General features: G+C 35.7%; 58 protein-coding genes, 1 pseudogene and 2 riboswitches (1 of these 61 running past the window's edge). Of the genes and pseudogenes, 17 read left to right on the top strand and 42 right to left on the bottom strand.

All coding sequences use genetic code 11. The features are described from left to right. Positions 1 to 1,393: the 5' portion of a bifunctional diguanylate cyclase/phosphodiesterase gene (locus G4Z05_RS13120; RefSeq protein WP_163252284.1), read on the bottom strand. It extends 734 nt beyond the left edge of the window; the window shows 1,393 of its 2,127 coding nt (coding positions 1-1,393); its start codon is at positions 1,391 to 1,393; its stop codon lies beyond the left edge, outside the window. A gap of 193 nt (positions 1,394 to 1,586) precedes the next feature. On the opposite strand from G4Z05_RS13120, the gene G4Z05_RS13115 reads away from it, so the two are divergent. Next, positions 1,587 to 2,033, top strand: coding sequence for a YkyB family protein (locus G4Z05_RS13115; RefSeq protein ID WP_163252291.1), 447 nt, complete (start codon positions 1,587 to 1,589; stop codon positions 2,031 to 2,033). Between the two features lie 214 nt (positions 2,034 to 2,247). After that, positions 2,248 to 3,405, top strand: coding sequence for an aminotransferase A (locus G4Z05_RS13110; protein ID WP_163252283.1), 1,158 nt, complete (start codon positions 2,248 to 2,250; stop codon positions 3,403 to 3,405). A 20-nt stretch (positions 3,406 to 3,425) separates the two neighbouring features. Here G4Z05_RS13110 and G4Z05_RS13105 read toward each other — a convergent pair whose 3' ends face one another. The 6 genes from G4Z05_RS13105 to glpK all read right to left on the bottom strand — a co-directional run bounded on the left by G4Z05_RS13105 (position 3,426) and on the right by glpK (position 10,559). Further along, the gene (locus G4Z05_RS13105) at positions 3,426 to 3,611 is read right to left on the bottom strand and encodes a hypothetical protein (RefSeq protein WP_163252282.1); all 186 of its coding nucleotides are present in this window, start codon (positions 3,609 to 3,611) and stop codon (positions 3,426 to 3,428) included. Positions 3,612 to 3,693: 82 nt separating this feature from the next. Continuing rightward, a complete protein-coding gene (locus G4Z05_RS13100; protein WP_163252281.1) occupies positions 3,694 to 4,572 on the bottom strand; it encodes an NAD(P)-dependent oxidoreductase in 879 nt (292 codons plus the stop codon). A 316-nt stretch (positions 4,573 to 4,888) separates the two neighbouring features. Further along, entirely contained in the window at positions 4,889 to 6,601 is a 1,713-nt protein-coding gene (gene ptsP / locus G4Z05_RS13095) for a phosphoenolpyruvate--protein phosphotransferase (RefSeq protein ID WP_163252280.1), read from the bottom strand. Then, complete coding sequence (locus G4Z05_RS13090) at positions 6,601 to 6,867, bottom strand: phosphocarrier protein HPr (protein WP_038540613.1); 267 nt, start codon at positions 6,865 to 6,867, stop codon at positions 6,601 to 6,603. The genes ptsP and G4Z05_RS13090 overlap by 1 nt, the downstream gene beginning before the upstream one ends. 375 nt (positions 6,868 to 7,242) lie before the next feature. Further along, positions 7,243 to 8,913 carry a glycerol-3-phosphate dehydrogenase/oxidase gene (locus G4Z05_RS13085; RefSeq protein WP_163252279.1) on the bottom strand — a complete coding sequence of 557 codons (1,671 nt, stop codon included), beginning with the start codon at positions 8,911 to 8,913 and terminating at the stop codon, positions 7,243 to 7,245. Between the two features lie 155 nt (positions 8,914 to 9,068). Continuing rightward, positions 9,069 to 10,559 carry a glycerol kinase GlpK gene (glpK, locus tag G4Z05_RS13080; protein ID WP_163252278.1) on the bottom strand — a complete coding sequence of 497 codons (1,491 nt, stop codon included), beginning with the start codon at positions 10,557 to 10,559 and terminating at the stop codon, positions 9,069 to 9,071. A 250-nt stretch (positions 10,560 to 10,809) separates the two neighbouring features. Between glpK and G4Z05_RS13075 the strand changes: the two genes are divergently transcribed. Next, positions 10,810 to 11,001 carry a YkvS family protein gene (locus tag G4Z05_RS13075; protein ID WP_038540604.1) on the top strand — a complete coding sequence of 64 codons (192 nt, stop codon included), beginning with the start codon at positions 10,810 to 10,812 and terminating at the stop codon, positions 10,999 to 11,001. A gap of 58 nt (positions 11,002 to 11,059) precedes the next feature. Here the strand turns inward: G4Z05_RS13075 and G4Z05_RS16550 are convergent, their stop codons facing one another. Next, complete coding sequence (locus G4Z05_RS16550; RefSeq protein WP_231315211.1) at positions 11,060 to 11,176, bottom strand: DUF6254 family protein; 117 nt, start codon at positions 11,174 to 11,176, stop codon at positions 11,060 to 11,062. Between the two features lie 129 nt (positions 11,177 to 11,305). Between G4Z05_RS16550 and G4Z05_RS13070 the strand changes: the two genes are divergently transcribed. Continuing rightward, the gene (locus G4Z05_RS13070; protein ID WP_163252277.1) at positions 11,306 to 11,920 is read left to right on the top strand and encodes a CPBP family intramembrane glutamic endopeptidase; all 615 of its coding nucleotides are present in this window, start codon (positions 11,306 to 11,308) and stop codon (positions 11,918 to 11,920) included. Positions 11,921 to 12,024: 104 nt separating this feature from the next. On the opposite strand, the gene G4Z05_RS13065 is transcribed toward G4Z05_RS13070, so the two are convergent. Then, positions 12,025 to 12,372, bottom strand: a complete 348-nt coding sequence (locus tag G4Z05_RS13065; protein ID WP_163252276.1) for a hypothetical protein — start codon at positions 12,370 to 12,372, stop codon at positions 12,025 to 12,027. Positions 12,373 to 12,568: 196 nt separating this feature from the next. On the opposite strand from G4Z05_RS13065, the gene G4Z05_RS13060 reads away from it, so the two are divergent. Then, the gene (locus G4Z05_RS13060) at positions 12,569 to 13,093 is read left to right on the top strand and encodes a hemerythrin domain-containing protein (protein ID WP_240465388.1); all 525 of its coding nucleotides are present in this window, start codon (positions 12,569 to 12,571) and stop codon (positions 13,091 to 13,093) included. Between the two features lie 35 nt (positions 13,094 to 13,128). Here the strand turns inward: G4Z05_RS13060 and G4Z05_RS13055 are convergent, their stop codons facing one another. Further along, on the bottom strand, positions 13,129 to 14,631 hold the full coding sequence (locus tag G4Z05_RS13055) for a PAS domain-containing sensor histidine kinase (RefSeq protein ID WP_163252275.1): 1,503 nt from the start codon (positions 14,629 to 14,631) through the stop codon (positions 13,129 to 13,131). Between the two features lie 162 nt (positions 14,632 to 14,793). Here G4Z05_RS13055 and G4Z05_RS13050 point away from each other — a divergent pair, with 162 nt between their 5' ends. Both G4Z05_RS13050 and G4Z05_RS13045 read left to right on the top strand, forming a co-directional pair. Further along, positions 14,794 to 15,234 (top strand): MarR family winged helix-turn-helix transcriptional regulator, encoded by a 441-nt coding sequence (locus tag G4Z05_RS13050; protein WP_163252274.1) that lies wholly within the window; start codon positions 14,794 to 14,796, stop codon positions 15,232 to 15,234. Positions 15,235 to 15,334: 100 nt separating this feature from the next. After that, positions 15,335 to 17,029, top strand: coding sequence for a M3 family oligoendopeptidase (locus G4Z05_RS13045; protein WP_163252273.1), 1,695 nt, complete (start codon positions 15,335 to 15,337; stop codon positions 17,027 to 17,029). A gap of 41 nt (positions 17,030 to 17,070) precedes the next feature. On the opposite strand, the gene G4Z05_RS13040 is transcribed toward G4Z05_RS13045, so the two are convergent. Next, positions 17,071 to 19,206 carry an ATP-dependent Clp protease ATP-binding subunit gene (locus G4Z05_RS13040; RefSeq protein WP_163252272.1) on the bottom strand — a complete coding sequence of 712 codons (2,136 nt, stop codon included), beginning with the start codon at positions 19,204 to 19,206 and terminating at the stop codon, positions 17,071 to 17,073. Between the two features lie 187 nt (positions 19,207 to 19,393). On the opposite strand from G4Z05_RS13040, the gene G4Z05_RS13035 reads away from it, so the two are divergent. Continuing rightward, the gene (locus G4Z05_RS13035) at positions 19,394 to 20,443 is read left to right on the top strand and encodes a YkvI family membrane protein (protein ID WP_163252271.1); all 1,050 of its coding nucleotides are present in this window, start codon (positions 19,394 to 19,396) and stop codon (positions 20,441 to 20,443) included. 47 nt (positions 20,444 to 20,490) lie between these two features. Here the strand turns inward: G4Z05_RS13035 and G4Z05_RS13030 are convergent, their stop codons facing one another. The 8 genes from G4Z05_RS13030 to G4Z05_RS12995 all read right to left on the bottom strand — a co-directional run bounded on the left by G4Z05_RS13030 (position 20,491) and on the right by G4Z05_RS12995 (position 28,216). Then, positions 20,491 to 20,775 (bottom strand): ferredoxin family protein, encoded by a 285-nt coding sequence (locus tag G4Z05_RS13030; protein ID WP_163252270.1) that lies wholly within the window; start codon positions 20,773 to 20,775, stop codon positions 20,491 to 20,493. After that, the gene (locus G4Z05_RS13025; RefSeq protein WP_163252269.1) at positions 20,775 to 22,070 is read right to left on the bottom strand and encodes an FAD-dependent oxidoreductase; all 1,296 of its coding nucleotides are present in this window, start codon (positions 22,068 to 22,070) and stop codon (positions 20,775 to 20,777) included. The genes G4Z05_RS13030 and G4Z05_RS13025 overlap by 1 nt, the downstream gene beginning before the upstream one ends. Before the next feature lie 691 nt (positions 22,071 to 22,761). Then, positions 22,762 to 23,022 carry an aspartyl-phosphate phosphatase Spo0E family protein gene (locus tag G4Z05_RS13020; protein ID WP_081905150.1) on the bottom strand — a complete coding sequence of 87 codons (261 nt, stop codon included), beginning with the start codon at positions 23,020 to 23,022 and terminating at the stop codon, positions 22,762 to 22,764. 642 nt (positions 23,023 to 23,664) lie between these two features. Then, the gene (locus G4Z05_RS13015; protein ID WP_163252268.1) at positions 23,665 to 24,198 is read right to left on the bottom strand and encodes a 1,2-dihydroxy-3-keto-5-methylthiopentene dioxygenase; all 534 of its coding nucleotides are present in this window, start codon (positions 24,196 to 24,198) and stop codon (positions 23,665 to 23,667) included. Positions 24,199 to 24,262: 64 nt separating this feature from the next. Next, positions 24,263 to 24,892, bottom strand: coding sequence for a methylthioribulose 1-phosphate dehydratase (locus tag G4Z05_RS13010; protein ID WP_205597553.1), 630 nt, complete (start codon positions 24,890 to 24,892; stop codon positions 24,263 to 24,265). Then, positions 24,886 to 25,560: a 2-hydroxy-3-keto-5-methylthiopentenyl-1-phosphate phosphatase gene (locus G4Z05_RS13005; protein ID WP_163252267.1), complete on the bottom strand. Its 675-nt coding sequence runs from the start codon at positions 25,558 to 25,560 to the stop codon at positions 24,886 to 24,888. Before G4Z05_RS13005 ends, G4Z05_RS13010 begins: the two co-directional genes overlap by 7 nt. Further along, positions 25,557 to 26,771, bottom strand: a complete 1,215-nt coding sequence (gene mtnW / locus G4Z05_RS13000; RefSeq protein WP_163252266.1) for a 2,3-diketo-5-methylthiopentyl-1-phosphate enolase — start codon at positions 26,769 to 26,771, stop codon at positions 25,557 to 25,559. The genes G4Z05_RS13005 and mtnW overlap by 4 nt, the downstream gene beginning before the upstream one ends. A gap of 76 nt (positions 26,772 to 26,847) precedes the next feature. Further along, positions 26,848 to 26,956: riboswitch (SAM riboswitch) on the bottom strand. Between the two features lie 81 nt (positions 26,957 to 27,037). Next, complete coding sequence (locus G4Z05_RS12995) at positions 27,038 to 28,216, bottom strand: pyridoxal phosphate-dependent aminotransferase (RefSeq protein WP_163252265.1); 1,179 nt, start codon at positions 28,214 to 28,216, stop codon at positions 27,038 to 27,040. A gap of 173 nt (positions 28,217 to 28,389) precedes the next feature. Then, positions 28,390 to 28,545: riboswitch (SAM riboswitch) on the top strand. 112 nt (positions 28,546 to 28,657) lie between these two features. On the opposite strand from G4Z05_RS12995, the gene mtnK reads away from it, so the two are divergent. Further along, positions 28,658 to 29,842: an S-methyl-5-thioribose kinase gene (gene mtnK, locus G4Z05_RS12990; protein WP_163252264.1), complete on the top strand. Its 1,185-nt coding sequence runs from the start codon at positions 28,658 to 28,660 to the stop codon at positions 29,840 to 29,842. 46 nt (positions 29,843 to 29,888) lie between these two features. Here mtnK and G4Z05_RS12985 read toward each other — a convergent pair whose 3' ends face one another. Both G4Z05_RS12985 and G4Z05_RS12980 read right to left on the bottom strand, forming a co-directional pair. Further along, positions 29,889 to 32,183 (bottom strand): thiamine pyrophosphate-dependent enzyme, encoded by a 2,295-nt coding sequence (locus G4Z05_RS12985; protein ID WP_163252263.1) that lies wholly within the window; start codon positions 32,181 to 32,183, stop codon positions 29,889 to 29,891. Further along, positions 32,183 to 33,196, bottom strand: coding sequence for a 2-oxoacid:acceptor oxidoreductase family protein (locus G4Z05_RS12980; protein WP_163252262.1), 1,014 nt, complete (start codon positions 33,194 to 33,196; stop codon positions 32,183 to 32,185). The genes G4Z05_RS12985 and G4Z05_RS12980 overlap by 1 nt, the downstream gene beginning before the upstream one ends. 347 nt (positions 33,197 to 33,543) lie before the next feature. On the opposite strand from G4Z05_RS12980, the gene G4Z05_RS12975 reads away from it, so the two are divergent. After that, positions 33,544 to 35,292 (top strand): B12-binding domain-containing radical SAM protein, encoded by a 1,749-nt coding sequence (locus G4Z05_RS12975; protein WP_163252261.1) that lies wholly within the window; start codon positions 33,544 to 33,546, stop codon positions 35,290 to 35,292. Positions 35,293 to 35,308: 16 nt separating this feature from the next. Here the strand turns inward: G4Z05_RS12975 and G4Z05_RS16635 are convergent, their stop codons facing one another. Both G4Z05_RS16635 and G4Z05_RS12970 read right to left on the bottom strand, forming a co-directional pair. Next, on the bottom strand, positions 35,309 to 35,443 hold the full coding sequence (locus G4Z05_RS16635; protein WP_276207647.1) for a hypothetical protein: 135 nt from the start codon (positions 35,441 to 35,443) through the stop codon (positions 35,309 to 35,311). A 1-nt stretch (position 35,444) separates the two neighbouring features. Next, positions 35,445 to 35,606: a hypothetical protein gene (locus G4Z05_RS12970; protein WP_163252260.1), complete on the bottom strand. Its 162-nt coding sequence runs from the start codon at positions 35,604 to 35,606 to the stop codon at positions 35,445 to 35,447. 135 nt (positions 35,607 to 35,741) lie between these two features. Here G4Z05_RS12970 and G4Z05_RS12965 point away from each other — a divergent pair, with 135 nt between their 5' ends. Beyond that, entirely contained in the window at positions 35,742 to 36,095 is a 354-nt protein-coding gene (locus G4Z05_RS12965; RefSeq protein WP_163252259.1) for a DUF3905 domain-containing protein, read from the top strand. 129 nt (positions 36,096 to 36,224) lie between these two features. Continuing rightward, positions 36,225 to 36,428: an alpha/beta-type small acid-soluble spore protein gene (locus G4Z05_RS12960; protein WP_038540551.1), complete on the top strand. Its 204-nt coding sequence runs from the start codon at positions 36,225 to 36,227 to the stop codon at positions 36,426 to 36,428. 39 nt (positions 36,429 to 36,467) lie between these two features. Here the strand turns inward: G4Z05_RS12960 and G4Z05_RS12955 are convergent, their stop codons facing one another. From G4Z05_RS12955 to G4Z05_RS12945, 3 genes are all read right to left on the bottom strand, one after another. Next, entirely contained in the window at positions 36,468 to 37,781 is a 1,314-nt protein-coding gene (locus G4Z05_RS12955) for an anti-sigma factor domain-containing protein (protein WP_163252258.1), read from the bottom strand. Continuing rightward, positions 37,778 to 38,524: an RNA polymerase sigma factor SigI gene (sigI, locus tag G4Z05_RS12950; protein WP_163252257.1), complete on the bottom strand. Its 747-nt coding sequence runs from the start codon at positions 38,522 to 38,524 to the stop codon at positions 37,778 to 37,780. The genes G4Z05_RS12955 and sigI overlap by 4 nt, the downstream gene beginning before the upstream one ends. A gap of 498 nt (positions 38,525 to 39,022) precedes the next feature. Beyond that, a complete protein-coding gene (locus G4Z05_RS12945; protein WP_163252256.1) occupies positions 39,023 to 40,603 on the bottom strand; it encodes a peptide chain release factor 3 in 1,581 nt (526 codons plus the stop codon). A 166-nt stretch (positions 40,604 to 40,769) separates the two neighbouring features. Here G4Z05_RS12945 and G4Z05_RS12940 point away from each other — a divergent pair, with 166 nt between their 5' ends. Together G4Z05_RS12940 and G4Z05_RS12935 are read left to right on the top strand one after the other, a co-directional pair. Further along, positions 40,770 to 41,030 carry a hypothetical protein gene (locus G4Z05_RS12940; RefSeq protein ID WP_163252255.1) on the top strand — a complete coding sequence of 87 codons (261 nt, stop codon included), beginning with the start codon at positions 40,770 to 40,772 and terminating at the stop codon, positions 41,028 to 41,030. 380 nt (positions 41,031 to 41,410) lie between these two features. Further along, positions 41,411 to 43,144, top strand: a complete 1,734-nt coding sequence (locus G4Z05_RS12935; RefSeq protein ID WP_240465387.1) for an AAA family ATPase — start codon at positions 41,411 to 41,413, stop codon at positions 43,142 to 43,144. A gap of 49 nt (positions 43,145 to 43,193) precedes the next feature. Here the strand turns inward: G4Z05_RS12935 and G4Z05_RS12930 are convergent, their stop codons facing one another. The 5 genes from G4Z05_RS12930 to G4Z05_RS12910 all read right to left on the bottom strand — a co-directional run bounded on the left by G4Z05_RS12930 (position 43,194) and on the right by G4Z05_RS12910 (position 46,630). Continuing rightward, positions 43,194 to 43,325, bottom strand: coding sequence for a YjcZ family sporulation protein (locus G4Z05_RS12930; RefSeq protein WP_163252253.1), 132 nt, complete (start codon positions 43,323 to 43,325; stop codon positions 43,194 to 43,196). Positions 43,326 to 43,349: 24 nt separating this feature from the next. Next, positions 43,350 to 43,451 (bottom strand): YjcZ family sporulation protein, encoded by a 102-nt coding sequence (locus G4Z05_RS12925; protein ID WP_081905148.1) that lies wholly within the window; start codon positions 43,449 to 43,451, stop codon positions 43,350 to 43,352. 367 nt (positions 43,452 to 43,818) lie between these two features. Then, positions 43,819 to 44,649 (bottom strand): undecaprenyl-diphosphate phosphatase, encoded by an 831-nt coding sequence (locus tag G4Z05_RS12920; protein ID WP_163252252.1) that lies wholly within the window; start codon positions 44,647 to 44,649, stop codon positions 43,819 to 43,821. A gap of 279 nt (positions 44,650 to 44,928) precedes the next feature. Further along, positions 44,929 to 45,378 (bottom strand): SRPBCC family protein, encoded by a 450-nt coding sequence (locus tag G4Z05_RS12915; RefSeq protein WP_163252251.1) that lies wholly within the window; start codon positions 45,376 to 45,378, stop codon positions 44,929 to 44,931. Between the two features lie 67 nt (positions 45,379 to 45,445). Continuing rightward, positions 45,446 to 46,630 (bottom strand): LL-diaminopimelate aminotransferase, encoded by a 1,185-nt coding sequence (locus G4Z05_RS12910; RefSeq protein WP_163252250.1) that lies wholly within the window; start codon positions 46,628 to 46,630, stop codon positions 45,446 to 45,448. 183 nt (positions 46,631 to 46,813) lie between these two features. Between G4Z05_RS12910 and G4Z05_RS12905 the strand changes: the two genes are divergently transcribed. Continuing rightward, positions 46,814 to 47,458, top strand: coding sequence for a YczE/YyaS/YitT family protein (locus G4Z05_RS12905; RefSeq protein ID WP_205597552.1), 645 nt, complete (start codon positions 46,814 to 46,816; stop codon positions 47,456 to 47,458). 69 nt (positions 47,459 to 47,527) lie between these two features. Here G4Z05_RS12905 and pabC read toward each other — a convergent pair whose 3' ends face one another. The 11 genes from pabC to G4Z05_RS12850 all read right to left on the bottom strand — a co-directional run bounded on the left by pabC (position 47,528) and on the right by G4Z05_RS12850 (position 56,711). Further along, on the bottom strand, positions 47,528 to 48,388 hold the full coding sequence (pabC, locus tag G4Z05_RS12900; protein ID WP_163252249.1) for an aminodeoxychorismate lyase: 861 nt from the start codon (positions 48,386 to 48,388) through the stop codon (positions 47,528 to 47,530). A gap of 6 nt (positions 48,389 to 48,394) precedes the next feature. Continuing rightward, positions 48,395 to 48,985 (bottom strand): aminodeoxychorismate/anthranilate synthase component II, encoded by a 591-nt coding sequence (gene pabA / locus G4Z05_RS12895; protein ID WP_163252248.1) that lies wholly within the window; start codon positions 48,983 to 48,985, stop codon positions 48,395 to 48,397. A gap of 5 nt (positions 48,986 to 48,990) precedes the next feature. After that, positions 48,991 to 50,382, bottom strand: coding sequence for an anthranilate synthase component I family protein (locus G4Z05_RS12890; protein ID WP_163252247.1), 1,392 nt, complete (start codon positions 50,380 to 50,382; stop codon positions 48,991 to 48,993). 167 nt (positions 50,383 to 50,549) lie between these two features. Continuing rightward, entirely contained in the window at positions 50,550 to 50,744 is a 195-nt protein-coding gene (locus G4Z05_RS12885) for an IDEAL domain-containing protein (protein ID WP_163252246.1), read from the bottom strand. Between the two features lie 173 nt (positions 50,745 to 50,917). After that, positions 50,918 to 52,111, bottom strand: a complete 1,194-nt coding sequence (locus tag G4Z05_RS12880) for an ABC transporter permease (RefSeq protein ID WP_163252245.1) — start codon at positions 52,109 to 52,111, stop codon at positions 50,918 to 50,920. Positions 52,112 to 52,113: 2 nt separating this feature from the next. Next, positions 52,114 to 52,797, bottom strand: a complete 684-nt coding sequence (locus G4Z05_RS12875; RefSeq protein ID WP_163252244.1) for an ABC transporter ATP-binding protein — start codon at positions 52,795 to 52,797, stop codon at positions 52,114 to 52,116. Then, the gene (locus tag G4Z05_RS12870; RefSeq protein WP_240465386.1) at positions 52,794 to 53,951 is read right to left on the bottom strand and encodes an efflux RND transporter periplasmic adaptor subunit; all 1,158 of its coding nucleotides are present in this window, start codon (positions 53,949 to 53,951) and stop codon (positions 52,794 to 52,796) included. The genes G4Z05_RS12875 and G4Z05_RS12870 overlap by 4 nt, the downstream gene beginning before the upstream one ends. Positions 53,952 to 54,030: 79 nt before the next feature. After that, complete coding sequence (gene yknW, locus G4Z05_RS12865; RefSeq protein WP_163252243.1) at positions 54,031 to 54,693, bottom strand: YknW family membrane protein; 663 nt, start codon at positions 54,691 to 54,693, stop codon at positions 54,031 to 54,033. A gap of 480 nt (positions 54,694 to 55,173) precedes the next feature. Then, positions 55,174 to 55,458, bottom strand: coding sequence for a DUF4183 domain-containing protein (locus G4Z05_RS12860; RefSeq protein ID WP_205597550.1), 285 nt, complete (start codon positions 55,456 to 55,458; stop codon positions 55,174 to 55,176). 17 nt (positions 55,459 to 55,475) lie between these two features. Next, entirely contained in the window at positions 55,476 to 56,288 is an 813-nt protein-coding gene (gene modA / locus G4Z05_RS12855) for a molybdate ABC transporter substrate-binding protein (protein WP_163252285.1), read from the bottom strand. Between the two features lie 264 nt (positions 56,289 to 56,552). Beyond that, complete coding sequence (locus G4Z05_RS12850) at positions 56,553 to 56,711, bottom strand: hypothetical protein (RefSeq protein WP_163252242.1); 159 nt, start codon at positions 56,709 to 56,711, stop codon at positions 56,553 to 56,555. Between the two features lie 172 nt (positions 56,712 to 56,883). On the opposite strand from G4Z05_RS12850, the gene G4Z05_RS12845 reads away from it, so the two are divergent. Together G4Z05_RS12845 and G4Z05_RS12840 are read left to right on the top strand one after the other, a co-directional pair. Continuing rightward, a complete protein-coding gene (locus tag G4Z05_RS12845) occupies positions 56,884 to 57,108 on the top strand; it encodes a hypothetical protein (protein WP_163252241.1) in 225 nt (74 codons plus the stop codon). 65 nt (positions 57,109 to 57,173) lie between these two features. After that, positions 57,174 to 57,507 (top strand): annotated as a pseudogene (locus G4Z05_RS12840) (IS1595 family transposase); the annotation flags it as partial. Positions 57,508 to 57,671: the final 164 nt, after the last annotated feature.

The raw sequence follows: 57,671 nt of genomic DNA, 5'->3' as shown, positions 1-57,671 counted from the left end.
CAAGTTCATTTTTTTCTATTGCCTTACGTAAATGTGTCTCTAGAGTCACGACATTAGTAATAACGGAATTCATATCCGTACAGTAAAACTGATAATGAGCTCTTCCTTTTTCCTTAACTCGGAAAAGAGCTTCATCAGCATTTTTAATTAATGTTTCCGGATCTTTACCATCATTGGGAAACATGCTAATTCCGATACTTGGTGAAATAAAGTATTCATGAGAATTTAAATAAAATGAATGTGAAAATATAGAAAAAATTTTAGAGGCAAAACGGCTTGCTTCACTTCGATTTGTATGTAAGAGGAGTATGGTAAATTCATCCCCACCTACTCGATAAACAAAGCAGTTATCATTCTGAATTTGTAGTAAGCGGCTTGATACTTTTTTTAAGATTTCATCACCAGCTAAATGTCCTAATGAATCATTTAGGTATTTAAAACGATCTAAGTCAATAGAAAATAAGGCAAATTCACATGAATCATTTGTTTTTACATAAATTTGTTCATTTAAATGCTCAAGAAGCGCTCTCCTATTTAATAGACCAGTTAATTGATCATGAAAAGCCATAAATTTAATCATTTCCATATTTTTTGCCTGCTCAGATAAATCCTTAAAAATAACATACAAACCTTTAATTTCCCCATTGACGATAATCGGTACCGTTTTTATATGTACGATGAGAAGATGCCCTTTTCGATGAATCAATTTACAATCCATATTTTCCAAGGCATAGCCAGAACAAGTTTTATCTAATAACTGCCGAAACTTGTCCAAATCACGGTCATCGATCATATCATAAATCGAACGAATGGTCATTTCCTTTTCAGTGTATCCGGTTAATCGTTCTGCTGCAGGGTTGGCCTCCATAATTTTTCCTGATGTACTTAAAGTAAAAATCGCATCCAAATTATGATCTACAATCGATCGATATCTCTGCTCACTTTCCATAATTCTCTTTTTCTCCATTGTCCGTTCAGTTATATCTCTAGTAATGGCGATAATATACCTGATGGAATGTTCATTATCAAAAATAGGAGTTAAAATGGTTTCACCATATACTTCATTTCCATCCTTATTAACAAGACGATCATTAAAAATAACAACTTCTTTTGTATTCAATAACTGTTCATACATTTTCTGAAGAAAAAAGGCCGCTTCAGTGGAAAGTGCTTCTTCAAAAGTCTTACCAATGGATTCGATTGAAAGGTTCGCTTTTTTCATACCCGTTTCATTCATAAACAAATAACGAAATTTTGGCCCCTCTTCAACCTTCATAACAAAAACCATATCTTGAATATGTTGAAAAATAATTTCAAAAATAATTTTTTGAATTTTAGGACCAGCCTTACCTGATTCTAATTCTTTTGTTAAGAAATGATTATATTGTTTCATTTGCACATCCTCAAGTAAAAGAATTCTCATTTTTGTCACTTTTTCTTCTTTTATTACTATTTTACAATGAAATTAACGGTGAAAGAAGTAACTTATTTCTATTTTCATTATGAATCGGTATAATATAAATGTCTGAATAAATAGAAAGGAGAACCCAATTTTGAATTCCGACCAAAAAATTCCCCAAAAAAAAATGAATCTTACCATTGAAAACCTCGCTCAAGCAGTCTTTATTGTTAATCGACATGCGAAGACCGCACCGAATCCCAAATATTTATATAAATTGAAACAAGAATCATTAAAAAAACTCATTAACGAAGGAAGAGCCAAAAAAATTGGACTTCATTTTTCAAACAACCCAAAAAATAGTCAACAGCAATCAGATGTACTAGTAGAATGTGGGGGGTATTTATTTCATATTCCTCCAACGAAAACAGATTTTATTAATCTTCCACACCTAGGTAAATTGGACGGGCATATCAGGAATCCTAAAGCAAAACTCTCACTAAATGCTGCCAAAGCTATGTTACAATCCTATACTGGGATTACAAACCAAGAGTCCTCTCCTTCGAATCATCGCTATAAATCCCGAGCCTATCAAAAACCTATCTTTAAAAAATTAGGCGAAAGGTACTCGTAAATCAAAAAGGCTGATCAATTCAGCCTTTTGTTATGCTTCTTATAACCGAACAGTAAAATTAGCCACAAATTCTCCAATTATAGAAAATCAGCCCTAATAACGCAAATCAAATTCATTATCCTTTAGGAATATTTACTTTTATTAAAATTTTGTTATCATTTAGACTATCTTTATGAAAACTAATCTAATTCCTCACTGGAAGGATGTGCAAATAATGGATCATTTAATTAACCCTAGAGTAAAAAATATTGAAATATCTGGTATTAGGAAATTCTATAATATGGTTTCACATACTGAGGGACTTATTTCATTAACGATTGGACAACCTGATTTTCCTACACCGGAACATGTTAAAAAGGCGGGTATTCTCGCTATTGAAGATAATTTCACCTCATATACTCATAATGCTGGTACACTAGAATTAAGGAAAGCTGCCTGTGATTTTATGAAAAGTAAATACGGACTTAACTATATCCCGGATTCTGAAGTGATTGTAACAATGGGGGCGAGTGAAGCGATCGATATTGCTTTTCGGACTATTTTAACTGACGAAGCTGAAGTTTTGCTTCCAGGACCTGTTTATCCGGGTTATGAACCAGTTATACGTATGATGGGAGCAGTTCCAATATATATCGATACCCGTAAACACCAATTCCGCTTTACATTAGACGTTATTAAACCTTATATTACGAAAAAAACCCGATGTATAGTCCTCCCTTACCCTTCCAATCCAACAGGAGTCAGTCTTACTGAATCGGAACTAAAAGAACTGGCTGATTTTCTAAGAGATAAAGAAATCTTTGTGTTGGCCGATGAAATATACAGTGAACTAACCTATGACAGGGACCATACATCTATTGCTCAATATTTAAAAGATAAAACGATTTTAATAAATGGGTTATCTAAATCCCATTCTATGACCGGTTGGAGAATTGGCTTTTTATTTGCTCCTGAAACAATTACACAACATATTTTAAAAGTCCATCAATATAATGTTTCCTGTGCAAACTCTATAGCACAAAAAGCCGCATTTGAAGCCCTTACGACTGGGAAGAATGATGCTAATAAAATGAAAATAGAGTATCAAAAAAGAAGAAATTATGTTTATCAACGGTTACAAAACATGGAACTAGAGGTGGTTATGCCTGAAGGGGCGTTTTATTTCTTTGTAAAAATCCCAGAAGAAATGGGATTAAAAAGCTTTGATTTTGCCCTCGATTTGGTTAAACAGGTGAAAGTAGCCGTTGTACCCGGAAGTGCATTTTCAGAATATGGGGAAGGCTATTTTCGCTTGTCATTTGCCTGCTCAATGGATACTTTAGTGGAAGGCCTAGATCGGATCGAACAATATTTTCAAAAAAATCCTCGCTAATAAGAGCGAGGATTTTTTTCTTATGGATTCATCCCTTTATATTTCCCATTATTTTTTGCAGCATTTACTTTTTTCTCTTTATCACGACGAATTTTATTTGTATCAGTTGCACCCATTTCGTGTGCAAATTCAGCATTTATCACAGCGGAATCAAATCCTTTTTTGTTTTTCTGCTGAGGATCATTTTTCTTCGTTCGTTTCGCCATAACTATCCCTCCTTTACACGATCGTTAATAGTTTCAAGAATCTTAGAGGGAATTATTCTTACCAGTTATGGCCATTACCATTTTATTCTTTCCAATACTTATAAAGTGCTTGTGTCCCGCTGTTTTCTTCTCCCATTTCTACTAATTTCTCATATAACGATTTCGCTAATGCTAAACCAGGTAATTCTATCCCCATTTTTTCCGCTTCATCTAAAGCAATTTTCATATCCTTGATAAAATGTTTTATGTAAAAGCCAGGTTCAAAATTCCTTGCCAGCATTCGAGGAGCAAGATTGCTTAATGACCAGCTACCTGCAGCCCCTGTTGAAATACTTTTTAATACATTTTCAGGATCTAGACCTGCTTTTTCTGCATAAATAATGGCTTCACAAACACCGACCATATTAGATGCAATCGCAATTTGATTACACATTTTCGTATGTTGCCCCATCCCTGCAGTTCCTTGATACACAATGTTCGTACCTAAAAGCTCTAGTATAGGGCGAACCACGTTAAAAGCCTCCAAATCTCCACCAGCCATAATGGAAAGTTTTGCTTCTCTAGCCCCAATATCTCCACCCGAAACAGGTGCATCAATGGAATATATTCCTTTCTTTTTTGCCTCTTCATAAATTTTTTCAGCAAGGGATGGGGAAGATGTAGTCATATCAATAAAATAGCTTCCCGATTTTCCATGTGTAATTAAACCTTCAGGTCCTAAATACACTTCCTCGACGTCTGACGGGTAACCGACCATCGTAAAAATGACGGATGACTTTTCAGCAACCTCTTTCGGATTGTTCACCCATTGGGCTCCTTGATCAATCAAATCCTTTGCCTTTTCTTTCGTACGGGAATAAACAATTAATGGATATCCATCTTTTAACAAATGACCTGCCATACTTTTTCCCATAACCCCGGTTCCAATGAAACCAATTACTGTATTCTCAGGTGTTAACATTACCTTCTCTCCCCTTCCTATTTTTTTCTATTTTATCATTAATCATTGAATTTTGATTAAAAAAGTACTATGCCCATTGGTGCCTATGTATAGCCGACTCCCAAAAGCGATCGTTTTCGATCGTACTTCTTTTCCTATTAATAACTTCCTTATTGTGCCCTTTAACTATAAAAGAAATGAGGAGTTAGAAGCTATTATATGTTAACTGAGCATTGGATGAAATGTGAAGGTGTCTCACATCAACTGTAATTGCACGAAACAATCTAGATGATTCTAAAAAAACTAGGGACTGAAAAATCAGTCCCTAGTCATAAAATTATTTTATTCTTTTGTTAATTGCTTCTACCACTTGTTCGGTAGTTTGCATATTCAATACTTCTTGTGCAAGCTGTTCCATGTCAGATTTTTTCAAACCTTTTATAAGTGAACGAGCTTTCAAAATGGATGTGGCACTCATGGAGAATTCGTCAAGCCCTAATCCTAACAGAACAGGAATAGCCGTTTCATCCCCTGCCATCTCACCACACATTCCAGCCCATTTTCCTTCTGCATGTGCAGCATCAATGACCATTTTTACTAATCGAAGAATGGATGGACTATATGGTTGATATAAGTAAGATACACGTTGGTTCATGCGGTCGGCAGCCATTGTATATTGAATTAAGTCATTCGTACCAATACTAAAGAAATCTACTTCCTTCGCAAATTGGTCGGCTAACACGGCTGTTGATGGAATTTCAACCATGATACCAAGTTCAATGTTGTCAGCTACTTGTTGACCTTCCGCAATTAACTTTTGCTTTTCCTCTTCAAGAATCGCTTTAGCTTCTCTAAATTCATTTAGTGTTGCAATCATAGGGAACATAATTTTTAAATTCCCATAAATGCTTGCACGTAATAAAGCGCGGAGTTGAGTGCGGAATATTCCTTGTTCTTCTAAGCAAAGACGGATAGCCCGGAATCCTAAGAATGGATTTAACTCTTTAGGTAGCTGTAGATATGGTAGTTCTTTGTCCCCACCAATATCTAATGTACGCACAACTACTGGTTTTCCATTCATTCCTTCTAATACAGCTTTGTAAGCTTCAAATTGTTCTTCCTCCGTAGGAAGCTGATCTCTACCCATATAAAGGAATTCCGTACGATACAGTCCTATACCTTCACCGCCATTATCAATTACACCTTTTAAATCATTAGGAGTACCGATATTAGCAGCTAGCTCGACATGATGACCATCAGCAGAAACCGTTGGCTCATTTACAAGCTTGGCCCACTCAGATTTTTGTTTTTCATAATCTTCATGAACTTTCTTATATTGATCAACAAGCTCAGGGGTTGGATTAATATGTACCTCACCTTTTAATCCATCTACAATCACAAAATCGCCATTGTTAATTTCTTCTGTTGCTGTTTTTGTTCCAACAACCGCAGGGATTTCCATTGAACGAGCCATAATAGCTGAATGTGATGTACGTCCCCCAATATTGGTGGTGAATCCTTTTACATATTGTTTATTTAATTGTGCAGTGTCTGATGGAGTTAAATCATCAGCAACAATGATAACTTCTTCTGAGATCATGCTCGGATTAGCCAATTGAACACCTAATAAATGAGCTAAAACCCTCTTAGTTACGTCACGAATATCTGCAGCACGCTCTCTCATGTATTCATTATCCATTTGTTCAAACATGGTAACGAACATATCTGCAGTTTCTTTAAGAGCTGCTTCAGCATTTACATTTTCCGATTTAATTTTGTCTTCAATCGGGGTATTCAATTCTGGGTCATTTAACACAAGGAGATGGGCTTCGAATATAGCCGCCTTGTCTGCTCCCAATTCTTGTTCTGCACGCTCACGAATCAATTCAAGTTCTGATTTAGCTTTTGCCATAGCTTGGCGGAAACGCTCCACCTCAGCCGTTGAATCTTCAACGGTCTTCTTTTCAAAATTCAAATCTGGTTCCACCAAACGATAAGCTTTTGCCATGGCAATACCATTTGATGCAGCAATACCATTTAAAAAAGTCATTATTCAGCCAATCCTTCTTTTTTCAATGTTTCTTCTAAGCTGTTTAGTGCTTCAGCTGCATCGCTACCTTCAGCAGTAATCTTGATGTCTGCACCTTTACCAATTCCTAGTGACATAACACCCATAATAGATTTTAAATTAACAGTTTTACCTTTATATTCCAAATTAATTTCAGAATCAAATCTGCTAGCTGTTTGAACTAATAGTGTAGCTGGTCTTGCATGGATACCAGTATCTGCAATAACCTTGAATTGTTTTTCTGCCATTATTCATCAAACTCCTTTTTAACTTTTATTAATAGATAAAGTAGGTAAATAAAATTAAATGCTTGCTTTTTAAAAATATCCAAAATAGCTAGTTTAGTCAATAAAGTCATTAACTAACTAAAGTACTAAAATTTATGTTTCCCAAAAAGCAAACAATCATAAGGGGTTTTATTTATCTACTATTTATGAAATAAAAAACAATACAAAAAGTAGAATAGCATTTTCTTCATTTTCAATCAAATATTTTTTATTCTTCGTTCACAAAAACGTCAATTTCATTCAACTTCTTTAAAATTCAACCAAAATAAACCAAGACTGTCTTTAAAGACAGCCATAGTTTATTTATTATATGAATAAATTATTTTTGAATATAGGTTAGTGTGGTTCTTGTTGATCTACAGGAATTACTGCCGCTTTTAAGGCTTTTTCGACGGAGGAAAAATACATTTCCTTTTCTAGTTTAGTCCAATTAAATTTGTCAGCCATATAAGAAACAATTTGCGTTTTCCACTTATAAACGGATTGAATATCAAATAATATTGCACTCGTCCGTCGATAAAAAAAATCGAGTGGCAATGCAATCATTTCATGTTTTACTGCATAGATAAGTTTTGCAAATAAATCTAATGGAAGGTTATAGTATATAGCATCTTCATAATTCTGTTTTAATAGCTCATAAACGATATCAATATTTGATCCATATAATTTTGCTAAATTTTCCGCTTCATTTCGAGTTAATCCAAGCTCTAATCCTTTAACCACTTTTTTTGAAATAAAGGATGGAAAATGTGCAGATCCCCCTACTTTACCTCCTGATATTGGTATATCTTTCGTTTTACATGCAGGAAATGTTCTCCCTTCTTCTTTAACAAACTGATTTGCTAATAAATTAACCACCCGCTCAGCCATTTTTCGATACCCTGTCAATTTCCCGCCTGCGATTGTAATCAAACCTGAATTAGACTCCCAAATTTCATCCTTTCGAGAAATATCAGATAGATCCTTTCCTTCTTCATATATTAGGGGACGAACTCCAGCCCAGCTAGACTCAATATCACTTTCAGTTATTCCAACATCTGGAAATACATAATTAATGGCATTGATCAAATACATACGGTCAGCAATTGTCATATAAGGATTTATGGCCTCTGCATTAAAAAATGTATCAGTTGTTCCAACATAAGTTTTTCCATCTCTCGGAATAGCAAAAATCATTCTACCATCAGGAGTATTAAAATAAATTGCTTGTTTTAATGGGAATCGAGACTGATCGAAAACCAGGTGGACACCTTTTGAAAGCTTCAATGTTTTTCCTTTTCTTGAACTGTCCAGATCCCTTATATTGTCTACCCAAGGACCTGTAGCATTTACAATTTTTTTGGCTCGGACTTCATATACTTCTTTAGTCAATTGATCTTCGATCTGTGCACCAATAACTTTACCATTTTCATAGAGCAATTTTATAACCTTTGAGTAATTGCAGGCAATTGCCCCCATTTCAAATGCAGCCTTCATTACCTCAATTGTTAATCTGGCATCATCTGTCCGATATTCTACATAATAGCCTCCACCTATTAAACCTTCTTTTTTGATTAATGGTTCTTTAGCCATTGTCTCTTTTGGCGATAACATCATATGCCGCTCTGATTTCTTTACGCCAGCAAGAAAATCATAGACTAGTAACCCGATAGACGTACTTATTTTCCCTAAGCTCCCCCCTTTATACAAAGGCAAGAGCATCCATTCAGGCGTAGTAACATGAGGACCGTTTTCATAAACAATCGCCCTTTCTTTTCCAACTTCAGCCACCATTTTTACTTCAAAATTTTTTAGATAACGAAGTCCCCCATGCACTAATTTTGTTGACCGGCTTGATGTCCCAGCAGCGAAGTCCTGCATTTCTACAAGAGCCGTTTTCATCCCCCTAGTAGCAGCATCCAAAGCGATTCCCGCACCAGTTATCCCTCCACCTATTACTAAGACATCAAAATATCCGTTTTTTAATGTATTTACAATTTCTTTACGATTCAGATTAGAAAAATGCATCCCAAATTCCTCCTATACTATTTAATATGCTGTTTAACGGTGATGAGAAATAAAAAAGAGACCAACATAAACATCATCAATCCGATAATGTTTTGTGGTCTCCACTTATGAATTTATATTAATTTTGAATGAATTTACTTTATTTGTCTTAAACGTTATTTAAAAGCCTTAGCTGCCATTACCGCCTTTTTCCACCCTTCATATAAGGAAGCTCGTTCCTCTTCAGCCATTTTAGGGTCAAACCGTTTGTCTATCTTCCACATTTTCGAAATTTCTTCCTGGCTGTTCCAGAATCCTACTGCAAGCCCCGCCAAATAGGCTGCCCCGAGCGCTGTAGTTTCATTTACAATTGGCCTTTCAACTGGAACATTTAAAATATCACTCTGGAACTTCATTAAGAAATTATTTTTTACTGCCCCACCATCGACACGAAGTGTTTTCAATTGAATTTGTGAATCAGCTTCCATCGCGGATAATACATCCCGTGTTTGATAAGCAAGTGATTCAAGCGTAGCGCGAACAAAATGCTCCTTTGTTGTTCCACGGGTCAACCCAAATACTGCGCCACGGACATCACTATCCCAATAAGGAGCACCTAAACCAACAAATGCAGGAACAACGTATACACCGTCCGTAGAGGCTACCTTTATCGCATAATCTTCACTATCCTTTGCCTTTTTAAACATCCTTAATCCATCACGTAGCCATTGAATCGCCGAACCTGCTACAAAGATACTGCCTTCTAGTGCATATTCTATTTTGCCATCTACCCCCCACGCAATCGTAGTTAACAAACCATGTTTTGACCGAACTACTTTTGCTCCTGTATTCATTAACATAAAGCAACCTGTCCCATAGGTATTTTTTGCCATACCCTCTTCAAAACATGCTTGACCGAATAATGCTGCCTGCTGGTCACCAGCAATTCCCGCAATCGGAATTTCTTTACCAAAAAATAGAGAATCAATAGTCTTCGCGTATATTTTAGATGAAGGATGGACTTCTGGAAGCATTGCTTTAGGAATATCTAAAATCTCTAGTAAATCATCATCCCATTTGAGATCAAAAATATTAAACATTAAAGTCCGAGATGCATTAGAATAATCGGTCACATGTGCCTTCCCACCGGAAAGCTTCCAAACTAGCCATGAATCAATGGTACCAAACAATAATTTGCCTTTCTCGGCCATTTCACGAGCACCTGTTACATGATCTAAAATCCATTTTATTTTAGTTCCTGAAAAATAAGCATCAATAAGCAAACCTGTCTTTTCACGGAAAATATCATCATAACCTTGTTTTTTAAGTTCTTCACAAATTTCATTTGTTTGTCTCGATTGCCACACAATTGCATTATAGATCGGTTCACCTGTTTCTTTATTCCATACAACTGTTGTTTCTCTTTGATTCGTGATTCCAATTCCAGCAATTTGCTCTGGTTTAGTACCTGATTCAGAAAGCACACTCACAATAACAGAAAGGATGGATCCCCAAATTTCATTTGCATTGTGTTCCACCCAACCTGGTTTCGGGAACAATTGAGTAAATTCTTTTTGTGCCGTATGAACGACTTCACCTTTTTGGTTAAAAAGAATGGCTCTAGAGCTTGTGGTACCTTGGTCCAAGGATAAAATAAACTTTTCCATCACTTCACCCACTTTGATTGAAATCTGCCATAAAAGAAAAAATGATTCACAACAAATAATCCAATCGTTGAATCTTTGTGTGAACCACCTAAATCTCAAAAAAACTGAATCATTAACTTGGTAACTTCATAATATTAATATATGAAAACGGTGTCAATATTTTTACCAAAATCCTTTACGAATTGGGAAAAATGGTGCAAACTGTTATTTAAATAGTTTAAAAGTTTTTTTAATAAAGGAGAGAGGCTAATTGAAAAAAGCAGAGGTAGGAAATATTATTGAATTCCGCGGTGGCCTGCAAGGAATAGTAGAGAAAGTGAATGAAAATTCCGTGATAGTTGATTTAACATATATGGATAATTATCGTGATTTAGAGTTAGAACAAAGAACTGTAGTCAATCACAAAAATTATAAAATCATAAAAGATAACGCTTTCAAATAAGCGAGCTTAAAACATACTTTTATTTAGAAAAGGCAGATATTTATCTGCCTTTTCTTTCTTACTCAACTTGAGTATCCTCTGCTAATTCTTTAAAAGATTTAACTTTACCATGAGGTTTTTGATCTTGCTTTCTAATTGTCTGTTCCCTCTCTCTTTGCCTTTTTGATTTACTCATTTTCTTCACTCCTTTCAATGCTATTTTTTTCATTTTTTGATATTCTTATTTAAGCAATCGGTTAAAATGTTCTTGAAAATTACTTTAAATAATCCGAGACATCTTAATTCATAAAGGAGTTTTAGAAAAATGAAGAAACTAATTTGTGACTCGAAACTATTAACCGGGTTGATTCTTGCACACGTTCTTCTTTATTTTTCGTTCAATGACAAATCTATTTTTTGGTATATTTTTTCCGGGTCCATCCTTGCCCTCATTATTTTCACCATGTTAAAAGGAGAGATGGATGATCAACTTTCTATCCCCCGTTCAATTGGCTGGGGGGTTATTACCGGATTACTTTTGTATTTTATATTTTGGGCTGGATACCATTTCCTTGAGTTCATTGACTTTTCATTTCGTAAGGAGATTAGTCGTTTATATAAATGGTTTGCCCCTTCATTATTTTGGCAATATTTATCTTTAGTATTTGTAGCTGCCCCTGGAGAGGAACTTTTCTGGAGAGGATTTGTACAGAAAAGGCTGCTTCATTCCCTTAAACCAATACCTAGCATTCTGATAGGGGCATTCCTATATGGGTCAGTCCATATCTATTCTGGTTCATTGTTACTCATTTTTGCAGCCTTCCTATCCGGACTCGTATGGGGTGTCTTATATTTTTGGAAAAAAAGTATGCCATTGGTGATTGTATCGCACATTATTTTTGATATCATGCTGTTTATTGTTGCGCCATTACCATGGTGATACAGCCATCTAATTGAAATAAATGGTTTTGAATTCCAATATGTAGGTTTTTTCACAAAGGATAGAAAAAAGAAGATAAAGCAACTGGTTAAGTATGTGAGTGGCTAGCTTATTTTCTCTAAGAGAACAGCGGAGGAAAGTTCATCTTTTCTACTTGATTTCATTAATGATGAGGCTAATGCAATAGCTTGATCCATGTTTTCCATATTAGCCGAACAATAGTAAGGTTTTTTCCAATTAAAATCACCTTCATCATTTGCTGGATAAATACTCACTTTCCAATGAAAGTAAATCTTAGACTGTGGAAGCTGTACCCCTTCTACGGCAATTAACCAATGTGTGTGGGAAGATTCAGAAAAACTAACATACGTATCTTTCAATATTTTCAAATCGTTTCGTCCAATCGGGATTAATGCCTTTTGATAGAAATCATGGTAATTAGGGGTTTTCATATTTGCCCTCCCTTTGTTTCGATTTATTTATATTATATTAAACTCACTTCCATTTATTGTCTTACAATGACTAAAAATTTTCTAAAAATACAATTTTATTTTTACTACATCATTATTTGTTGATTTGTGATTTCTGTCACTACATTTTGTCATAACTACCCTTATACTTGAAGCAAAATATGTTAGAGGTGAAATTATGAGCGGATGTATGAGTGCATTTGGAGGAATGCCACCTGCTGAACTGAGTAAAGGTTTAAAGCAATTAAAAGAAGAACACCTCCCCCTTTTGGAGCAATTAGACGGATTATTCCGCTTAACAAAGAAAATTGATCAAGATGAAAGTATTTTGACTAATTTCACTAACCTATCTAAGAAAGTAAAAGAATTTCAAAAAGCTCTAGATCCTCATTCAGAAAAGGAAGAAGGAATATTATTCCCTATGATGGGGACATACATTGGTACGACATCTGGGCCAATTGCTGTAATGGAATTTGAACACGATCAGGCAAAATTAAAAATTAAGACATTTCTTGAGAAGACCAATAACAACAATCATTCTCCCGAAGAAATGAAAAATCTAAGTGCTTTAATACAAGAAGCCTATTTTATCTTAACTGAACATTTTGCTAAAGAAGAAAACGTATTGTTTCCAATGGCGGAAAGAATACTGTCAGATGAGGAAAAAGAAAAATTATATCAAAGAATTCAAGAAGTTAAGTAAAAAGGATGGACTAGCCATCCTTTTTCCATTAATTCCTATTTATTTTTTGCGATTGGAAGAGTGATTTCCACAGTTGTACCAACTGATTCAGTACTATAAATTTTAATTTTTCCGTCAAAGGAATCAATGATTCTTTTACAAATAACTAATCCAAGACCAGTTCCAGTAGCTTTTGATGTATAAAATGGTTGGAAAATTTTTTCTAGATCTTCCTCTGGGATTCCCTTCCCATTATCAATGATTTCAAGTTTACATTCCTGTTCCATTAATTGAAGTTTTACCTGTATTATCCCACAACGTTCAATTGATTCAAACGCATTTTTTGTTAAATTTAAAATGACTTGTTTCATTTGGTCTTTTGCACATTTGACCATGACAGGTTGATCCGGAAGTAACCATTTACACTCAATATTATGAGCATTCGCTTCCGACACAATTAATGGTTTTAACTCATTAAGCGTCTCGATTATATTTACATTGTTCATCATTTGAGCAGTGGGTTTGCCAAGAATTAAGAACTCACCAACAATTTGGTTGATCCGATTCAATTCTGAATTTATTACATTAAAATAATATTGGTCCTCTTCTTCCGTATATTTCTCACTTAATAGTTGAATGAATCCCTTTACCCCTGTTAATGGATTTCGTATTTCATGCGCAGTACTTGCTGCTAAAGAACCAACTAATTCAAGTTTATGTATTTCATTTTCCTTTCTTTCTTTTTTAGTCTTCATTCTAAGCATTATGTATTCTATGAGCAGATAAAGAACGTGAGTAATAATAAGTATGATGAAAATTATTTGACTAATAGCTATTCCTAATTCTGATAAATCACGGTCAGCAATTTTGACTTTAATGTTCCATGGTAAATGATTCATTGGCAAAGTTACCCAATCTGTTTGTTTATATATTTCATTACGATCAACATTCATCTCTAGAATGGGTTTATCTTCCCCATTTACTACATAAAGCTTCGTATCTGGTGTGAGAACTTTCATGACATTTTTCATATAATCAATTCGCAGATCAGCAACTAGTATTCCTTTTAACTCGTTTTTCTCATCAAGAACAGGAGTTGCTAAACCTATTACAAGTTGGTTGTTTCTCAGAACTTCTTTATGGTCTGAGATAATAATATCTTTGGCTCTAATGACTTCCTTAATAAATGGAATTTCTGAAAAGTTTTCTTCCGTCCTAAGTGGTACGGTACCCGCCATTAAGTTTCCTTTCGAATCTAATAAATAAAGACCTCCATATCTTGGGTCATTTTGATTCACTTGAACTAATAATGGTTCCATTTTCTTAGGGGAATCGAGGTTTTCTCGTGCGGAAATTGAAAGAATTTCTAGGCTTGTCACAGTTTCGCTGATGAATTGATCCCATTGTTCTTTATAAATTGAAGCGATCCACTTTGCTTGATTTTCTCTTTTATAATCATTTTCTTTTAAAATGTCTAAACCAAAATAGAGTCCTAGAAAAAGAAGCGGGATTATAACAATGGTCAAATAAAGATAAAAATTTCCTTTAAACCTTCTCATATGACTACCTCAAACATCATTCTGTCACATACTTTTTTATTATAACATCTGTTTTTCTCCATTTGTCAGAGAAATTCCTTTCTATTTCTTGATAAAATTGACAGTAACTTAATATTTTTTTATAATAACTTTGAAATCGAGATATTTAAAGGATGGGTTTAGATGGAAATTGATTCGACAGCTACATCTTTAAAGCTATTTATTGTTTTATCAAGAGCTTACAAGGCTATTAACGAGCATGTAAATAAAGTTATTCAGTCAAATGGTTTAAATCCTACCGAATTTGCCGTTTTGGAACTACTTTATCATAAAGGTGATCAACCGCTTCAGCAAATCGGCGCAAAAATCTTACTTGCAAGCGGAAGCATCACTTATGTAGTTGATAAATTGGAACAGAAAGGTTTATTACAAAGAAGTGCTTGTCCAAAAGACAGAAGGGTAATTTACGCACAAATCACCGAGAAGGGAAAAAAACTGATTCAAGACATTTTCCCAGAACACGCAAAACAAATTGATCATCTCATGTCTAGCCTATCTGATGAAGAAAAATTAGTTGCAATCGATCTTTTAAAAAAATTGGGTTTACCTGCAGGAAAATATTAATAACGGCCAGTTGGTCGTTTTTTTTGTTATCGAATAAGTAGCAATAGTATATAATGGAATAAATTGAAATATTAAAATATTCAAAGAGGGGGTTATATAGATGGGCTTTAATGACTATACATATGTACGTCCGAATTTGGAAGAAGTAAAGTCTAAATTTAATACTGCACTAGAAAACTTTAAAAAGGCTAACACTGTTGAAGAACAGAGCAAAGCAATGAATGAGATTAATAAGTTGAGAAATGACATTGGTACGATGTTCAACCTATGTTATATTCGTCATTCCATAGATACTAACGATGAATTTTATAAAGCTGAACAAGATTATATGGATGAAATCGATCCAGAAATTGAAGGATTAGTAACAAAATATTATCAAGCATTAACAACTTCACCATTCCGCAAAGATTTGGAACAAAAATGGGGAGCCCAGCTATTTGCATTAGCGGAAGGTCAACTTAAAACTTTTAAACCAGAAATCGTTCCTTTGCTTCAAAAGGAGAATCGTTTAGTAACCGAATATACGAAACTGGTTGCGTCTGCAAAAATAAATTTTGAAGGTGAAGAGCGGACTCTTGCACAAATAGATCCATTTATCGAATCCACTGATAGAGAAATGCGAAAGCGAGCTAGTGAAGCAAAATTTGGATTCTTTGCAAATCATGAGGCAGAGTTTGACCGTATTTATGATGAACTAGTGAAAGTGAGAACGGAAATTGCCCATGCTCTCGGATACAAAAATTTTGTAGAGCTAGGCTATTACCGAATGATGAGAACGGATTACAATGCTGAAATGGTTGCAAACTTCCGACAACAGGTGAAGGATTTTATTGTTCCAATTGCGACAAAACTAAAAGAAAGACAACGGGAACGACTTGGCTTAGACAAGTTGAAATATTACGATGAAACGATTAATTATCAAACAGGCAATGCCACACCAAAGGGGAATCCTGAATGGATTATTGATAACGGGCAAAAAATGTATAAAGCGCTTTCGGAAGAAACAGGAGAATTCTTCCAATTTATGCAGAAAAATGGCCTAATGGATCTGGTTGCAAAGAAAGGAAAGGCTAGCGGTGGCTATTGTACGTATATTGAAAATTATAAAGCCCCGTTTATCTTTGCAAATTTCAATGGAACTTCAGGTGATATTGACGTTCTTACCCATGAAGCTGGCCATGCTTTCCAAGTTTATTCTAGCCGACATTTTGAAATACCTGAATATTATTGGCCAACTTATGAAGCATGTGAGATCCATTCTATGAGTATGGAATTTTTCACATGGCCATGGATGGAGCTTTTCTTTAAAGAGGAAACGGATAAATATAAGTATTCACATTTAAGTGATGCCTTATTATTCTTGCCATATGGTGTTTCAGTAGATGAATTCCAACATTGGGTTTATGAAAATCCGGAAGCAACACCAACAGAGCGAAAATTAAAGTGGCGTGAAATTGAACAGAAATATTTACCTCATAAAGACTATGATGGATTTGAGTATTTAGAAAATGGAGGTTTTTGGCAACGTCAAGGCCATATTTATAGTTCGCCATTTTATTATATCGATTATACCCTTGCGCAAATTTGTGCCTTCCAATTCTGGAAACGGTCAAGAGAAAACTGGGACGAAGCTTGGAGAGATTATGTAAAATTGTGTAAACTTGGTGGCAGTATGTCATTTCTTAAGTTAGTTGAAGCAGCCAATCTCATTTCACCGTTTCAAGATGGCTGTGTTCAATCCGTTGTTGGTGAAATTGAAGATTGGTTAAATTCCATTGATGATAAAAATCTTTAATACAATAAAGCGAAGCCTTTGAACGAGCTTCGCTTTTTATATTATACAGTTTTTGATTTGACTGTTAGCTTACCATCCTCTAATACTGCCATTAGATTTTTGGCTTCTGGCTGATCAAGAATGAAATCTGCAATCTTATCTTCAAGCTGTTCTTGAATCACACGTCTTAATGGGCGTGCACCAAATGCTGGGTGATAACCAAGTTCTGCTAATTTCTCTTTTGCCTCTGTTGAGATCGTGAATTCAATATTTTCTTCTTTTAATGTTTCTTGGAGTTCGTGAACCATTAAATCAACAATCTTCAAGATATGCTCTTTGTCCAATGATTTAAATTCAATAATGCCATCAAATCGGTTAAGGAATTCCGGCTTAAAAAAGCTACCAAGTGAATCAAGAATATTTGTTTCTTCCATAGAATTTGTAGTACCGAATCCAACATGAATTGGTTTATGACCAACTCCAGCATTACTTGTCATAATAATAACCGTATCTTTAAAGCTTACTACTCTACCTTGACTGTCGGTCAAGCGACCATCCTCAAGGATTTGCAAGAACATATGCTGCACGTCCGGATGAGCCTTTTCAATTTCATCAAGAAGTATGATACTGTAAGGATTTCGACGTACTTTTTCCGTAAGTTGTCCTGCCTCCTCATGTCCTACATAACCCGGTGGTGAACCGATTAATTTTGATACGCTATGTTTCTCCATATACTCACTCATATCAAGTCTAATCATTGAATCCTTTGTTCCAAATAATTCTTCGGCAAGTGTTTTGGTTAATTCGGTTTTACCAACACCAGTAGGGCCGACAAAAAGGAAAGATCCTATTGGACGATTCTTTGGTTTTAAACCAGCACGGCTACGTCTGATTGCCTTAGCAATCTTTTCAACCGCCTTTTCTTGACCAATGACTTTTTTATTTAGATTTTCTTCTAAATTTTTCATTTTTTGTTTTTCATCTTGCTGAAGCTTTCCAACGGGAATACCAGTTTTTTGTTCAATAATTTGTTGAATGTGTGAAGTCGTAACAATAGGTCGGTCTCCATTCTTATCATCGTTTAGAGCTTTTTCAAGTTTCATTTCTTCATCACGGAGTTTGGCTGCTTCTTCATACCGTTCGTGTTTGAGTGCTTCCTCCTTTAGAGAAGCAATTTCTTTTAGGCGATTCTCGATTTGTTCATTACTCTTATATTCAGATGTCAAGTTCAATTTTGCCCCCGCTTCATCAAGCAAGTCAATTGCTTTATCGGGTAGGAAGCGATCTGAAATAAAACGATGTGATAAATTCACACAAGCGCGGATCGCTTCCTCAGAATATGTGACTTCATGATAATCTTCGTATTTCTTTTGAATTCCTTTCAAGATTTCAATTGCTGCTTCCACAGATGGTTCTTGAACATGAATCGGCTGGAATCGTCGTTCTAAAGCAGGGTCCTTTTCAATTTGTCGATATTCCTTTAAGGTTGTTGCTCCGATAACTTGCAATTCACCACGAGCAAGTGCCGGCTTTAGAATATTACCTGCATCCATCGAACCTTCCGCTGATCCTGCACCAACTAATAAATGAATTTCATCAATAAATAAAATAATATTTTTACGTTCTTGTAATTCTAAAATTAACCGTTTCATTCTATCTTCAAACTGACCACGAATACCCGTATTAGCAACGAGTGAAGCAACATCCAATAAATATACCTCTCTATTTTTAAGCTTTTCCGGTACTTTACCTTCAGCTATTTTTAACGCGAGTCCTTCCGCAATGGCTGTTTTACCAACACCAGGTTCACCAATTAATACCGGGTTGTTTTTCGTTCTTCTATTTAAAATTTCGATGACACGTTTTACTTCTTCATCACGACCAATAACCGGGTCAATTAACCCTGCTTTGGCCATTTGTGTTAAGTTACGGCCAAATTGATCGATGAAACCTCCGCGTCCGTTTTTCTCAGTCTTTTGATGTTCTTTATTTGGAATTTGAGTAAAACCATTCGTTTGAAAAAGTCCCTCAAAAGGGAAGTTTGAAAAAAGATCCATATTCATTCCAAAGCCTGCGCCAATCACACTTTTTTCTTTTGAATAACATTCATCACAAAGTTTTAATTCTTTTCGGTGTCCATTCACAATCATGTTTAATTGCACATTTGCTTGATTTTGTTGGCATCGTTGACAAAGCATAAAGAAAACCTCCTTTTCACTGCTTTGATCAATTTGACTTTGACTATATTTGACCTTTGTGATTTTATTATATCTTGACCTTTTTTGACTTTCAAGCTTTTTATCCCAAGTAATACTTTCCAGTTAGGGAAAATGCTCGTCATTGTTTGTCCTTTAAGTCATATATTGGTGATAAGGGGGAGATGATGTGAAACGAAATTGGAATCAAGCCTTTCAAATTGCAGCGGTCTATGTTGGGACGGTTGTAGGTGCAGGATTTGCGACTGGAAGGGAAATCGTTGAGTTTTTCTCACGGTTTGGCTTCTTCGGCTTTATTAGTATATTAATGAGCGGTTATTTATTTGTTATGATCGGTTCCAAACTAATGCGTCTAGCAGCACAAATTAACGCTAAATCCTATCAAGAATTTAATGAATATTTGTTTGGTAAATGGCCTGGAAGGATAATCAATTTTTTTATGCTATTTATGCTACTTGGGGTTAGTGCAGTCATGCTCTCAGGTGCAGGAGCAGTATTTGAAGAACAACTAGGACTTCCGAGAAACTTAGGGGTGTTTTTCACTATTTTTCTTTCTTTTATTGTCATGCTCATAGGAACAAAAGGTTTATTTGCCGTTAATACATTTGTTGTCCCATTAATGATCGTGTTCAGCTTAATTTTGATGTCTTTATCTATTAAAATGCCAAATTTCTTAGATCAGTTTTTATATATTCCTTATGCCAACGATGGCTGGAAAAGTGTGATCGCCCCTTTTTCATATGCAGCTTTAAATCTTGGTTTAGCTCAAGCAGTTCTAGTTCCGGTTGCTTCAGAAGTAAAAGACGATTGGACCATAAAATGGGGAGGAATACTTGGTGGATTGGCTTTAACCTTAATATTAATAGCTAATCATTTTACCCTCATCATGCTGCCCAATTTGGAACTATATGAGATTCCAATGGCAATTATCATGAAAAACCTGGCACCATTTTTCTATTGGTTTTTTGTTTTGATTATTTATGGAGAGATTTTCACCTCTGTAATTGGGAACGTTTTTGGACTCGACAGACAGCTTAAGCAATATGTCCATGTTCCGACAATCGTATCAGTAACAGCAATTTTTATTATTGCGTATTTAATCAGTTTAGTAAATTACGGTACTCTCCTTTCCAATTTATATCCTCTATTTGGCTATATTTGCATGAGCTTTTTTATTTTGTTATGGATGAAACCATTTACTCCTACGGAAAGAAGTTAAAAAGCAGCTGTCTTTAAATGAACAGCTGCTTTTTATAATCATATGATTTAAGCCAATCGAAAGATAATTCCATGTCCACCTTTCGGATATTCCCATTTAATGTTTTGATAAGGGCAGCCGATCCTACAGCTACCACACTCGTGACAACCTTCATAACCTACCTGCATTCTTGTTCCTTCCCATTTATAAACCTCTGCTGGACAAAATATCGTACAAATTTTATCCGGGCATTTGGTCATACAAATGTCATGGTCAAGAACCGTTAAATGAGACTTCGTATCACACTTAAAGCGGATGAGATATTGTTTCTCCTCAAGATTCTTTGTTGACATTATTTCACCGCCTTCCAAGCACGATATATATCTTGTAGCACACGAAATGTTCCTTTTTCTGCGGTCATGCTCTTCATTATTTGCTTTTGTTTTTCTCTTTTTGGTGTTCCATCAACTGTAAAGAATTGACTCGCTGCCCGATTCAGCATTGGAATATAATCCTTAAAGTATTGCGGATATTTTTCAAAGGTATGGGTTGCATCTTTGTACTTCTCCAAATCTTTTATGATAAAACTGTTATATAAAGCCTCACGGTAATGATTTAAACTTGCTTCACTAAAATCACCTCGTTTATTTGCCTCGACAATTGCCTCAGCAGCTAGTAATCCCGAATGCATCGCTAAGTTCGATCCTTCACGATGGATGGCATTAACTAATTGGGCCGCATCTCCAACAACAACTACTCCATTTCCAACAACCTTTGGAACAGAATGATAGCCTCCTTCTGGAATGAGATGGGCAAGATATTCCGCAGATTCCCCCCCCTCTAAGAATGGTTTTACCATCGGGTGATTTTTTAAATAATCTAAAAGCTCATAAGGCTTTATTTTCGCTTTAATCATACTGGAAAGCGTGGTTCCTACCCCAATATTTAAACTTTCTTTATTTGTATAAAGAAATGCGGTGCCAAGGTTCCCCTTTGTGGAATCACCAAAAATTTCAATCGTACAGCCTTGGTTATCCTCTAAATTGAAACGATCATTAATTTTGTCTTTAGGTAAGTTAATTACCTCCATAACTGTTAATGCTACTTCGTCCGGGCGAAATTCCTTATGAAAGCCAAGCTGTTTGGATAAGAGTGAGTTAACTCCATCGGCCAGCACAACGACATCGGCATATACTTCACCATCCGGTCTATCCGTTCGGACACCTACCACTTTTCCATTTTCGACGATACATTCGGTTACAACCGTTTCATTAATCAGAAGTGCCCCTGCCTCAACTGCTTTGCTGGCAAACCATTGATCAAACTTAGCACGAAGTACGGTAAAGTTATTGTAGGGCTCCACAGCCCACTCCAAGCCTTTATAGCCGAAGGTAACAACTGATTCCTTATCCATCATCCAAAAACGTTGCTCCACTACAGGTCTTTCAAGCGGGGCTTCTTTCCAAAACTCAGGAATTAGCTCCTCCAATTGCTGACGGTATAAAACTCCGCCCATTACATTTTTCGCTCCAGGATACTCTCCTCTTTCAATAAGCAATACCTTTAAGCCATTTTTAGCACAAGTGAAAGCACAAGCAGTACCTGCTGGTCCAGCACCAACTACTATCACGTCAAATTTTTCAGACATTAGCTTATTTCACCGCCTTTTTTCGCTTTAAGCTTTGTAAATTGCTCAATTTGTTTCCTACCATTCCATAAGTAGTAGCACCATATATTTGGTGCATTTCTTATTCATAAGTAATGAGAAATTACATGTTAGATCTCATTTCGTCCTCAACTGCATGGGTTTCATAAAGATTTATCATGGCAGAGGCACTCCTTATCGTTGAGTGTGTAAGGAAATGGATTACATAACATCGTATCTGGATTGGGCACTTATTTGAAATTTATAACAAGTGCAATTACAGCTTCCCTCCTTAAAAGAGACCATTATCGTTAAAAGCGCTTGCCTTTGATGTGATTTAAATCTCCTTTTATTTACGATATATGAGTCGAAATATAAGCATATTACCCATTTAAAATAGTTTTCTTTTTTCTTTAAAAATTTCATCTGTAAATAGAAAGAAAAAAGAAAAATTCTTCCTATACATTTCTATTAATTTTTATTATTGGGGAATCGAGCGAAGTGATTTCCATGCATAAATGGTGTGATTTGGAGGGACCAACGATAAAAATATATTATTTAGACTTGAATGGTTTAATGAAGATAAATTGAAGTGGATAACAAAAGGGTGGGAAGGCCTTCTAGGTAGTAAAAATTTGCAGTATAACAATAGGAAGGCCTATTGTACATTCTATAAAGAAATAAATATTACTATTTATACTAATACTTTTGGCCAAACCATGATCATTTGTTTAAAAGCAAACTTTACTTCTTCATTTGATCGATCTGATTGTTCCATCACCCTATGATACTCATTTATTAATTCATCCAGCTCTTGACTGTATTTAATCGTCTTTTCATTCGTAAATCCACATTTATAAGCGCTTTTAATCATGAGTTCTCTTTTTGCCTTAATTTCTTCAATCATTTTCGTATAACTAGGGCTGCAATTGCTACAATTACTATTCTCGTACAATTTATTATCCTCCTGCTCTTACACTCTTACTTAATTCGATAAAAAAATAGACTACTTGAAAGATTATGACAAGAAACACAACAAATGTAAATACATTCGCAAAAGTAGACAAAACAATCTAAAACTTTCTATTTTCGACAAGAATATGATTCTTTCTCATCATTTTTCGACATGATTCCACATGTTTTTTTCAGTGGCTCTCTTATCAAATTATTATCAACAAATCCACTTTTTTAACGAAAATCTATCCGTTCTTTTAAAATTTTAGTAACATACGTAACTTTTCTAATTTTTCTAAAATATTTTATAAGCCAAAAGTCCTTGTTCATACATGAAGTAGCAAAAGAACTAACCTATGACCTCTTACATCACTTATATGTACGGTTCTATCTATAATAATTGGATACCTTAAATTCATAAATCTGCTTCTAAAGACTCATTGATCGGTACATAGCCTAAATAAAGTTTGTATCTCCATTCGTGGTTATACTTTCCATTAACTTAAGATTTTGTTCAACATAAACCCCTTCCATAAAGCTTAACATTACTACTACCTTCATGGCTCGGGCTTTGCATTATAAACTCCCCCATTTCGTGCGTAAAAAAAACTGGCCTACAATACAGCAGCCAGTTCATTTAACACTATACATTTTGTTCTTCTTTTTCGTATATTGGCACCCAACCCTCTGTTGTAACGAAAATTCTTATTGCAACGACTTTACGATCTTCTTCTAAGGTAAAATAGTGTCGAGTATTTTCAGGAACAGAAATTAAATCTCCAGGATTTAAATGTACTTCAAAGAACTTACCATTTTTACCTTGGATGACAAATACTCCATGCCCACTAACAATAAAACGAACTTCATCATCGGTATGATGATGTTCTCGCTTAAAGTTTTGTAGCAGGGTTTCTAAATCTGGTGTATTTTCTGAAAGAGAAATAACATCTTGCGCTTTATAACCTCTTCTTGCAGAGATATCAGCTATTTCATTTGCAAAAGTTTGTAAAATTTGTTCCTTTTCCTCATCAGTTAAAAGGTATTTTTCGACAAGAGATTCAGGAAGCTTACTAATGTCCCATTTTTCGTAAATAACCTCCTGCGATGCCAGGAAGCTTTCTACCTCTTCCTGATTGGAAATTTTTTCTTCGTTGTCTTGAAATGTAATATATGCCATGTTTTTCCATCCTTTCTCAAATTATTGTATAGTTGCACGCTTAAGCGCTGACTCTTTATTACTTTTAAACTACTTTAAATAATTGATATGGTTTATATTCTAGTAATCGTAATTGGTATCGGAATAAAAATTCGGACGCTTCAAGGATTTTTTTAGCTTCAAAGGCATTACGTCCCCACACAGTAATTCCGTGGTTCCGAATCAGAACAGCCCCAGTATCTTCTTTCACATGCTCAGAAAAAGCACGAGCTAAAGTAGGAATATGCGCGAAATTATGAATAATCGGAATTTTAAGTATATCATCCTCTTCCCACTTGTTAAATGCTTTTATTAATTCTTGACCTTTAAACGTAATTTCCCCACGGTCACCGTAAATTTCTGAAATCACATTATTATCAATTGTGTGAACATGGAGACTGCAGCCTGCATTTGTTTTTTGATAGATCTCCAAATGGAGTAGCGTTTCAGCAGAAGGTTTCAAATGAGTTTCTTCCACAGGATGGCCAAATTCATCGACAAGGAGAAAATCTTCATTAGTCCTTTTGCGTTTATCCTTCCCACTTGCAGTCACCAAAAATTGAAGCGGCTTATCACTTACCTTTATTGCTAAATTTCCACTTGTTCCCATAAACCAATCTCGCTCAGACAATTCATCTTTTACATCAGCTAATTCACGCCATCTTTCCTCTAACATGATAATTCTCCCACCTCAATTCTCTTTTTTATCTCATCAATGCATTCAAAGAATGTATCGAAACCATAATGGTTAATTCCCCATTCTAAACACTTTTCTTGCAGCAAATCCCTGGCTAAGACCAAGTCAGCCATTTTTGCTGCCTCAAGATCGGTAACAGAATCGCCAATGACAATTTTATATATGTCTTCATTTTGATTAAGTTTACGGATAATGCTAGGCTTACAGCAGCCACAGTTATTATCACAATACTTATCACATGTATACGGCCAAAGGATGTTGATTCGATCTTCGGAAAAATCAGCTTCATTACAAAATACTCCAGAAAAAGGACCATAGTCCTTCAAAATGGGATGAACGAAAAAGTCAATACCACCACTGACGATGTAAAACGGGATGTGTTCCTCACGGGCAAATTGAACAAATTCTTTAAATCCTGGACGAATTTTTGCATTTTCAATGGCGAAAGTAGTAATCTCCTGCTTCATCCTACTTGGTAGGAGAGAAAAAAGCTTACCAACACCTTCACATATGGAAATTTGCTGCGAGAGAATTTGGTCTTTTATTTCGACCCACTCAGGCGGGGCAAATTTTTTCATTATCGCAATAATATTATCACTTTCGGTAATCGTTCCATCAAAATCACAATAAATTACTGGCTTTATCATGATATAGCCACCTCAACATTTCCCCATAGTTGTAAAGCTTTTTTTAATTCCGGATAGTATTCGGCACCTTCAGCTAGCAGTTTTCCCTGAAGTATGGTATCAATGGCCTGCCTAAATGCCATACCTCCTCCTCGAGCCCCATCCGGATGGCCATGAACTCCTCCGCCAGCATTAATAACAGATTCCATTCCAAAATCCTTGATTAATAGTGGAACTAATCCTGGATGTATACCTGCCGATGGAACAGGAAATGACGTTTTATGTATATCTTGCTTTGTTAATTCACTGGCAATCGCAATGGCAGAGTCTTTTTCCAGTGCCACTGTTCCATAAGGAGATGGGAACAATGAAAAATCTGCTCCTACATAGCGTAAAAGTTTACCTAATAAAAGTGAATGGGAGATACCATAAATAGGAGAAGAAGTGAAAGCTCCGCTAAAAGATGGGTGTGCCATGATTGGCAAAGCGATTTCCTCGTCTTCTCTCAACTCTTGAAGAACATCAAAACCATAAGTGAAAACATTGAAAAGGAGCACATCCGCACCAATTTCAGCTGCTTTTCTCGCTTTATCTCTAAGTTGATACGTTCTTCCTGTCAAATTAACGGCATAAAGAGTACGATGTCCCGTTTCTTCATAGGCTTCTTGAAGGACCCTTTTCCCATTAAAAATACGTTTTTCAAAAGGTGTCCATTCATTTTCAAACAAAATTTCATCGTCCTTTACCAGATCAATCCCGCCTAAGGCCTGCTCCTTTAGCTGTTCAGTCAAAAAATGAATATCCTTACCAAGTACACCTTTAAAAATACTCATTACCAGCGGCCTATCATACACATTTAATTTCTTACGAATCCCTTCAATTCCAAATCTTGGACCAGGAAATTGACTTTTTAAAAGATCATCGAATTGTAAATCTATTAATTTAATTTTTCCATCTAGGGAAAGTTTCCCAAAGACCGTTGTTAAGATTGCAGGTAGGTCACTTGAAAAATTGATTGTCGGGTAGGCAATTCGAATTAATGTTTGATTTTCTTGTTCTGAAGGTAACCCCTCAATCGATACCACTCGACCTTTGTGCTTACGCAATTGGTTTTGTTCAAGTTCAGGAAGTTTCGTCCAAGAACCAACTGTCAGTCCTAAGGCAATATCTTCCGCTTTCTTGTCTGGATTTTTTTCATCATGTAGTAGATAGGTAGCAATTAATTCAGACATTATGACACTTCCTTTTCAATTTCAGCAATAAAAAAACCTCTTCGAAAAGAAGAGGTTAGCAGACATGACTAACATCTTCTCATCTTTCAGCTTCCCGCTGCAAGAATTAGCACCGTGCCTTACAAAGGGTAAGGTCGGTTGCCGGGCTTCATTGGGCTAGTCCCTCCGCCTGCTCTTGATAAGAAAATGATTATTTTTCCGTATTTATTGTTTTCAAGTGAATGAACTTATTTTGGATTATCCCAAGAAACCAAAATATTGTCAACCTATTTTTTAAAAATTTCTAAACTGCTTATTCTTCTGACAGCCTCTTTCAAGCGTTCTTCAGAAGACAATAAACCAACTCGGACATACCCTTCTCCATAAGTACCGAATCCAATTCCTGGCGCTACCATGATATGGGCTTTTTCCAAAAGAAAATTTGCAAACTCCTCGGAAGTAAAGCCCTGCGGTACTTTTAACCAAGCAAAAAATGAACCTTTAGGAGCGGTAACATTCCAACCAATAGACTGGAGGCCTTCGATGAGGACATTCCTCCTCCGTTCATACATTTGATTCAATTCCCTCACACAATCCTGAGGTCCTGTCAGCGCCATTGCTGCTGCCTCTTGAACAGCACCAAACAAACTAACGTAAAGGTGGTCCTGTATCAGTTCCAGTGATGAAATAACACTTTCATTACCTACCGCAAAAGCAACACGCCAGCCAGCCATATTGTATGTTTTAGATAAGGTGTAAATTTCTATGCCCACTTCTTTTGCCCCTTTTGTTTGGAGAAAGCTTGTCGGTTTTACACCATCAAATCCAATTGCTCCATAGGCAAAGTCATGGACAATGCATATATCATGTTTTTCTGCGAGATCAACGGTTTCCGCAAAAAAATCGGGTGTAGCAATTGCCCCTGTGGGATTATTTGGATAATTGAGGAACATTAGTTTTGCCTTTTTTAATACATCATTAGTAATTTCATCGTATTTTGGCAAAAAGTGATTTTCTTCTTTTAACGGCATGGTAACCATTTCTGCTTTTGCCATAGCTACTCCTGACCAATAATCAGGATAACCCGGATCTGGAACTAGTACAGTATCTCCAGGATTTAATAAACATTGGGGAAGTTCAACCAATCCAGCCTTACCTCCGAATAATATGGCAACTTCTTTTTCAGGATGAATCTTAACTCCATATTCCCTTTGATAAAAATCGGCGGCAGCTTGCTTTAAATAACCAAACCCTTGAAATGGGGAATATTTATGATTTATGGGATTAGTTGCTGCCTCCTGAAGTTTAAAAACAATATGGTCTGGTGTTGGTTGATCAGGATTTCCCTGTCCCAGATTGATTACATCAAACCCTTTTTCTATATATTGACTTGCTTTTTTAACAAGGGATGCAAAAAATTGTTTCGGAAGGCGATTTAATAAATCTGATCGTGGAAACTGTTTCATTTTCTCTCACCTATTTTACCTTGATTCAATTTTCACTAGAATACTAGCTAACAATATTAAAACTTTTATTAGGAATTGTAAAGGCAAAATAAATAATTTTCAAAAATGATTGACATCTTCTCAATTGAACTGATATATTTTTTAAGAATCGATAAAATTTTATAAAATGATTACTCTTATCAAGAGCTGGCTGAGGGATTTGGCCCATTGAAGCCCAGCAACCGACCGTAATACCATTGTGAAATGGGGCGCTTTTCTTCCGCGCCAGTATATCCTGTAAGGCACGGTGCTAATTCCAACAGAAAGTTAATCTTTCTGAAAGATAAGAGGTACGACAGACAAATACCGTCTTCGCCGCCTCTTTCTATCAGAAAGAGGCTTTTTATTTGATTTGTAATTGAGTTCGTATGGAATTTTCCTCAAACGAAGGAGGTATTATTGATGACCGTTTTAAATCCATTAATCTATCAACCATTAAACGAAAAAACGGCAATTAAACAGGCTTTAGATTTAAAGCTATTTCCTGAAGATGCTGATTTAACATGCAAGGAAATTGGTGACGGAAACCTAAATCTCGTTTTTCATATTGTCGATCAAAAACATAATCAAGGTATCATCATCAAACAAGCCCTGCCATACGCAAAGGTTGTAGGTGAAAGTTGGCCACTAACCCTTCATCGGGCAAAAATTGAAGCTGATGCCTTAAAAACTTTTGGACAAATTGCTCCGGATTATGTTCCAAAGGTATATTACACAGATGATCAATTAGCCATTACTGTAATGGAAGACCTTTCTCACTTATCAATTGCCCGTAAAGGATTCATCCAAGGTGAGACTTTTCCACTTATCTCTCTACACCTTGGTGAATATTTAGCCAAAACTTTATTTTATACATCCGATTACGGTCTTGGATCTGGGGCTAAAAAGGAGCAAGTTCAAAAATTTATGAATCCCGAACTTTGTAAAATTACCGAAGACCTAATTTTTACGGATCCTTACTTTGATGCGGAAACAAATGAATTTGAGGAAGATATGCGGCCAGCAGTAGAAGAACTATGGAAGGATGAGGAGTTAAAGTTTCATGTTAACGTATTGAAAAAAATCTTTTTAACCGACGCAGAAGTTCTCCTTCACGGTGATTTGCATACAGGAAGTATGTTTGCTGATAATCAACAAACAAAAATAATTGATCCTGAATTTGCCTTCTATGGACCGGCTGGTTTCGATATTGGCCAGGTTTTTGCCAACCTGTTGTTCCAAGTCATTGTGAATGAAAAACACCGTGATGTTTTTATTCAACATGTGGAAACGGTTTGGAATGTGTTCCAAGTTCAATTCTCACAGCTATGGGAAAAGGAAAATAAAGAGCCATTAGCAAACACAACATCCTTTTTACATTATCATCTAGCCAAATATTTCGAGGATGCCCTTGGTTATACAGGGTGCGAATTAATTCGCAGAACCATCGGTCTAGCACATGTAGCAGATTTAGATAGTATTCAAGATGAACAAACTAGACTAGCTGCAAAACAAAAAACGCTTGAACTTGGAAAGAATCTTATAAAAAAACGAAAAGAGATAAGAGACCTTTCTGAATTTATCCGTACAGTTAAAGAAATAGTTTAGAGTAAAGAAATACGCAAAGAGAATATTTCTCTTTGCGTTTATAATCTTATAATAAAGGATTTTCATGCATGGCTTTGAGGCGTTGCCATCTTTTTTCTACCTCTGCCTCAAATTCTTCCAAGATCGGTTTGTTTTCCTCTTTTAACAAGTGTTTCGTTTTTCCCATATACTTAAACCATTCTGTAACCGATACACGCTTATTCTTTTCTTCCGGATTATAAGTAATCGTTGTTACACCTTGTTCAATTTCATATAGTGGGAAGAAGCAGGAATTTACAGCCGCTTCTAGTATTTTAGTTCCATATCGGTCTTCAGATTTCCAATTTAATGGACATGTAATTAATAGTTTTCCGTACACAGGACCGACATTTTGAGCATACCATTGAGCCTTTGCGCCTTTTTTCACTAAATCCTGTGGAAATGCTTCAGATCCTGTAAAGACATAAGGAATATTGGTCGCTGCCATAATTTGTACGGTATCCTTATGGTGGAATGTCTTTCCTTTTTGAACTTTTCCAACACCAGATGTACTTGTCATATGACCAATTGGGGTGGAATAGGACATTTGTGAACCAGTATTCATGTACCCTTCGTTATCATATTCGAGCATGATTAGTTTATGACCACGAAGGGCTGTTCCGATGGCAGACCCCATTCCAATATCCATGCCACCATCACCAGTAATCATGACAAATGTTGCATCATCAGAAACTTGAATTTCTCCACGCCGCTTTAATTCCATAAACGCTTCAACTGTGCCAGATAAAGTAGCTGCCCCATTCTGGAATAAATTATGAATCATCGTTTGCTTATGGGAGCTGTATGGATAGGCCGTAGTTGTTACATATGCACACCCCGTTTGGAACAGAGTGACAATATCCCCCTCAATCCCTTTAAAGAATAATTCAAGACCACCAAAAATACCGCATCCCGGGCAGGCTCCGTGGCCAGAAGCAATCCGTTTTGGTTTAGATGTCAGCGCTCGAAGTGGCGGAATTTTCACCTTTAACTTCTGCGTTTCTTCATCCATTTTCACTTCGATCAATCCTGTTTTAAATACATCACCATGCTGCGGAGTGATGACAGGTTTTAAAATTTTTTCAGGGTCACCCGGTATGTGACCATAATAATCAAACGGCTTTTCAGCATAACCTTTCTCCATGGCATCAATCGCCATTTTGAAAAATTCATGTGCATCACTGGCATAAAAATCTTTACCACCAAGGCCAAATATGCGGCATAACACAATTGTTTGATTGTCCTTATCATCCTGAAGGGCTGATTTCACTTCATGCGTTAAATTTGCACCATGTGCCCCATAAGAATCGGCGCGTTCACCTACTAGTAATGCCTTTACATTTTTTAATGCTTCACGAATCTCCTTGGCAGGGAAAGGACGAATAATGTTAGGACTGATAACCCCCGCTTTTACTCCTTGGGCACGAAGTTGATCCACTACATCCTTTGCTGATTCAGCTGCAGAGTTTAATAGAAATAGTGCAACTTCTGCATCTTCCATTTTATATAAATCTAAAACAGGATATTCTCTTCCTGATAGTTTGGCATATTCACAGGCAACTTCCTTGAAAATTTCACCGGCATGGTACAAGGCTTCAGACTGTTGAAAATGATTGTTCATCAAGTCTTCACCATTCATGTGAGCTCCGATTGTTACAGGTTTTTTCGGATCTCTAATAAAATGATAGTCCGTTGGGCATTCACCGATAAACTGTTGAACAACGCGGCGGTCTTTAAAGTATTGGACACGTCGCTTTTGATGAGAAGTGAAGAAACCATCATAAGCAACAATGACAGGCAATCGTACCTTAGCGTGTTCAGCAATTTTTAATGCCATAATATTCATATCGTAAACGGCTTGTGGCGTTCTTGCCGTTAAAATAACCCATCCAGTGTTTAATGCGTAATAAAGATCAGAATGATCACCACGAATATCAAGAGGTCCACTGACTGCACGTGTTACTAGATTCATTACCATTGGAAAACGTGTTCCTGCTTGTACTGGAAGCTGTTCTATCATATACAAAAGTCCATTTGCACTTGTAGCATTAAAGACCCGAGCGCCCGTTGCAGCAGCTCCATAACAAATCCCTGCTGATCCATGCTCACCATCTGCAGGAATCAGCTTAATATTATGTTCACCACGAGCTTTCATTTGGTCTAAAAATTGTGCTACCTCAGTTGATGGTGTTATTGGAAAATAGCCCATGATATGATAATTTATTTGAGCTGCAGCCATGGCTGCCATTTCATTACCGGATTCAAAAGTAGTAACCTGTTCTGCCATTCCTTGCTCTTTTAATTTGTCTTCTAAAATAGCCATTATAATATCCCCCCTGCTGCATAAGGAAAGTTTTGTTTAACCCGATTGGCTTCAGCATAACCAATCATTTCACGTAAATCGGTAAGGGCGTTTGTTGGACAAGCCTCCACACATTTTAAGCAACCTTTACAATATTGATAATCAATACCTTTAAGGAACATTTGCTTTCTGCCGCGTTTATCTTCTCCCTCTTCCCAAACAAAACAGAAATCAGGACAAACATTATCACAAGCTGCACAATCAATACATTTTTCCCGATTAAACTCTGGTAGGAACCCCTGTCTGGAACCGCTTAAGTCTTTTAATATACTATTTGCCTGTGCAGTAATAACTCCTCCCAGTTCTTGTGTTTCATACCCTAGTAGAGGCTGCATGCGTACGAAGGTTTTTCCCTCTGCTCCCTCTGGAACTTCATACGTTTTAAATTGAACTTCATTATAGCCTCGGTCAAATGTTCGGATATTTGGTTCCACTAGATGCGGATATTTTTTTTCAAAGGTTTTACGAATGACTTCTCTCATGGAATTAGGATCTAAAAACTCACAAATGCGAAAAAGTGCCCCAAGCATTGCTGTATTTACCTTTGTTTTTTCTTCCACAGCAATATTTAAGGCATCGACAATAGCAAGTGTGCCATATTCCAAATTCAAATCTTTTTTTATTTCATCAAAATCTCTTGAACTGTTCACTAAAACAATTCCATCTGCACGAAGCCCACTCACTACGTCAATGGTTTTATATAACGCTTCATGAAATACCCCCACCACATGTGGCTCCTCAATTGGACTGTGATCTCTTATTGCTGTATCCGGATCACAAAAACGAATAAAGCTTTTTACAGGAGACCCCTTTTTTTCAGACCCATAGCTTGAAAAATTGGAGCCGCTTAATCCCAATCCGAGCACACCTGCTTCTGCTAACATTTTTCCAGCCAAATTCGCCCCAAGTCCGCCGATTGACTCTAATCGTATTTCAAAAAATCCGAGTTCATTTTTTTTCGGTAAAACTGACATGAATGTTCCCCCTGACATTGTTCATGAAACTTCAAAAAATATTGTTAACTTCTCCCATTGTAGGACATTTTATTTTTAATATCTGTGATAAAAGTCAAACATTTATCATTTTTTAAAACACTTAACCCATTTTTCGAATAACTCTTGATACAACTTGAATTTATGAAACCAACTATTATAAGACAGATAAAAAATGATCATAAAAAAAAATGAACAATCTCTGTTCACTCCGATGACATAATGGCTTGAAATGAATATAGAATCAAAAATCAGTTTGCATGCTGTCAATTTCGTATAAAATAAGATATAATTGTCTGTTGTTTTCATATAGAAAAGGAGCAATTTAAATGAATATCATTTGTACTACTTTGAATGCAAAGTATATCCATACAAATCTTGCAATCCGCTGTTTAAAAGCATATGCTGCCCCGGAATTTGATATCAAAATTAAAGAATATACTATCAAAGATCCGGCAATGAACATTGTCTCTGACCTGTTTCAACAAAAGGCAGATGTTATCGGATTTAGCTGTTATATATGGAATATTGAGGAAACGCTTAAGGTTGTTAATATGTTGAAAAAAATTGACCCATCACTTTTGATTGTATTGGGTGGTCCTGAAGTTTCATACGATACGCTGGAGTGGATGGAAAAATATCCAGAGATTGATTTTATTGTGATGGGAGAAGGGGAACAAACATTTAAACAATTACTTTTTGAACTGAATGAAGAGCGGAATTTCGAGAATGTCCATGGAATCGCATATCGAGAAAATAATAAGATTTTCATTACCCCTCAAAGGAATAAGCTCAATCTTCGAGAACTACCATCGCCGTTTCGTTTTGAAGAAGATATTCCGCATTTATCCAAAAGGGTAACCTATATTGAAACAAGCCGCGGCTGCCCGTTTAGCTGTCAATTTTGCTTATCTTCCATCGAAGTCGGGGTTCGTTATTTTGACCGGGAACGAATTAAAGAGGATATTCGTTACTTGATGGCAAATGGAGCAAAAACCATTAAGTTTGTGGACCGCACCTTTAATATCAGTAGAAGCTATGCGATGGAAATGTTCCGCTTTTTAATTGATGAACATTTACCTGGTACTGTCTTTCAATTTGAAATTACTGCGGATATTATGCGCCCAGAGGTGATTGAGTTCTTAAATCGAGAGGCACCTAAAGGATTATTTCGCTTCGAGATTGGAGTTCAATCGACAAACGATTATACTAATGAACTTGTAAAAAGGAAACAAAACTTCGAAAAGCTGAAAAGAACTGTTACCATGGTAAAAGAGGGGAAAAAAATTGACCAACACCTTGATTTAATCGCTGGTCTGCCTGAAGAGGACTATTTCTCCTTTCGAAAAACATTTAATGATGTTTTTGAAATGCGACCTGAAGAGTTGCAATTAGGATTTTTAAAAATGCTCCGCGGAACCGGTTTACGGCTTCGTGCTTCTGAACATAATTATGTTTATATGGACCACTCGCCATACGAGATCTTAAGCAACAATGTGCTTTCTTTTGATGATATTGTTCGTATTAAACAAGTGGAAGATGTTCTAGAAAAGTATTGGAATGACCATCGAATGGACAATACTATTGAGTTTCTGGTAACTCGTATTTTCGAAACACCGTTTGATTTCTTCCAGCAATTTGGTTCTTATTGGGATGAGCAAGGTTGGTCAAGAATAGGTCATCAGCTTGAAGATCTATTCACTCGCCTTTATTCATTCCTAGAACAGAAATCTGTTCAAGATTTGGATTGTATACTTAGCCTAATGAAATACGATTACTTAAGGCATCATAAATATAAACCAAGAAAACCTTGGTGGAATGTAAGTTTTACGAAAGAAGAACGCTCAAAACTTTACAAAAGCATTGCCGATACATCATCTATCTTAGGAAAAGAATTCGAAGATCTCCAACTTGATGAGAAAGATCTTTTTAAACACACCTTGGTCGAAAAACTTTCCTTCGATATTCATAAATATTTGAATACCGGCATCATTGAAAAAGGCTCTTATGGTTTATTAGCCTATTTCGATAGTGTAAATCAAACTAATCATTTATTTCCTTTTAAGTTAGAAAAATAAGCCGTGTTTAATCGGCTTATTTTTCTTTTTCTTTTCTATTGTTGAAAAGCTGTTTAATTTTTCTAAATAAAGGTTTGCCATTTACATCTCCAATTTCTACACTAAATTCCTCAACCGGTATCCTTGGCGGTGTTTTACGGCGCCCCTTCATATTACTTTTTCCCCTGTTTTCCTTGTTTGGAATTTCTGTTTTGAAATCTTATGGAATTGTCAGAATCGGTAAATTCCGCTGAAAATTCACTATCTTGAACATTTTTGTGAGGTGTTTTCGTATACTTTTCCAATGCATCGACTTCTGCCTTGCGCTTTGTCATTTCAATTACCTCCTGGAAAAATAAGCTTACAATCGTAGTTTGAAACAAATTTTAAACAATCATTCGTTCCTATTTTTTTCTAAAATAAAAAATCTTTATCCAGAAGAAAATAATCTTAAACAGGAGGGATTCAAATTGACAAAAAAGCAAAAAAAGCCAATCGAAAAAAAAATTACAATTAATGAAACGATGCCTCATCAAATCAATGCTCCCAGCTTTGAAGGAACAGGTATTAAGATGCAACCTCCTTTTATAAATAAACATGGAGTGGTCATTGGTGACAGTCATTACTCTTCCGAAAACTCACCATTAGAAAATTGGTCTGAAGATACAGATCCGGCAATAATGGCTGGTGATGAGTGGGTACATCCAACCAATGATATCGGATGGAACACAACAGAAAATCGGGAGCTTTTAGAAAGTAAAAAAAGACCAAAAGCTTCACCGTTCATGCATCCAACCATTGATGTCAGCAAAGGAACAGACTAAACCCAACAGAAAAACATGATTTGGAGAAACTAACAATTTCGAAAAACATTTCCACTTATGAAAAAAATATATCGTAACCATAATAAATATACAGAGAATAAATTCTCTGTAGAAAAAGGGGTGAAAGAAATGGCAAATAGCAGAAATAAATTATTAGTTCCTGGTATAGAACAATACTTGGATCAAGTTAAATATGAAATTGCTCAAGAATTTGGTGTCCAATTAGGTTCGGATACGGTTTCAAGAGCAAATGGTTCAGTTGGTGGAGAAATAACCAAAAGACTGGTAAAACAAGCCCAAGCACAACTTTCTGGACAAGCAGGGCAACAATAATTTCATATGAAATGGAAAAAGTCCGGTAGTATCCGGACTTCAATTTTTTCCTTTATGTGCTGGCCTGTTGTTTTTCCAAGAGGAATTCCCTTTGTTTGAATGATTTTGCCATCTCTTATTGGAGTTACTATTTGAATTCTTCCAATTATGATTAGAGGAATTATTCCGATTAGGATTATGATAGGATTTCGTCCTCATTTGAGATTCTTTCCTCATTTGAATAATGGATTCTCTCCTTGTTTGAATGGATTCCCTTTTATTTTGAATAGACTCTTTTTTCGTTTGAATAGATTCTCTTCTATTTTGAATGGATTCTTTTTTCTTTTGAATTGGTTCTCTTTTATTTTGAATGGACTCTTTTCTTGTTTGTATAGATTCCTCTTTCTTTTGAATGGATTCTTTTTTTATTAGAATAGATTCCTTTTTTGCTTGAAAAGTGTTTTGTATATTAGTTGTATAATTATTTTTCTTCTCTTTTTCTGATGGATTCCGTTTACCACTTCGATTATCCCCAATATTAGAAATGATACGGTCCTCAGCTGCTTTTTTAGGGATATTATTCATTTCAGTCGATTGCTTTTTTGACTTCCCGTTAGGATTACTTTCATTACGATGTTCATAACTTTTGTTACTTTTCTGTTTATTTACTTCTGTATTCTTTTTCTTTCTTTCTTTTGATTCTTTAACAGCCTCAGTCTGATATTTTCCCGTCGTAATCCCCATTTTATGTGCTTTTTCTAGGTCTTTTTTAGTTCCTGATACCACAATGGTATCTAAATTATGTTTAGTAATTTCCGATTTTATTTCATCCATATTCTTTTTTAGTTTCCGTTCTACTTCTTCTTTTAGTTCGTTCGTTCGGACAGCAGAAATAATTACCTCTGAACTATTAGCTAAGTACCCTTGTTTTTTCATTGCCTTTAGGATATCTTTTATTAATTCTGATACATCTTTTTTGACCCAATGATCTAATTGTGAAATAATCTCTTTCCCATCCTGGTTATAACCTGTAAGTTCGACTACCTGCATTCTTTCATTTACGCCAATTTCAATACTTGGATTGACATCAATGGACATATAGGCATATGCTTGTTTACTTTGAAAATCAGAAAATAATGCAACAAATATGACAATCAGTCCAGCGGCCACTGCTATCCAACTAGCGCTTTTATTAGTCATTTTTTTGAATGGAAAAAATAACGACATTCGTTTTTTCGTTTGAATGGGAGTAAAATATATTTCCTCCCCAATTTCATAAGTCTGTTCCTGTCTTCTAGCCCGATAAAACTCACCTTCAGGGGTTAAAAGTGTGAGAAAAGATTCATCCATCTCCATAACAATCCCTTTTTTCATGTGTCAAGCACCCCTTTTATATATTCCTTCATGTAAACATAATCACTGGATAAAATTAGTGCGATAGCAATAATATATTTCCGATTACGTTCGATGGTTTTTCTACTAACATTCACCTGTTTTACTAACTTGTTTATAGGTAGCCGTTTTTTTTCAAATAACGCCTTTTTCAATTCTTGGTTTTCAACAAGCACTTTTGCTGCTAGTATGGCATTTTTTCTAGCATCTGCATGTTTAGGTGAATTTTCTACCAAATCACTAAATGTTAGATCAAAGCTAGATAATAATGATTGAAATTGAAGAATTTCTTCTTTTCTAAGCTGTTCATCATGTTTTTTTTGATATTCATCTAAAGAAAGTTCGTTTACAATTACACTTCCTGTTGATTCCTCTTCTAGTGTAGAATTCGTAATATCAATACTAATGTGTTGATTTTTCGATTGTTTTCGAATATAGTCTATAACTCTTCTTTTTATAATTATTTCAGCAAAACTCAAAACAGAGCTCCCCCGCTCTGGAGAGTATTTTTCAATGGCTTCATTGAATGCGATAAGGCCTATGCTAAATTCATCATCGTTTTCATAGATGTAACGTCGACAAACAGAGGAAACTGTTTTAGCAATAAATGGTTTATATGATTCAATTATTTCATTTAACAGGGACTTATCACCTTGCTGAATCAAAGTGACTGTTTCTTCTAATGTTCGTTTTTTCTTTTTAGCCATAAATAACAAACTTAGCATGAGCTCACCTCTATTCGACCAATTATAACATATTCCAGTAACTATGGTCTTTATGGTGAGCATGCGTTTTGATTAATGACTAAATGCCAATAATGGCTTTCTTTTCCTTTCATTAATTTTATTACAAAAAGACTTCATTTTTTTCAAATATGTTTATAATGCATCCTCTTTGTTATTAAATAATTACGAAAAAGTAAAAAAGATTTTGGGGGCTTTTATTAAAATTATCAGAAAAGAGGAAGCCCGCTGCTCAGCGGCGTAAAGCTTCCTTCCAAAAGCTTTCACTTTCGGCCCTACGATGTTGATGCTGTAGAAGCCTTACTTGTGGTGACTTTCTAGCTAAGATTAAGGAAACACGAGGAACGCGTGACGAATCAATGTTGACTTATAGGAAGAACCGAAGGCGACTCACCCGCTAGGGAGTAATCAAAGTCGTAAATATTTCTTTACACTTAAAATAAAAAAGACAGGAAATCATCCTGCCTTCTTAAACGAAAATTAATCATGCTGATCCATTGGGTTATAAAGCTTAATCGTTGGATTTTTTTCCTGGAACCATCGTAATGCAAAGTCATTTTCAAATAAAAATACATAATGATCATAACGATCTTTTACTAAAAGACTTCTTGAACTAGATAAATTTTCATCTACCTCATCATTTTCAATCCAACGTGCGATTTTGGAACCTAGACGTTCCATAAGTACCTCAGCATTATATTCATTTTTCATTCGATGCTCAAAAACTTCAAATTGCAATTGACCGACTGCACCTAATAAGTATTCATCCGTTTTTACAGTTTTATAAAGCTGGATTGCACCTTCTTGAACAAGCTGGTGAAGACCTTTATAAAATGATTTTTGCCTCATTACATTTTTCGCTGAAACCCTTACGAATAATTCTGGTGTAAATTGAGGTAGTCTTTCAAATTGAAAATTATTTTTACCAACTGTCAATGTATCACCAATTTGATAGGTTCCCGTATCATAAAGACCAATGATATCACCACTGACAGCTTCTTCCACGGTATTACGTTCTTCTGCCATAAAGGAAGTGGATTGGGTAAGTTTTAATTGTTTTCCCAATCTCGGTAGATTTACCGCCATTCCGCGCTCAAATTTACCAGAACAAATTCGCACAAAAGCAATTCGGTCACGGTGAGCCGGATTCATATTCGCTTGAATTTTAAATACAAAACCAGAAAATTCTTCTGATAACGGGTCAATCTCACCAATGGATGAATTGCGTGCTTTTGGTGGTGGAGCAAATTGTAAATAAGTTTCAAGGAAGGTTTGCACACCAAAATTCGTTAATGCACTTCCAAAGAAAACCGGAGTCAGTTGTCCTGCTGCAACTCTTTCAGCAGAAAATTCATTTCCAGCTTCATTTAGAAGCATAATTTCCTCAAGTGTCTGCTCATAAAGACCGGAAGATACAAGTTTATGGTTACCTTCTATTTCTCCATCTTCATTTAGTGGGATAAACCGTTCTTCCTCATTTACACGGAATTGTTCAATGCGATTATAATAACGATCATAAATTCCAAGGAATTCTTTGCCCATTCCAATTGGCCAGTTCATCGGATAAGATTCAATACCAAGAACCTCCTCCAATTCAGCTAGAAGTTCAAGTGGTTGCTTCCCTTGACGATCCAATTTATTAATGAAAGTAAAAATAGGTATTCCCCTCATCCGGCAAACTTTAAACAATTTTATCGTTTGATCTTCAATTCCTTTTGCCGAATCAATAATCATCACGGCACTATCGACTGCCATTAAGGTTCTATAGGTGTCTTCACTAAAATCTTGGTGTCCAGGGGTATCCAAAATGTTTACCCGGTAACCATTATAATCAAACTGCATAACACTAGATGTAACCGAAATTCCACGTTGCTTTTCAATTTCCATCCAGTCACTAGTTGCATATTTCCCCGTTTTCTTTGCTTTGACCGTACCGGCGTCACGAATGGCTCCACCGAATAACAATAATTTTTCGGTCAATGTCGTTTTACCTGCATCGGGGTGTGAAATAATAGCAAATGTCCGACGCGATAATACTTCTTTTTTGAAATCATTACCCATTTTGTTTTCCTCTCTTTAAGCATCTCAGATTTTTGTCCATAACTTCAATCTTATCTCTCAAACTGTCACTTTGCAATATTTCAATGAATGAACACAGAGAATTTCTTTTATTCAATAGTACAAAAAGATTATAATGGATATATCATGAAAAAGTTCAGGAGGCAAAATGGATATTACTAAAATTGATAAACCAACCTTAGATTTAATTCAAAAAGCATTTGAAATTGTACTCAAACAAAATAATATCCCTTATAAAAAAATTGGTATTGCCGAGGAATCGGATCATCTCGTATTTTTGTATGAAGGTAAAGATGAAAAAGTTCATGTTTTTAAATGGAAAAAATCAGCCAGTATTGGGGTGAGCATTGGCGTCCTAGCTCAAAGTGTGTTGACTCCGATCATCCCTCATCTTCGATTATTATCTTAATTTTGAATGAAAAGATGCTGACCCTTTAGATGACTTTTTAGGGCTCAGCTTTTTTCATTTAGATATTATTGGTTGTATTTACTCGAAGAAGTACATTCTCCTTGTTTAACAACCCCACTTTTTCAAATTTTAGGAAACATAATACAAAACTTCCTCTGTTATTTTCCTCACGAATTCATCTTTTTTGAAGTTGTTACTTATTTTTCATATAAATAATTATGCTTTTCGTGTATTTTCTTTTGTCAAAAGTAGATGACCAGACAAGATACAAAGTTAACTACTAATCACTCTCAAATTTCATTCCCATTCATTCCCACCCCCATTTTTCTGGAAATCACTTTATAATGGATATAGTACGAATCGAATGGAGGAGGATGGCATTGAAAGATAGTAAAAAGAAGACCATTTCGGTATTTATTCCGCTGTTGGCAGCGTTTATTGTGGTCGTTGCAGGTATCATTTGGTTCGTCCAATATAATCATAAAGAGATTTCTATCCCCTATTCATCAGTCGAAAAAATCGTTCAAAAACAAAATGGGAAAACGGTGACATTAACTGAACAAGCAGATGGTACCCTCTACTTAGAGGCCGGAAATTATAAATATATCTCTCATGTACCGCCTAACAGCCAAATGGTTGATAAACTAGTAGAGAAATATAATATCCATTACTCCTATTCCTCAAGTAGCCGCTATGGCAAATGGTTGCTAGGGGGAATCATTCTTTTATTGGCAGGAATTGCATTTACATTGCAAAAAACAAAAGGCGGTATTGGTCTTACTAATTCTATGAAAAATAGTGTAGCCAAGCCACGTCCTTTACCATCTATTAGTTTAAAAAATGTTGGTGGTCTTAGTGACGAAATGAAAGAAGAAATTCAACAAACACTTACAATCTTAAAAGATACAAAACGTGCTCAAAAACTAGGAATTAAACCACCGAAAGGAATCTTATTATATGGACCTCCTGGAACTGGAAAAACACTACTTGCTCAAGCCATTGCTAATGAGTTAAACGCTTCCTTCTTTTCAACGAGCGGAGCTGCTTTTAATGAATTATTCGTTGGTGTCGGTGCAAGCAGAGTTCGATCATTATTCCAAGCAGCAAGAAAGCATAATCCAGCAGTTATTTTTATTGATGAAGTGGATGCTCTTGCCGGAAAACGTAAACTACACGGTGGAGAGGAAAGTGAAAAAACATTAACCGAACTTCTCGTTCAATTGGATGGAGGACATTCTAATGACGGAATTTTGTTTATTGCTGCAACCAACCGAAAGGATATGCTTGATGAAGCCTTTCTCCGCCCAGGAAGAATCGATTTCACTTTCCACGTTCCTCTTCCTGATACGAAAGGAAGAAGGGAAATTATCGACATTCATACGAAAGGAAAATCCCTTTCCACTGAAGTACTCTCTTCGTTAGACGATTTAGCTGAAAGTACCTCTGGATTTTCGGGTGCCGAACTTCATTCGCTTTTTGAAACGGCAAGTAGACGGGCTATTCACAATGGTCATGATCAAATTGAAAAACAAGATCTGGACTATGCACTTGATCGAACCATCTTAGGAAGTACTTCCCGGTCACTCAATGACCCAAGAATAAAGCATCGTGTAGCGATTCATGAGGCAGGACATGCCCTTGTCGCTTCACTCACAAAGCCTGGATCTGTTAGAAAAGCAACCATCATTCCTCGAGGTGATGCACTTGGATATGTAGCACCTATTCCAAAAGAGCTTCATTTATCGACAACAAGCGATTTGTTAGATCGAATTGCGATGGTATTAGCTGGTGGTACAGCAGAAAGAATGTTCCTAGGAGAACATAGTATTGGTGTAAGCGGGGATGTTCAACAGGCAAAACAAATAATTGAACAAATGGTTGATATCGGAATGTTAGAAAATGGATTCACCTTAACATTCAGCAAACAAGAAAAAGAGGCAAAAATGCAGGAATTATTTGCAAAAGGTTTGGAAAAAGCAGAATATCTTATAAAAACCCATCAGAATCAATACCAAAAATTAGTAGATAGCTTATTAAGAAAAGAAACATTAGAAGGTCATGAAGTTGAAGAAATTGTTTGGGGATCGGTAAATAAAAAGGCATCTTGTATTTAATTTTTAAACCCGCTTGGAAATCCAAGCGGGTTACTACAATTACATTTTATTAATAGTAACAAGCTGCTCCAACAATAATTAATAGGATAAACAATACTACGATTAATGTGAAACCATAGCCATATCCATAGCCAAAACCACCATAACCGTAACCACCAAAGCATCCGTAGCCAAATGCCATATTTATTACCTCCTTAGATAAATATTAATAAAATCCTCCCCAAGAAGCTCCAACAATAATTAACAAAATAAACAGTACAACGATTAGCGCAAAGCCTGCTCCGTATCCACCTTGTGCACCTGACATTTAACATTACCTCCTTTTTTAAATTCTATATATCCTATTCACCTAGATAAAAATGTGCAATAGACGTATATCCCTATTACCCAGATATGAAAAAAGGAGATAAGCCCATCTTTTATATTTGAAAGCGCAAGTCGTACCATGCTTTTGCTGATGTAGCCTTTTTTTAGTGCACTCCAATAGAGAGGAAGAAATACAAGGAGCCGGAAGAAAATTTCTGTTGACTAATCATAGGGCGAAGTGTAAAGCGTTTTGTAGCTAGAATATTTCCACTATACATTCTCAAAGTCAGCAAAATTTCTTATTTTATTTATAAAAAAGAACCCAAATAGCTTACACAAGCTATCTGAGTTCTTAGCATTACTATTTATTAAAGAAATACAAAATAAATGATGACTGCAAGTACAATTCGATATATAGCAAAAGGTACAAGCTTTACCTTATTAATCAATTTTAAGAAAAAGCGGATGGAAAGCAATGCAAAAACAAATGCACTGATAAATCCGGCGATAAACACAGGTAATGCATCCAAGGATATGTATTCCCAATTACTTAATAGTGAGAGGAAGCTTGCACCAGCCATAATCGGCACCGCCATAATAAATGTAAAATCAGCTGCCACACGGTGACTCATTCCCACTAGAACCCCGCCAGAGATCGTGGAACCCGAACGTGAAAACCCTGGCCATAAGGAGAAACATTGAATTAAACCAACTAAAAATGCTTGTTTATATGAAATTTCATCAACAGTCTTGGTTTTAGGATTCTTCGGTCCGAAAAAATCAGCAACGATCATAAAGATAGCACCGATAACTAGTCCAACTAATACGGTTTTTGTTGAAAATAGATATTCGTCAATATAATCTTCAAATAGCACGCCTAAAACCCCTGCTGGAATTAGCCCAACGATAATCTGAGAAAGCTTTAACCTTCCCTTCCCCTGATTTGTTTCAGGGCTAAAACGACCAAAACTTAATAAGTTAATAAAGCGATCCTTAAAAGTAACAACCACGGCTAAAATCGAGCCCAATTGGATTACTACTTTGAATGTATTTGCCCCATGTTTAGTTAGAAAATTTTCTGATTGAAGCCACATGTCATCTACGATAATCATATGACCAGTTGATGATACAGGAGCAAATTCTGTTAATCCTTCTACAAGACCTAAAATAATAGCTTTTAAAATCATAAGAAAATCCATATCAAAAAAACTCCTAACTTTTTTCCAATAATTCAACTTTTTTATTTTCTCATTTACAAGTATCATTGGCAAGAATAATTATACATAACTTTTAGGATTTACTGCCCCATGTTGGATCTGAAGAAATATGAATAGCCATACTCTGTTCCTGTTACTTTTCATTAAAGTGCCTTTGTTTATTAAAAGTAGTTTTATTACATACCCTATAAATTTGTTAAACATATTACATTAAAAGAGTCATTCTTTGCAAAAAAAAAACCTGCTGCTGCAGGTTAGATATTACCTAGATTTCATTTCAAGAAGCTTTGAAGATATTGATGTTGCCATTTCTTTGATCATTTCAGGCAGAACGGCTTCCAACTTAGAATTTAAAGAAGAGCCTATCATTCCGTTTACGTTCATTTCAAGAAAACCAGTTAGCCTTGTTTTATTTACATTTATAGCATTTGCCTCAAAATACCCCTGGCCAGAATACTTTTCACTTTTTCCTGTTAATACAAATCTTACCCTAGTCGGCTCTTTCCATTCCACAATATCAATATACAAACTTATCTTCTTTTTCAATAGACCAATATCGCTTTTAAATTCCCATATGGACTTTCGCTCAGTTATTTTTTCATGGTGCAAATAGTTAGGAACAAGTGGAGCCCAATTATCCATATCCTTCACAAACTCCCAAATTACATCAATCGGCAGTTCAAGATCCAGCTGGTGTATTCCAATTGGCATAGCTTCCCTCATTTCTTTTCAAAATAAAAGACCTCCTAATTTTTGAAGGCCTTAAATAATATATGTTTTATTTGTTATGAATAGAACAATTCGCTAAAAAGGCTTGAATCCGTTCCGCAGCTTCTTGAAGAGTTTTAGTAGGCTGTACTAATGCAATACGCACATAGCCTTCCCCTTGCTTTCCAAAAGCATCACCTGGAATGACTGCTACTCCTGCACGGTCAATTAATTCAAAGGCAAATTGCCGAGAAGTCCAACCTTGAGGGATTTTAGCCCAAACAAACATGGTTGCCGGCGATTTTTCCACTTCCCAGCCACTTTTTCTTAGTCCCTCCACAAGTACATCTCTTCGTCTTTCATATTCTTTTACTTGACCTTTCAAGTAATCGAAATCCGATGTTAATGCTTTAGATGCCGCTTTTTGGATTGGATAAAAGACTCCATAATCGATATGTGACTTAAAAGAAGCGAGGATTGAAATGACATGTTCATTCCCAACGGCATAACCAATTCGACAACCTGCCATATTAAAAGTCTTGGAAAGGGAATTAAATTCAATTCCAACCTCTTTTGCTCCTGGTACAGATAAAAAGCTAATTTGTGGATGACCGTCATATATTAATTCCGAATAGGCAAAATCATGGACAACAAGTATTTGATGGCGTTTAGCAAAAGCCACAACTTCTTCAAAGAAGCATTCATCAGCGATTGCTGTAACTGGGTTTCCAGGATAACTTAAGATCATCATCTTTGTTTTTTGAATGATCTCCTCAGGGATTTCCTCCAATTTTGGCAAAAACCTATTCTCTGACCGAAGTGGCATAGGATAAATGCTCCCACCTGCAATGGTTACACTACCTTCATAGATTGGATAACCTGGATCTGGAACCAGTACATAATCTCCTGGATTAATCATTGCCGTTGCTAAGTGTGCTAAACCATCCTGAGATCCCATCAATTGAAGAACTTCCTTCTTTGCATCCAAATGAACCGAATACCGCTGTTTGTAAAAATATGTAACCGCTTCATGAAATTCTGGAATACCTTTAAGTGTATAACCATAATTCTTTGGATCCATTGTATACGTTAATAGCGTGTCAATAACAAACGGTGGTGGTGGAAAATCAGGGCTTCCTACACTTAAATCGATTACATCTTTACCCTTATTCATTGCTTCTTGTTTACGGTTTGCCACCTCTTGAAAAATACTCGAAGACAATTTTTGTAATTTTTCTGAAGCTGTAAATATCATGGTATATCCTCCAACTAATATTTTAATCCAATATTCTATTGAAATAATATTTATGTAATTCAGATTATATCAGTCCATTGAGGGAGATTCTAGCCTTCTATCTAATTATTGATTATAAACATTCTTTCAATTAAGATAGATGGTAATATTCTAATAGTTGTTTGCGATTTGGGGGTAATACCATTGAAAGGGTTTCGGTACTTTATATTTTTTACAGGATTAACCCTATTCGGTCTTGGAAATGCAATTGCCGTTAAAGTAAAATTTCTTGGCCTTCATCCATGGGAAGTGTTAAATGTTGCTCTTTATCAACATTTTGGTTTAACCATTGGGACTTGGGGAGTAATTTGCGGATTAGTGCTTATAGTTTTTTCTTATTTTACTGCTCGAAAATATATTAATATTGGAACTTTTATAAACGCCATAAGTATTGGGCCTATTATGGACTTCTTTCTATTTCTTGATATTTTGCCAAAAGCCACGAACACATGGATCGATTATATCATTCTTCTCTCTGGCATTGTGATAACAGGAATTGGTGGGGGAATGTATGTTGCAGCAGGGATTGGAGCTGGTCCCCGAGACGGGTTTATGCTTTCCATTTCTGAAAAAACACGGTTATCGGTTAGCCAAGCACGCATCGTTGTCGAGAGCATCGTATTACTAATCGGCTTTCTATTAGGCGGACCTGTCTTTATTGCCACTTTTATATATACATTTATCCAAAGTCCTGTTTTTCAGTTTTCGTTAAAGATTTTTCATCTTGTTGTCGAAATGAGGAATAAGAAACGATGCAAAGACAAAGAAGGGATCGCTTTAATTAAATGATGTAAGCCCCCGTTCAATCAATGAACAGGGGCTTTGAATAAGGTCCCGGCTTCTCTATTCTCTTATTTATTAGCTTAGATACAGTCTTGACCAGAGATATTTACTATACCTGCGATAGTCATAATGGAGCTGCTGTACGAATGCACCAGATTTGCCGGGAAATACTTGTCTATCAAATTTAGTTATCGGAACAATTTCCTGAATGGAGTTTGTTACAAACATTTCTTCTGCCTGAAGTACATCCTCTATAGAATAATGTCCTTCCTGAACGTTATAACCTTTTTGTCTTGCTAATTCCATTAGAAATTGCCGAGTGATGCCATTAAGTATGCCTGTACTAAGAGCAGGTGTATATAAACCATTTCCTTTTTTCCAAAAAACGTTAGAAACAATTCCCTCAGCAATCTTACCTTCTTCAGTTAAAAATATTCCTTCAATGTCACCCGAATTTCCAATTTCTCTTTTAGCCAAAATATTATTCATAAAATGATGCGATTTAAGCCTTTCTTTTCCTTCTGGTGTATTTCGCTTAAGCTTTAATGTAATGGCTTTTTTCTCTGTCATTTCACCAGCAGGGGGGAGCGATTTTGGAAAAATAATAATATTAGGTTCCGTGTAAGGTTCCATCTGTAATCCGATATCTCCAATTCCCGCAGATACATTTAAACGGATATAAGCATTTTTAAGACCGTTTATATTAAGTAGCTCTTGGAGTATTTGAAAGATACTCTCCCTTTCAAAACGATAATGGATATTCCATTCGGCCAATCCATGATTCAGGCGGGCCAAATGGTCATCCAGCAGAAAAGGATGTCCATCATAGACCCGAAACGTTTCAAATAGCCCTATTCCATATAAAAATCCATGATCATACGGTGATATAAAGGCCTCTTCTTTCTTGATAAAAGATCCATTCAAATACAGATACATAGCCGTTTACCCTAAAGTAATTTGTGCCATCCCATAATGATGGACGAAGTTTTGCAGTAATTTTTTTCCTGAAGTTGTCATAATAGATTCAGGATGAAACTGTACACCTTCAATGGGAAGTTCTTTATGGCGAATGGCCATTATTTCCCCTTCCTTTGTCCATGCGGATATTTCGAAACAATCGGGCAATGTCTCTCTTTTTACAATTAACGAGTGATATCTTGTTGCAGGAAAAGGATTTGGCAAACCTTGAAAAATCGTCTTTCCGTCATGATACATATCAGATGTTTTTCCGTGCATAAGTCTTTCTGCTTGGACCACTTCCCCGTTAAAGGCTTGAGCAATGGACTGGTGTCCAAGACAGACACCAAATATTGGGATTTTTCCAGCAAAAGTCTTTATCGCCTGCAAACTGATCCCTGCTTCATTTGGGCTGCAAGGTCCAGGTGAGATCATAAGGTATTGTGGATTTAATTCAGCAATTTCTTCAATAGTCATTTGGTCGTTACGTTTAACGACCAACTCTTCCCCCAGCTCTCCTAAATATTGCACTAAATTAAAAGTAAAGGAATCGTAGTTATCAATCATAAATATCATGCTGTTCACCCTTCTGCCATTTCTTTTGCTTTCCATAATGCTGTTGCTTTCTTTAACGATTCTTTATATTCATGTTTTGGATTGGAGTCAATAACAATTCCAGCGCCAGCCTGAACATGAGCCATACCATCCTTTACTAGCATGGTGCGGATGATGATGTTTAATTCCAAGTCGCCATTAAAGCCAATCCAACCAAGTGAGCCAGTATAAATTCCCCTTCTTACTTGTTCAAGTTCTTCAATGATTTCCATTGTTCTCACTTTTGGTGCACCAGTGATGGTACCACCAGGAAAAACAGCATCAATAAGATCCATACTTGTTTTTTCCGGTGACATTTCTCCACGAACATTTGATACAATGTGCATCACATGTGAGTATTTTTCAAGCACCATGAATTCATTAACCTCAACAGTTCCATATTTACATACCCTACCAAGGTCATTCCGTTCAAGATCCACAAGCATAATATGTTCGGCACGTTCTTTTTCATTTTCAATTAGTTCATTAGCCAATTTTATATCTTCTTCGTTATCTTTTCCACGGGAACGAGTACCGGCTATTGGACGCGTACTTACTTGTGCCCCCGATTTTTTTACTAAAAGTTCAGGTGAACCACTAACAATTTGAAAATCTGGAGTATGAAGATAACCCATATATGGAGAAGGATTTAATTTTCGTAATTGGTCATACACATCAATTGCCTTTACTCCTATAGGTTGGGACTGTCGAACTGCCAAATTGACCTGAAAAACATCTCCTTGGGCAATATATTGCTGGACTTTTGTTACTGCGTCCATAAATTCTTTTTCGGTCAATGATACCTCTAAATGTTTGGTGTCGATCGTTTCCTTTATTGTATTCGGTTCGAAAGGCAGTTCCTCGAGCCAACGTTTCTCCAATCTAGATAGTCTCTCTTCGATATCCAGTTCGTTTTCAGCCAAACATAGTAACCATAAATTATTTGTTTCATGATCGAAAACAAACCAATCCTTTACGATGAAAAAGTAAAGATCAGGCATTTGTAAATCATCTTTCGCTATTTCAGGAAGGTCTTCAATATAACGGGCATAATCATAGCTTATAAAGCCAATTGCCCCACCCAAAAAGTCTGGTAGTCCCTCCTGCCTTTCTATATAATTCTGACTCATCCATTCATTCAATAGATGAAGTGGATTACCAGCTAAAATTTGAGTCCCTTTTGAATCTTGTATTTCAAGTTTATTATTTTTACCTATTATTATTTTCTCCGGCTGAAATGCAGCAATACTGTATCTCCCTCCACGCCCACTTTCTAAGAGAACATGATGACTGCAATCTTTGGTTAATGTTCGATATTGCTGATAAAACCTGGTAAATGTATAGGGTATTTTTTTGCTAAAGACTCGTAACTGCTGCAATGATTTCACTCCTCTTAAACAATTCTCTTTACTCATCATACTTGATAAAAGTATCTAACAACAATGCAAATTTTGAATTTATTAGAAAGATAGATAAATGATAAGAAGCCCTATCCAAATAATGGATAGGGCTTCTAATACGTAGATAAAAATAACTTAGGATCTTCTTAACTAATCTTCTTTAATTCTTCCGTTAATTGAAGGAAGAGCTCCTTGTTTCCATCTAATAACGTTTGGTCGATTTCCTTAAGGATTTTCTCCCTTTTAAACTCTAACAGGGCATGATTTAGGAACATTTCTGCAAGAACAGAATCAGTATGTTCATCCGAATGTAATGGTGAATTAAGCAATTTCTTTTCCATGGAAATCAACTCCTTACGCTTTTTTTTATTATACATCAAGTTTTCTAAAAATTCAAATATTTTATAATAGTAATTTATGGATGAAGATGTCAGTCATCACCAATCAAAAAAGAGCTGATTCAAATTAATGAATCAACCCTTGTTACTAGCAAAAACACACTAAATATCATGCGCTATTCATATCGTAAAGATTCAATTGGATTCATCTTTGACGCTTTATTAGCAGGTAAAATCCCAAACACGATGCCTATGGCCATTGAAAACAGGACTCCGCCCAAAACCACTTGCCAGGAAACCAAAGATGGCCATCCAGCGAAAAAGCTTATCAATGAAGCTGTTCCCCATCCTAAAAATATGCCAATGATTCCACCAATTAATGTTAATGTCATTGACTCAATTAAGAATTGAATTAGTACTTGCCCTCTTGTTGCCCCAAGTGCCATCCGAATCCCAATTTCTCTTGTCCGCTCTGTCACAGATACTAGCATAATATTCATTACACCAATTCCACCAACAAACAAAGAAATTCCTGCAATACTTCCAATAATTAAAGTCATAATTCTTGTAACCTGGCCAATTCCTTGAGCAATTTCTTCCATATTGATTACTTGATAGGATTTTTCCGTATTATGCATTTTGTTCAAAAGGCTAGCCGCTTTTTTCCCTGCTGTCTGTAATTGTTCTGCTGAATAGGCTTGAAGAGTTACCTGTGTAAAATCACTGCTTCCAAAAATAATTTTCCATGTTTGAAATGGCAAGTAAATCTCCATTGATCCGAAAGCAAGAAGACCGGTTGGTTTTTCAAGAACACCAATGACTTCTACAGGCTGATTGGCAACCATGATAATACTTCCAATTGGATTTTTTTCTTTAAATAACTCATTTTTTAATTTATCGCTTATTAACCCAACCCGTCTAGCTCCTAAAAAGTCAGCCGTAGAGAAATTCCTTCCATTTGCTGTATTCAATTCATTCAATTGTAGAAATGCTTGATTAATACCCGTTACTGAAACATCCGCCAATTTTTTTTGAATCCTTGCTGTTGAGGCTTTCGTACCTGAAGCTACCACTCTTTTAACTTCGGGGATCTGTTCAAGTGCACGGATATCCTCCTGAGTAAATGGTGCCTGAAGCAATATATTCGGATTGGCTCGTAATTCTTCATCCGAAGGCTGATAGAAAATTTCTACCGTATTTCCCGGGCCTGTTATCTGAGATTTCAGCATGGCTTCCCCACCTTGCCCAATCGCCACAACGATAATAACCGCACCGACTCCGATAATAATTCCAAGCATCGTTAATATACTTCGCATTTTATGAGCTTTTAACGAGCTTAATGCCATTATAAGATTTTCCATAAAACTCATGATTACAGTCCCCTTTCAAATCTCGAAGACTGAATCATACCATCTCGGACCATAATGGTCCTGTCTGCATATTCAGCGATTTCAGGCTCGTGCGTAACTACAACGATCGTTACACCTTCCTCATTAAGTTCCCTAAATTGCTCCATTATGGATTTACTTGTTTTTGTGTCAAGTGCCCCTGTCGGTTCATCTGCCAAAACCAGTTTTGGTTTGTTTACTATAGCTCTTGCTATAGCAACACGCTGCTTTTGTCCACCAGAAAGAGCATTAGGTAAATGATCCATTCGATCAGAGAGTCCGACTTTCTCCAGTGCTTCCACCGCTCTCTCTCGCCTTTCCTGTTTTGATACTCCTGCATAAATCATCGGTAATTCCACATTTTTCAAAGCCGTTAGACGTGGGAGAAGATGAAATTGCTGGAAAACAAAACCAATTGATTCATTTCGTACTTTTGCTAGTTCTTTATCGTTATAATTAGAAACATCATCTCCCTCAAGGAAGTAATTACCAGAGCTTGGTTTATCCAAACATCCGATTATGTTCATTAAAGTAGACTTTCCTGATCCGGATGGACCCATTATCGCAACGAATTCTCCGTCCTCTATAGTTAAATTAATATCGTTTAAGACATTAATTTTTTCCTTGCCGATCAAAAAGGACTTTTTGATGGATTGCAATTGAATCATTTGACTGTCACTTCCATCCCGTCCTTCATCTTATCAGGACCGTTCACTACTACACGGTCTTTAGCTGTAACCCCTTCGAGGATTTCTATCTTTTGTCCGGAGGCAACACCTGTCTTCACCTTTTGCTTTCGAATTATTCCATCTTTTACAAGAAAAACATACGAACCATTTCCATCGTCATGAATGGCATCTATTGGAAGAACCGCTGCCATTTTCTTTTCCGTTTCAATTTCCATGATGACCTGAAAACCAGGCTTCAAATCTTTTAATTCTCCATTAATCTTTACAGTTATTGGATATTGAACTGCCTGAGTTTCGTTTGGCATCCCCGTTTGAGATGTTTTTTCTGGTAAGATGCCAATGTTAGAAATCTCACCTTGCCACTTTTGATCTGTCAGGGCATCGGATCTTAAATGAACCTTTTGCCCCACTTGAACCTTTAATGTGTCATATTCGGAAAGAAGCCCCGTTACGTTCATACCATCCATTTTTCCAATATGTATTAATGGCTCACTGTTCGCTAATTGTCCCGATGCTACAACTTGTTTATTTATCGTTAAAACGAATCCATCGATTGTGCTTTTTATCTCTAATTCACTTTGGCGCTTTGCTAACAAGTCCTTTTGCAGATTCGCTTGTTTGAGGTCAAGATTCGCCAATTCCTTTTCCATTTCTAAACGATCAAATTCGGGATCAAGCTGTTTTTTCGCTTCTTTCTTTCCTACCTGTTCAATTAATGTTCTTTCCTTATCCTTTAATTGTTTGATTTGCTTATCCATTTGACTGATTTTCAATTTCGCTGTTTCAATGGCTAATTTATTTTGTTCGATTTCTAAATCAAGCTGAGGATTTTCAAGTTTCGCAAGAACAGTTCCTGATTTTACTGACTGCCCTTCTTGGACAAAGAATTCCTTTACCTCTCCCTTTTCTGGCGAGGTGTAGATAACTTGTTCCTCCTGTAGTTTGACAGTACCCGGTACCATCAACTTCTCAGAAATTTCTTCATGAATCATTTTGGTGATTTTTACAGAAGGACCTTTTGCAAATACCTGCCGATAAACGCTAACCGAAACTGTGAGGATAATTAAACTAATAACTCCAACAGCAATCCATGTTTTCTTATTCATTTTATTAAGGTAAGGCACTCCCTGCATTGATTAGAAGTGCCCTCCTCCCTTTTCTCCTTTCCATTCACGCAATTTTTGCTTCAATTAAATGGACGGTTTCAGATAATTACTGGGCTATTCCATTAAACATTGATCCAATTAACCCAAAACCCAAGCTGATAAGAAAGAAAATAATTGCAATTGTCCATGCGAGTCCTTTTGAAAAATTAGCTGTTTTATGAAGGCCAATGGCTGTTAAAATAGTTGACCATATTCCAAATATTTCAAGGGAGCTTAATAATCCTGTTTTTTCTTGATTAAATACACCTGCTAAACTAGTAATAAAAATGTCAGGATTCCCGTTAATTAAATAAATAATTGCCATATTTAAGACCAGCCCAATTCCGCTGATAACCATAATGAATGTATTCATTGAAAATAATTGTTTAAAAGTTACAGATGCACCCGCAATCTTCGCCACCAGTAAATAAATAGCACTGCTAATTAACACACCAATAATTGGTGTGAAGAAACCAGTGATGGAAGTGGTTATCTTAGTAAAACCAAGTAGAAACTCTGCCTGATCCTCTGGAACACCTTGATCAATTAATGTTCCAACATCCATTGATAATGCCATTAAAGTGGAACCGATTCCGTAAAGAATGGATACGATCAATAATGGCATCCATATTTTCGGATTGACTTTAATTCTTTCGAACTGTTCACCTGGGCTTGTAAACATCCCTAACAAACTAGGATTCTCTTTCTTTAATTCTGTCTGTACTTCCATAAGTTACCCCCCTATATTCCAAAATGAATCATACAGTTCTATATACGATTCCTATTGGAAAAAGTTTCATATTTTTTTACATTAGCAATCAATCTAAAATATTGGAAAAAGAAATGTGTGAGAAAAATACTTCATTACAAAAATGAACAAAAAATGCCCCAAAATGAGACATAGTATTATTGCCTCATTTTAGGGCTTTTTTAAGATAGGAAAATGTACAAACGAAAGCACCCGAGTGGCGAGACGCCACAACTGCACTCCCAATGAATCGGTCAACTTCGAATTTCCTTTGAAATACCACATTTCATTTTACTCTATTAGAGAAAAAAGCTTCGACAACTTACGCATTACTCGATTCAAAAAGAATCACTTTTGAATTACCTTTATTTCACTGTAGTTTTTTGATGCAACATTGTAATGCTGACTTGTTAATTAGAAAAAATATAAAAAATCTCTTTATTAAATTAAGACTTTATTAACCTAAAATTTAAACATTTGAAGCATTATTGGTACTCCTATAATAGGAATATCTTCTGATTTCAATCTAATTTCACCTTTTTCCACTTCATACATCTCTTTAGGTTGTAATACACCATTAATAAAAAGATTATTATATGATACTTTCATAGGATCAGGGATCTGCTGTTTCCCAATTTCATTGACACCATCATTTTCTTTATATATTCTGCTACATCCATCTGATATGGCATAAAATTCGAAAACTTCTATTTTCCTTGGCGGGCGATTACACACCTTTTTAGCCAAAGATATGAAGCCATTTTTTAGTTTAACTTATTAAATCCATACTTTTCTAATATGTTTATCGATGTTTCGCACTGAAGATACTCATAGAATTGTTGAGCTTCTTTTGCATGCAAACTATTCTTTATTACCCCTAATGGATAAATAATTGGCGAGTGAGATTTCTCATCTGCCGTTGTAACAATCTTTACCTTATCTGAAATGAAAGCATCCGTTTTATAGACGATCCCTGCATCAACATTGTTTGTTTCAACATAGGTTAGAACTTGACGTACATCCTTTGCATAAACGATTTTTCCTTCCACAGCTGGCCATATATCCATTTTTTCTAATGTTTCCTTTGCATATTTTCCTGCTGGTACAGACTCAGGGGTACCAATAGATATTTTCTCTGCTTTAGTCAAATCTTTAAAGGTTTTAATGCTAGTTGCTTCTTTTGGTACCACTAGTACAATTTCATTTCCAACAAGATCCATACTCTTTTTCTTATCAATCAACCCTTGTTCTATTAGAAGTTCAAATTTGTCCTCTGCAGCAGAAAGAAAAATATCCACAGGCGCACCTTGTGAAATTTGTTGTTGAAGGGCTCCTGATGCCCCAAAATTATAATTTATTTTGACATTTGGATGTTCGTTTGTGTACTTCTCTTTTATTTCATTTAAAGCGTTTTGTAAACTTGCCGCTGCAGATACTGTTAACTCTACTTTCTCCTCAACACCTTGTAGTTTTTGCTCTTCTTGTTCACTCACATTATCACTGGAGGAACAACCAGACATAATTATTAAAAGTAGTATAAACAAATAGAATAAATAATTCGAGTACTTCCTTTTCATCATTCTTATCCATCTCCAATTTATTTATAACTAATTTTAACTAAATATAACTAATCATAATAATAGTGGATGTGAATATAGTCACTTTTTTATTAAACTGTAATATGTCAAGGGAAATGGAATGACTGATCAATACGGAAATATAAATTTTATCTTTCGATTATTTTCAGTCTAGTGAAATCTTTAGAAGATAATGTTCCCCTGACAGACATCATTATTTACGAAACCTATTAAAAAATGCTACTGAAATTTCAGTAGCTTTTTTTAATTCACCATTCTTAAACCTGCCCCATTAATACAATAAGCACTGCTAGAGATTTGTATTAAGTCGCTTCCAATTCTAAACGGACACGAAACCGGGTAGATATCATTCACATAGAGACCCATATCCATTACATAAACCAGCTTCGCAAGCTGTTCCATGTTGTAACACTAACCTCATTAATTTTGAGAAGGTTGCCGGTGTGGAAATGAAATAAGCCCTCTCTTCCTCTTGATCAAAATGCTACAAGCTTCTACTCTTCTAAAATAAACATATTTTGGTAAAATCGAGGTGTTAGTTGAAGAATAAAAAAATCTGGAAGTGACCAGCAGGATGCTTAATTTTTTTGGTAAGTTTATTTTGCTCTTTCTGCTCTGTTCAGTTGCATTCTCTTTATTTAAGGTTTTGTATTACAATATCGGAAAAAAATTTGTTACAAAGACGGTGGATGAGACAAAATTGAATTGGGCATTGATTATTTTTGTTAAAAACGGTACGAAAATGGATTGCAGCGATTACTTTATTATGGCCGTGTTAGCGACTTTATTTATTTTATAAAAACTCCTGGGATAACCAGAAAAAATTTTACACTCAAAACCGAATATACGTTTCAACGAAGTGGAATGACAGATGCTTGGAGAGCCTACAAATCCTATGCAAGAGAAAAATGATTGGAGCATAATCGAATAAAATCAAATGACAGAAAGCACATAATCAAAGACTTATATCTCATTCAAAATGTCAACAGCTTTCATTTTCGGAAGTAAAAAGTGGATTGACCGTTTTAAAGGTATTGCTACAAAATATTTCGTTAATTTCCTTGCTTGGTTCTTATTTATAAATAGTCGTAGTAACAAAAACACAAAATAGCATATTAAAGAATAACTACCAACATCATTTGTATTTGAAATGACAGATGCATATGAAAGTTTAAGATTGTCAAAATTTAATGCGTAATCCTTATTAAACTAACATTAAATGTAAAAAGTTTTTATGATGCTAGTATAGTTTCATGGACACAACTAAGTTAAGTTTTTTGTAAATCTGACCATACTAGGTATAGAAAGGTTGTGTCCAAATGGTAAACAAAAATACAGGTAAAAAATATAATGCGGATTTTA

Origin of the sequence: Neobacillus thermocopriae, from assembly GCF_010975035.1 — a bacterium.
GTDB classification, from domain to species: domain Bacteria; phylum Bacillota; class Bacilli; order Bacillales; family Cytobacillaceae; genus Neobacillus; species Neobacillus thermocopriae.
The sequence above is the reverse complement of the archived record's forward strand: the minus strand, read 5'-3'. Positions and strand labels throughout refer to the sequence as shown.

Coding starts and splice junctions, on each gene's coding strand:
- G4Z05_RS13115 (WP_163252291.1), top strand. CDS start 1,587: ATGAATCTTACCATTGAAAACCTCGCTCAAGCAGTCTTTATTGTTAAT.
- G4Z05_RS13110 (WP_163252283.1), top strand. CDS start 2,248: ATGGATCATTTAATTAACCCTAGAGTAAAAAATATTGAAATATCTGGT.
- G4Z05_RS13105 (WP_163252282.1), bottom strand. CDS start 3,611: ATGGCGAAACGAACGAAGAAAAATGATCCTCAGCAGAAAAACAAAAAA.
- G4Z05_RS13100 (WP_163252281.1), bottom strand. CDS start 4,572: ATGTTAACACCTGAGAATACAGTAATTGGTTTCATTGGAACCGGGGTT.
- ptsP (WP_163252280.1), bottom strand. CDS start 6,601: ATGACTTTTTTAAATGGTATTGCTGCATCAAATGGTATTGCCATGGCA.
- G4Z05_RS13090 (WP_038540613.1), bottom strand. CDS start 6,867: ATGGCAGAAAAACAATTCAAGGTTATTGCAGATACTGGTATCCATGCA.
- G4Z05_RS13085 (WP_163252279.1), bottom strand. CDS start 8,913: ATGCATTTTTCTAATCTGAATCGTAAAGAAATTGTAAATACATTAAAA.
- glpK (WP_163252278.1), bottom strand. CDS start 10,559: ATGGAAAAGTTTATTTTATCCTTGGACCAAGGTACCACAAGCTCTAGA.
- G4Z05_RS16550 (WP_231315211.1), bottom strand. CDS start 11,176: ATGAGTAAATCAAAAAGGCAAAGAGAGAGGGAACAGACAATTAGAAAG.
- G4Z05_RS13070 (WP_163252277.1), top strand. CDS start 11,306: ATGAAGAAACTAATTTGTGACTCGAAACTATTAACCGGGTTGATTCTT.
- G4Z05_RS13065 (WP_163252276.1), bottom strand. CDS start 12,372: ATGAAAACCCCTAATTACCATGATTTCTATCAAAAGGCATTAATCCCG.
- G4Z05_RS13060 (WP_240465388.1), top strand. CDS start 12,569: ATGAGCGGATGTATGAGTGCATTTGGAGGAATGCCACCTGCTGAACTG.
- G4Z05_RS13055 (WP_163252275.1), bottom strand. CDS start 14,631: ATGAGAAGGTTTAAAGGAAATTTTTATCTTTATTTGACCATTGTTATA.
- G4Z05_RS13050 (WP_163252274.1), top strand. CDS start 14,794: ATGGAAATTGATTCGACAGCTACATCTTTAAAGCTATTTATTGTTTTA.
- G4Z05_RS13045 (WP_163252273.1), top strand. CDS start 15,335: ATGGGCTTTAATGACTATACATATGTACGTCCGAATTTGGAAGAAGTA.
- G4Z05_RS13040 (WP_163252272.1), bottom strand. CDS start 19,206: ATGCTTTGTCAACGATGCCAACAAAATCAAGCAAATGTGCAATTAAAC.
- G4Z05_RS13030 (WP_163252270.1), bottom strand. CDS start 20,775: ATGTCAACAAAGAATCTTGAGGAGAAACAATATCTCATCCGCTTTAAG.
- G4Z05_RS13025 (WP_163252269.1), bottom strand. CDS start 22,070: ATGTCTGAAAAATTTGACGTGATAGTAGTTGGTGCTGGACCAGCAGGT.
- G4Z05_RS13015 (WP_163252268.1), bottom strand. CDS start 24,198: ATGGCATATATTACATTTCAAGACAACGAAGAAAAAATTTCCAATCAG.
- G4Z05_RS13010 (WP_205597553.1), bottom strand. CDS start 24,892: ATGTTAGAGGAAAGATGGCGTGAATTAGCTGATGTAAAAGATGAATTG.
- G4Z05_RS13005 (WP_163252267.1), bottom strand. CDS start 25,560: ATGATAAAGCCAGTAATTTATTGTGATTTTGATGGAACGATTACCGAA.
- mtnW (WP_163252266.1), bottom strand. CDS start 26,771: ATGTCTGAATTAATTGCTACCTATCTACTACATGATGAAAAAAATCCA.
- G4Z05_RS12995 (WP_163252265.1), bottom strand. CDS start 28,216: ATGAAACAGTTTCCACGATCAGATTTATTAAATCGCCTTCCGAAACAA.
- mtnK (WP_163252264.1), top strand. CDS start 28,658: ATGACCGTTTTAAATCCATTAATCTATCAACCATTAAACGAAAAAACG.
- G4Z05_RS12985 (WP_163252263.1), bottom strand. CDS start 32,183: ATGGCTATTTTAGAAGACAAATTAAAAGAGCAAGGAATGGCAGAACAG.
- G4Z05_RS12980 (WP_163252262.1), bottom strand. CDS start 33,196: ATGTCAGTTTTACCGAAAAAAAATGAACTCGGATTTTTTGAAATACGA.
- G4Z05_RS12975 (WP_163252261.1), top strand. CDS start 33,544: ATGAATATCATTTGTACTACTTTGAATGCAAAGTATATCCATACAAAT.
- G4Z05_RS16635 (WP_276207647.1), bottom strand. CDS start 35,443: ATGAAGGGGCGCCGTAAAACACCGCCAAGGATACCGGTTGAGGAATTT.
- G4Z05_RS12970 (WP_163252260.1), bottom strand. CDS start 35,606: ATGACAAAGCGCAAGGCAGAAGTCGATGCATTGGAAAAGTATACGAAA.
- G4Z05_RS12960 (WP_038540551.1), top strand. CDS start 36,225: ATGGCAAATAGCAGAAATAAATTATTAGTTCCTGGTATAGAACAATAC.
- G4Z05_RS12955 (WP_163252258.1), bottom strand. CDS start 37,781: ATGAAAAAAGGGATTGTTATGGAGATGGATGAATCTTTTCTCACACTT.
- sigI (WP_163252257.1), bottom strand. CDS start 38,524: ATGCTAAGTTTGTTATTTATGGCTAAAAAGAAAAAACGAACATTAGAA.
- G4Z05_RS12945 (WP_163252256.1), bottom strand. CDS start 40,603: ATGGGTAATGATTTCAAAAAAGAAGTATTATCGCGTCGGACATTTGCT.
- G4Z05_RS12940 (WP_163252255.1), top strand. CDS start 40,770: ATGGATATTACTAAAATTGATAAACCAACCTTAGATTTAATTCAAAAA.
- G4Z05_RS12930 (WP_163252253.1), bottom strand. CDS start 43,325: ATGGCATTTGGCTACGGATGCTTTGGTGGTTACGGTTATGGTGGTTTT.
- G4Z05_RS12925 (WP_081905148.1), bottom strand. CDS start 43,451: ATGTCAGGTGCACAAGGTGGATACGGAGCAGGCTTTGCGCTAATCGTT.
- G4Z05_RS12920 (WP_163252252.1), bottom strand. CDS start 44,649: ATGGATTTTCTTATGATTTTAAAAGCTATTATTTTAGGTCTTGTAGAA.
- G4Z05_RS12915 (WP_163252251.1), bottom strand. CDS start 45,378: ATGCCAATTGGAATACACCAGCTGGATCTTGAACTGCCGATTGATGTA.
- G4Z05_RS12910 (WP_163252250.1), bottom strand. CDS start 46,630: ATGATATTTACAGCTTCAGAAAAATTACAAAAATTGTCTTCGAGTATT.
- pabC (WP_163252249.1), bottom strand. CDS start 48,388: ATGTATCTGTATTTGAATGGATCTTTTATCAAGAAAGAAGAGGCCTTT.
- pabA (WP_163252248.1), bottom strand. CDS start 48,985: ATGATATTTATGATTGATAACTACGATTCCTTTACTTTTAATTTAGTG.
- G4Z05_RS12885 (WP_163252246.1), bottom strand. CDS start 50,744: ATGGAAAAGAAATTGCTTAATTCACCATTACATTCGGATGAACATACT.
- G4Z05_RS12880 (WP_163252245.1), bottom strand. CDS start 52,111: ATGAGTTTTATGGAAAATCTTATAATGGCATTAAGCTCGTTAAAAGCT.
- G4Z05_RS12875 (WP_163252244.1), bottom strand. CDS start 52,797: ATGATTCAATTGCAATCCATCAAAAAGTCCTTTTTGATCGGCAAGGAA.
- G4Z05_RS12870 (WP_240465386.1), bottom strand. CDS start 53,951: ATGCAGGGAGTGCCTTACCTTAATAAAATGAATAAGAAAACATGGATT.
- yknW (WP_163252243.1), bottom strand. CDS start 54,693: ATGGAAGTACAGACAGAATTAAAGAAAGAGAATCCTAGTTTGTTAGGG.
- modA (WP_163252285.1), bottom strand. CDS start 56,288: ATGAAAAGGAAGTACTCGAATTATTTATTCTATTTGTTTATACTACTT.
- G4Z05_RS12850 (WP_163252242.1), bottom strand. CDS start 56,711: ATGGAACAGCTTGCGAAGCTGGTTTATGTAATGGATATGGGTCTCTAT.
- G4Z05_RS12845 (WP_163252241.1), top strand. CDS start 56,884: ATGCTTAATTTTTTTGGTAAGTTTATTTTGCTCTTTCTGCTCTGTTCA.